Below are 56,952 nucleotides of genomic sequence, written 5' to 3' on the forward strand. Positions count from 1 at the left end.
TCTCGACTGATGCGGCCCCATTTTTGAGGGTTGCAAATGTGGATATGCCAGTCGTCTTGCTTCTCTCCCTGCCACTCACGCGTGATGACGTTGAGTTCAAGGTTCTGATTGCTCAATGCGGTGAGAGCTCGCGAAACGAAGCGCTCTGCCCCGCCATCAGGGCGATATTTTTGGCGAACAATGGCCAGACGATGGTTTTTCATGACAGATATCTCCTTGCAGCGGAGACGACTGCATCAACAGGAATGGCATCGAGATAGCGTTCTTTCGTTTTAGTATCAATGGCATCCGGATCGGGCAGCGGGCCGTAATCGCCGGCCCAGATCACTTCCCCTTTAACCTGCCACGGTGACCAGAATGTCAGTTTTGATGGACCAAACAATGCCACGCAGGGCGTTTGCAGCGCGGCGGCCATATGCATTGGAACGGAGTCAACGCCAATAAACAGAGAGGCATGATCGATAAGCGATGCCAGTTGACGCAGCGTCAACTGGCCTGCCAGCGAAACCACGCCGGTTTTGGGTGCGGCAGCGAGAATGCGATCGATCATCGCCAGCTCTTTTTTATCCGGCCCCGCGGTGAGCACAATCGTATGACCATCCTGCTGCAGAGCAGTCATGGTTTGCGCCATCTTGTCTTCGCTCCAGCATTTAAAGAACCAGCGGGACGTCGGTTGGATCACGATATAGCTGTCGCCCACACCTTTCTGCGTCAATCTTTGACGGGCATGATCCCAGTCTTCTTCGGTGTAGGCCATGGTTACGGCAGGCTGTGGCGCGATCGGCAATGGTGCCAAAATGGAGAGATTCTGTTCGACCGTATGCAGGGATTTATGGCCGTCGACAGAGACCAGATCGGTATGACAAAAACGCCAGAACGCACTATTGCGTTTGTTAAACGCAAATCCGAGGCGAACGGGGGCACCGGTGAAACGAGTAACGATCGCGCTACGCCATTGATCGGCAAGGTTAATTACCAGATGATAATGCTGATTTCTTAACGCACACAACAACTGCCACTCTTTTTGAAGATGCTTCAGCGTGCCCAGCTGTTTCCATTTGCGATCGATTCCATAAATTGTACCGATCGCTGGATGCGCGGCGAGCATATCGCGCGTTTCTTCATACAGCAGGACATCAATCTGCGCCTGCGGCCATTTTTGACGTAACGAATCAATGACGGGAGTGGTCAGCAACATGTCGCCATGATGGCGGAGTTTGATAAGTAAAATGCGCAAATCAGGTGTGTCAGGTAAGTTATTCATCATCATCTTATCGGCGTTGTACTGATGGCAATTCTAATAGACCTGTTGGCGACTTGCACTCTTTCTCCATAATCTCAGTAATTTCCCTGGAAGGGTTTACTCATGCTTTGGAGAGTGCGTAACATAGCGCTAACTTTCCTGTCTTGCGGACTCATTATGAACAAACCAGCGTTTATCATCACAATTGATACTGAGGGCGATAATCTCTGGCAAAATCACCGCGTCATTAAAACGGAAAATGCGCGCTATCTGGCGCGTTTCCAGACGCTTTGCGAGCGTTTCGGCTTTAAGCCCGTGTGGCTGACCAATTATGAGATGGCGATCGAGCCCGTTTTCATCGAATTCGCAAGGGACGCGATCGCCCGCGGTCAGGGGGAGGTGGGAATGCACCTCCACGCATGGAATAGCCCGCCGGAACACGATCTCACGGGAGATGACTGGTGCTGGCAGCCTTATCTGATTGAATTTTCGGATGAGATGATGCGCGAGAAAGTGCTGTTCATGACCCGACTGCTGGAAGAGACCTTCCAGACCAAAATGTTAAGCCACCGTGCCGGACGTTGGGCATTTGACAGTCGCTATGCAAAATTGCTCGTTGAACTGGGTTACCAGGTTGATTGCTCCGTGACGCCACGCGTGAACTGGCGCAATGCGAAAGGCGCCCCGCAGGGCAATGGCGGAACGGATTACCAGCATTTCCCCGACCACGCCTATTTCATGGACTTAGACAATATTTCCCGGGCAGGTAATAGCCCATTACTTGAAGTGCCGATGAGCATTCAGTATAAGCACCCGGCGTGGTTGAACACGATCAAACAGGGTTACGATCGGCTTCGGGGTAAATACCGTTCCCCGTCCGTCAACTGGCTAAGACCGTCCGGTGGGAATGCGGCGCAAATGATTCAGGTCGCACAGCAATGTCTGTCGCAGGGAAATGAGTACGTGGAGTTTATGCTTCATTCGTCGGAATTTATGCCAGGCGGAAGTCCTACGTTTAAAGATGAGGCAGCGATAGAAGGGTTGTATCAGGATTTAGAAACGCTCTTTGGCTGGTTATCCGATAAGACGGTAGGGATGACGCTGGCGGAGTTTTATCAATACAAGAAAAAATAATGCCCGCGAGGCGGGCATTATCATTAACGTTGCCTGGTTTGCGAAAAAGGTGTACTCAGCGCAAACACAGTGACAAAGAAAATTAAGGCCTCTGAACTCAATAGTATGACGTCCGTCATGCCGTAGAGTAATAAAAGAAGCAGGGTCGTCAGCAGCAGACCATTTTTGTTTTTTAGTGCGTAAGCGAACATCGATATATAGGCAAAGAGTAATATCGCTAGCCCGGGGATCCCTTGCAGTGAGTATTTTTCAATAAACTCATTATGCAGATGCACTTTGATATAATCGAGTGCGGTTGCGAGATGTGGATGCCCATTTTTCACATATTGCTGTGTCCATACTTCGCGGTCTTCAACTGATTGCCCTAAAGGATGGGCAAGTCCGTTTTGAATACCCACACTCCACATAGAGAAACGTGCGCCGAGCGAGGTTGCATCATTACCTTTTTGGTAATTTTCAACTTCAATTTGTGTTTGTTGTATCTTTGGTAAAATTAATGGCTTGTAGCTAACGACAACAATGCCCGCCACAATGCATAAGAAAATCAACGTTGATTTAAGGTGTATTCTTCTGAAGTGGTAGAGCGTGAGTATAATCGCCAGGAGTAAATATAATCCCATTGCGGCACGCGTGCCCGTTAGAAGAATGACAAAGTAAGAGATTAAGATGATGAGTCCTGCGGCTACATACAGTTTTATATTTTTCTGTAGATAAAGGCTATATACAAACGCCAGTGACAGTACAGAGTAAACATAGGCCGACACGGTTGCACGGTTTATGGCCATCTCGATACGCCCCATACCCTGCGATGCTTGCCATAAGCCATAGCCAGTAGCAAGCATAAACCCAGCACCAGAAGCGTATAAGAAATATTTCTGGAAGGATGCTTGATCAATATAAGACTTAAACCGGTCAAGATAGAATATAAGGATACTCGCCAGAATCAATTTTTTACTTGCACCGAGATAATCGCTATAAACGTTCAAACCCTCGCTATGATATTCATACACCATATACCAGATAAGATTAAGCAACCCGATTAATAAAATCGGCAATGCGATAGTAAAAGGGCGCACTGTGATCTTTTTATATTCGCAAGCTAAACCGATGATGCTGGCATAAATTGCAATATAGAAAAACTCGCGCTGCTTACCTGAACTCAGCAGCGCCAGCGCAAGCGAAATAAGGCTCAAAATCAGCGTAAGCTGATAAAGCCGCAGTTTTACTTTTTCCATAATGCCTCAATGACCCTTTTTTTGTAGCTGAAACGTACATCTCTGGAGAAGAAAAAAGAGAAAGAATAAAGAGCGTTTACCCGCTGCTTAACCAGTTTGAGTTGCTGGTCAGTCAGATGCTTGCGGTGGTTACTGTAAATATCAAACCAGTGACAATTCACAAGGTGTCTAAATGATGGCGGAAATGTTTTTTCCATCTGTAGTGTGCATTCAACCAGCATAGCGATTTTACTGGCGTCGAGTCGACTCGACAAACTGTCGCTACGTTTAATGTAATAATAGTGTCCCTGACGCTGATAAACTATTTTACTCGATTGCATCAGCATGCCGGGAAATACGGCGAAATCTTCATAGCAGATCATCGAAGGAATCGGGTTGTTTGCATACAATTTTCGATGCATGAATTGCCCGATGAGATGTGCCTGAAAATCTTTGTGCTGCAGGAACCGCTTTATTGCTTCATGCTGTGACAAAGCAACAGGAGAGAAATCCTGCCAGTCGGCGGTGATTTTCTTAGTGTCGCGAATTTCCAGCAGGCGCGTCAGTAGCATATCAGGGCGTTCTTTTTTGAGAAAGGCCACTGCGTCCCTGATGCTGCCTGGTTTCAATCGGTCATCGCTATCCAGCATGGTAATATATTCACCTGAGGCCAGCGAGAGGGCACTGTTTCGAACATGACCTACGTTACGGTACTCAACGTATCGGGACTGGGCATTTGGAAACGCTGGCAGCCAGGCTTCAATAATATCCTGCGTTGAGTCATTGGAGCTGTCGTTAAAGATAATGATCTCTACATCGTTGCCCGCACCATCAATTGCGTTTTGCAGGCTTTCCAGGGTTGCGTGAAGCGTATCTTTAGCGTTATGCGCGGCAATAATGATGCTTAGAAAAGCCATAGTAATTATTTTCCCTGAGCATCAAAGGAGTATGCGGTTGCGTTAGTTGTTGATAACTCGCAAATAAAATGTTTGAGGTCACGTAGCGATTCTTCAGTTACAGCGAAGAGTTCTTCTCTGCTCTGTGAGAAGTAATACCGTGTTTCAAAAACGTATGAGCAAATGTTGTCATCATTTCCAATTAGCAACACGTTGCCCAGCGGACGCTGTTCATAGTGGCAACAAGGCCCGAACAATAGGATAACTGGCACTCCGACGGCATCGGCGATGTAAACATTCCCCGAGTCAGAGGCGATATAACAATCCATTTTAGAAATGGCCCACGGCAGCTCTTCAAGCGAGATTTTGCCAATCAGATTAATAAAGTTGGGCAGTTCACCATAAGCGCGGGTGATATCGTCCATCCACGATTGTTCATTTGGGGCGCCAAAAACATAAAATTCGCAAGGCAGGTCAGCGAGACGATCGGCAATTTGCTTCCAGATGACCGGCGGAACGGTTTTCGCTTTATTCCCGGCGGCTACGCTGATGCCAATTCGGATCACGCCAGGTTTATCGAGGATTGCCGGATAGGTTGCGGGTTTGAAAAGTGGCTTTGTGGCGTGCTTTGGCGAGTCTTGCCAGGTTAAGGTGCGATCGGCCAGTTTGAGATAGTTCGTGACCGAAAGAGTCTTCTTACCATGTTCAACAATACCGTCTGCCGTGGCATAGAAAATACCGTGATACCATCTGCGCGTGTAAGTGCTTAAAAACTGTTTGTTTTTAGCATTACACACGGAGGCGAAAAAGAGATTTACGCTGTTAGGTTGCAGGAGATAGACATTGTCATAGCGATTCATGATCCGGCAGGCAAAGACCAGTTTTCGCCACAGGTTACGCTTATGCTGCTCGATAAAAAAAATCTCATCGATCGTCTCATCATGCTTCGCCAGCGCACCCACGCTACGACTGATGAGTACGTCGCTTTTTTGAAGGTATGCCAGAAGGGGCGTTGCATTAACAAAATCGCCGATTTTAGCTGTCTGAATGACCAGGTTTTTTCCTGTCTCTTTGCGGAACAGCTGCCGGATAAGCTTCACCGGAAAAAGTAAAATCAGCAGAAATACGTAACTCATGCGTTAGATATCCCTGTTGGAAAGCCAACGGCTGCCCTGTAAAAATGAAAAAATAGCATCTGCGCTGATATCCTTCGTTTGCTGGGTCGGGCTGACCATCTGATGCTGGTTCTTACCGTAACCCCCGATCAATCCGGGATCGGTCGGACCAAAAATCGTAATATTCGGACGATCCAGCGCCGCGGTTAAATGGCTTAAACCGGTATCAACGGAAACAACAGCATTCGCCCCCGCCAGCTGTGCAGCAACCTGCGCCAGCGTGAGTTTCGGCAATACCTCGACGTGCGAAAATCCTGCAGCCAGACGCTTTGCACGCTGCCGCTCATGTTCAGCGCCCCAGGGCAGTTTAATATGGATGCCGGTAGGTTGCATTAGTTCAATCAGGCTTCGCCAGTGCGTTTCCGGCCAGTGTTTATCGTCGCGAGTTGTGGCATGCAGGAACACAAGATAAGGCTGAGCACAGGGATCTGTATTGCGCAAAAAGTGCTGTGCAATGGCGTAGTCGCCTTGGGTTTCCGGTTTGGCATAGCCCAGACTTTTTGCAAACAGCTCGCGTGTACGTTCGACGGCATGCTGTTGCTTTGCGATGTAGTGGCGGCGGTTATAGAACATGCTCGCCAGCGGTTCGCGGGCGGTATGCCAGTCCATGCCGTGCTTTACGCCATGTGCCAGACGCGTCACCAGCGCAGCGCTTTTCACCAGCCCCTGGGCGTCGATGATAGCGTCGTAATGTTGTGCCTGTACCGCCTCACGGAAGGCTTTGCGTTCGGCTTTAATTGGCGCGGAGAACCACGCTTTGCGCCAGCGGCGAATCGCCACCGGGATCACGCGGTCAACCGCTTCATGCCAGGTGGGGATCTGCGCGAAACCTTCTTCCACTACCCAGTCAAAACGAATGCCGGGAATGGCCCGCATGGCGTCCGTCAGTGACGGCAGCGTATGCAGAACATCGCCCATCGAAGAGGTTTTAACGATCAGTACCCGCATTCGTTATCCTTCTTCGCTCAGCAGCAGTTCGTTAAGTTCTTCGAGAACGCGCTCTGGGGTAATGTCGATCAGGCTCTGATGATAGCCTTCTGCGGCATCGCCTTTGCGCACTTTGTGGTAGCCGGTGATCAGGCGAATGACGCGCGCTTTATGAGAAAGCGGGGGCGTGAAGTCCGGGCTACTTGGGCCATACAGCGCCACAAGCGGGCGGTTGAGCGCGGCAGCGACGTGCATCAGGCCAGAATCGTTACTTACTACAGCCTTACAGGCGGCAATCAGAATAACCGCCTGTTCAAGCTGCGTTTCTCCCGCCAGGTTGCGGCACCAGGCCTGCTGTTCATTACTCAGCGTCGCGAGAATTTCGTTGCCTGCCTCGTGGTCCTTTGCCGAGCCGAACAGGACAATCTGGTAGCCTTCGTCAATCAGCTGTTTCGCCAGCTCCGCATAATGATAGTGCGGCCAGCGTTTTGCCGGGCCGAACTCGGCGCCAGGGCAAAAGCCAATCATCGGGCGTTCAGACGAAAGACCAAACGCGTTACAGGTCTGGGATTTTTCACCGTCGTTAACCTGAAGCTGTGGCCAGAGCAGCGGCTGCGGCAGGTCTTTCGCACTGCGCATCACGCCTTTGTCATAGGCCAAAGCCACGTAGCGTTCCACCATCAGCGGCCAGGCCTCTTTATCCAGCACCCGTGCATCGTTCAGCAGGCCGTAGCGCATTTCGCCGCGCCAGCCGGTACGGTGCGGTATCCCCGCAAAAAAGGGCACCAGGGCGGATTTAAAGGAGTTTGGCAGGACATACGCCCGATCGTAGCGCTTCTCGCGCAGGCTATGACCGAGTTTGCGGCGTTCGCCGATTTCCAGCGCCCCGTGGCCAAGCGGCATCGGGATGGCTTCATTTACTTCCGGCATACGCGACAACAGCGGACGGCACCATGCAGGTGCCATCACGTCGATTATCGCCTGGGGATAGCGCGCCTTGAGCGTGCGATAGAGACTTTGCGACATCATCATGTCGCCCACCCATGACGGGCCGATCACCAGAATCTTCATACTTACGCGTCGCGGTTCAGCCAGGCCATATATTCCGTTACGCCTTCGGCAACGGTCTTGAACGGCTTGTCATAACCCGCTGCGCGCAGGTTAGTCAGATCGGCCTGCGTGAACGCCTGATAACGGCCCTTCAGCTTGTCAGGGAACGGAATGTACTCAATGCTGCCTTTTTTGTGATACGCCAGCGTGGCGTCAGCCACTGCCTGGAAGGACTCCGCGCGGCCGGTCCCCAGGTTGAAGATGCCGGATACGCCGTTTTCCCAGAACCACAGGTTCACTGCGGCAACGTCGCCTACGTAGACGAAATCACGCTTAAAGCCGTCACTGCCTTCGAACAGTTTCGGACTTTCGCCGTTATTCAGCTGGGTGTTCAGGTGGAACGCTACGCTTGCCATACTGCCTTTGTGGCCTTCGCGCGGTCCGTAGACGTTGAAGTAACGGAAGCCGACGATCTGCGAGTTCGCTTCTGGCAGAACCTGACGCACGTACTCGTCGAACAGAAACTTAGAATAACCGTAGACGTTCAGCGGCTGTTCATACTCGCGGGACTCGATGAAGTCCGAGGTGCGGCCGCCGTAGGTTGCAGCGGAGGAGGCGTACAGGAACGGAATTTCACGCTCCAGGCAGTAGTGCAGGATCTCTTTGGAGTACTGATAGTTGTTGTCCATCATGTACTTTCCATCCCACTCGGTGGTGGAAGAACACGCACCTTCGTGGAAGATGGCTTCGATCTCGCCGAACTCTTCGCCTGCCATAATCTGGATAAGGAAGTCTTCTTTATCCATGTAGTCAGCGATGTTCAGATCCACCAGGTTGACGAACTTGGTGCCGTCTTTCAGGTTGTCAACCACCAGGATGTCGGTGATGCCTTTGTCATTGAGAGCCTTAACAATATTGCTGCCGATAAAGCCCGCGCCGCCGGTAACGATGATCATAACTGTAACCTTTGAAGTGTGGAGCCCGGGGACAATCCCGGACGCTAATGTCTCTATCATATCATTAGTATGGCTGCCCTTCAGCCATTCACCTTCACAGCGCAGGGGTACGCGTGATTTATGCTGCAAAAACGACAAGAGATGACGTGTCATCTCGTCATGAACTATAGGTTTGGGTAATATGTCCCGAAATTTGCCGAGTCTGGAGAATTGCAATGCGTGGTGATTTTTACAAACAGTTAAACAGCGACCTCGACACCGCACGTGCGGAAGGGTTGTTCAAGGAAGAGCGTATTATCACGTCTGCCCAGCAGGCGGACATCACCGTTGCCGGCGGCAGCCATGTGATCAACTTTTGTGCGAACAACTATTTAGGTCTCGCAAATCACCCTGAGCTGATTGCCGCTGCAAAAAACGGCATGGACACCCACGGTTTCGGCATGGCCTCCGTACGCTTTATCTGCGGTACGCAGGACAGCCACAAACAGCTTGAGCAAAAGCTGGCGAGCTTCCTCGGAATGGAAGACGCGATCCTGTACTCCTCCTGCTTTGACGCTAACGGCGGTCTGTTTGAGACCCTGCTCGGTGCAGAAGATGCGATTATCTCCGACGCCCTGAACCACGCTTCCATCATCGACGGCGTACGCCTGTGTAAAGCGAAGCGTTTCCGCTACGCCAACAACGATATGGTTGAGCTGGAAGCGCGCCTGAAAGAGGCTCGTGAAGCGGGTGCTCGCCACGTGCTGATCGCCACCGACGGCGTATTCTCCATGGACGGCGTGATCGCCAACCTGAAGGGCGTGTGCGACCTGGCGGATAAATACGACGCGCTGGTGATGGTCGATGACTCTCACGCGGTCGGTTTTGTCGGCGAAAACGGCCGCGGCTCCCACGAATACTGTGACGTGATGGGCCGCGTGGACATCATCACCGGCACGCTGGGCAAAGCGCTCGGCGGCGCGTCCGGCGGCTATACCGCCGCGCGTAAAGAGGTGGTTGAGTGGCTGCGTCAGCGCTCCCGTCCGTATCTGTTCTCCAACTCCCTGGCGCCGGCGATTGTTGCCGCCTCCATTAAAGTGCTGGAGATGGTGGAGTCCGGCGCTGAGCTGCGCGACCGCCTGTGGTCCAACGCCCGTCTGTTCCGTGAAAAAATGAGCGCCGCAGGGTTTACCCTGGCCGGTGCCGACCATGCGATCATTCCGGTGATGCTCGGCGATGCGGTCGTCGCGCAGCAATTTGCCCGCGAACTGCAGAAAGAAGGGATTTACGTCACCGGGTTCTTCTTCCCGGTGGTGCCAAAAGGTCAGGCGCGTATCCGCACCCAGATGTCTGCGGCGCATACGCCTGAACAAATTGAACGTGCGGTAGAAGCCTTTACCCGCATTGGTAAACTGCTGGGCGTAATTGCCTGAGGACGTGTGATGAAAGCGTTATCCAAACTGAAAGCGGAAGAAGGGATTTGGATGACCGACGTGCCGGAGCCGGAAGTCGGTCATAACGATCTGCTGATCAAAATTCGTAAAACGGCCATCTGTGGTACTGACGTTCACATCTATAACTGGGACCAGTGGTCGCAGAAAACCATCCCGGTACCGATGGTTGTCGGTCACGAATATGTCGGCGAAGTGGTGGGTATCGGCCAGGAAGTAAAAGGCTTCAAAATTGGCGACCGCGTCTCCGGTGAAGGCCATATTACCTGCGGCCACTGCCGTAACTGCCGCGGCGGGCGTACTCACCTGTGCCGTAATACCATTGGCGTGGGCGTGAACCGTCCGGGCTGCTTCGCGGAATATCTGGTGATCCCGGCCTTTAACGCGTTCAAAATCCCGGACAATATTTCTGACGATCTGGCCTCTATATTCGACCCGTTCGGCAATGCGGTGCACACGGCGCTCTCTTTCGACCTGGTTGGTGAAGACGTGCTGGTCTCCGGCGCGGGCCCAATTGGCATTATGGCGGCAGCCGTGGCGAAGCACGTGGGTGCGCGCAACGTTGTGATCACCGACGTGAACGAATACCGTCTGTCGCTGGCGCGCAAAATGGGCGTCACCCGTGCGGTGGATGTCTCGAAAGAGAGCCTGAGCGACGTGATGGAAGAGCTGGGCATGACCGAAGGCTTTGACGTGGGTCTGGAGATGTCCGGCGCGCCACCGGCGTTTCGCACCATGCTCGACACCATGAACCACGGCGGTCGTATTGCGATGCTGGGTATTCCGCCATCGGATATGTCTATCGACTGGAACAAGGTCATCTTCAAGGGGCTGTTCATTAAGGGCATCTATGGCCGCGAAATGTTCGAGACCTGGTACAAGATGGCGGCGCTGATCCAGTCCGGTCTGGATCTGTCCCCGATTATCACTCACCGTTTCTCCATCGATGAGTTCCAGCAGGGCTTTGACGCGATGCGTTCCGGCCAGTCAGGGAAAGTGATCCTGAGCTGGGATAAGTAATCAAAAAGGGGCCTGAGGCCCCTTTTTTTATTGATTCTTTTTCTCTTCGTCCGTCAGGTAGCGCACCTTGCGGGTGTAGTCCTGACCTTTGAACAGCAGTTTGTTATCCGGTGATTCAAGATATTTTTGCCATTCTGAGAGAGGGAAACCGCCGTGCGCGCCAATCACCTCTTTCGGAACTACGGCTTCCTGCCCGCCGATCTTCTTGGAGACCGGCCAGTTCATCCAGTCACCCAGGTTAACCGTTTTTAAATCCAGCATGTCCAGCAGCGCGGCGAGCGGCAGCTGATCGGTCGGCGGCTGCGTGTCGTCCATCAGTTCCCAGGTATCCTGGAACAGCGTCAGCCACAGCGGGCAGATACGGCGCCAGGTTTTTTTAGTTGCCGCAAGAAACGCGCCGTTAACGTGATCGACCAGATAAGGGCGCACCGTCTCCTTGTAATACGCCGGCACTTTCTCCGCAGGCGCACCGTCCAGCTTGGCAATCATTTTACCCTGACGGAAGCTGGAGTAGATGTGCATATCGGCCATGTTGATCTCTGGCATCTTCAGCAAATTGAGATCGGAATCGATCATCAATATCCCTTCACCGCGAGCCTGTAGCGGGGCGTTAAGCTTCACCAGACGGCTGAGGTAGATCTGCTTATAGCGGTAACTTTCCTCACGAACGGGAAGGTTAAGCGTCACTACGCGGGTTTTAGGCGGCAGTATCCCAAAGGCGGATTCGGGTTGATCGCTGACGATGACGATTTCGCTCACCCCGGTGGCATAACGTTCCGCGAAGGTGGCAGAGAGTAATGCTTCTTCGACGAAATCTGCGCCGGTACACGGAATCACAATAGAGTCCACCGCAGCAAGCGCGCCCGTCACGGGAAGAGAGCTGTAAGGAATGTTGTGTCGCCCGGTGATATGACGATAGCGAGCATTAAGAAATTTAAACATAGTTATCTCGTTTGGTCAGCGCGCGCCAAGCACGGCTTCGACACCGCTGACGTAGTTTTCAATGGCGTAGTTATGACAGACGTTCTGGTAAGCAGCTGCCGCCAGTCGAGCCCGCAGTTCCGCGTCTGCCCAGATATTGTCCAGATGTTGTGCAAGTTGTGAAACATCGCTCCAGGGGAAGAGCAGCCCTGTCGAATCATGGTCAATTAATTCCGCCGTGCCGGTTACCTGAGAGCCAATCACGGGGATATTGAGAAGCATCGCTTCCAGCACCACGCGCGGTAGCCCTTCGCTTTTTGAGGCGAGGATAAAGGCGTCAAACGTAGCGAGGTAATCAAACGGGGTGTTCTGAAAACCGGTGAAGATGACGTGATGTTCAATGCCCAGCGCTCGGGCCTGTTCCGCTAAAGCGCGGCGTTCGGCACCTTCGCCGACCAGCACCATTTTCCATTTCGCCTGCGGATGCTTCTCGCTGAACTGTGCCAGCGCCTCCAGCGTGTGGTGGTTGGCTTTGCGAGGGATTAACGACCCGATACTGCCGAACACAAACGTGTCGTCATCAATATTCAGGCGCTGGCGCATCGCACGTCGGTCAGGCAAAGGCTGGTGGATGTCGATGGCATTATTGACCGTCGTACACAGTTCGGGCCGGACGCCATGCTGAAGTAACACGCGTTCAACGCCGTGCGAGACGGCGATGATTTTTGTTGCATGGGCATTAACCAGCTTTACCAGAGGTGGGGTCAAAACAGGTTCAATGCGGCAGTGTTGGATCACCCGCGCCTGCAGGTTCGCCGCCGCCAGATAGCCTTCTTCATTTGAGCCCGGTTGGTTATTCATATAGAGCGTATCGAAACCGCCCTGCGAGAAAAGAGTTTCGATCTTGCTGACGTTAGGCCTGATGCGCCACATAATATCCACGTGACGCGTTAATGCTTTGCGGGCGCTGCGCGAGAAAAACAGCAGGCTACGTCCAGCTTCCTTCAACAATTTGGCCCAGACCGGCTGCGGACGTTGAGGGATCACGATGAGCGGGATCCCGATGCCGTTGAGCACCTGGCCAATCGTCTCACCTTCGGCACGACTATAATCACTGTAAAAACAACAGGTAATATCGAATTTATCGCGATTGATTCGCTTCAGGAGCTCAAGCATACTGTTGGTGCCTCCCCCCCATTCTTTACCCGTATCCAGGAGGAGAATTTTACTTTTGTGCGGCATGTCTGAATCCGTGTGCTACCCTTCATCTGACAGCATTATAAAGAATCTGTTGAAATAAAATAGATTTTTCTATTTTATTGCGCTTCAGGATTAGAGAAAATTTCAAGCTCGTTTATTTTAAAAGTGTGATTCAGGACTTTAACCATCTCTACTCATTTATATAGTATTAATAATATTAATTTAGGCTGCTATTGAGAGTGGGAAAATGTTTAAAATAACGGTCTGCTTATTAACGTTTAATTCTGAGAGATTGTTGCATGATGTTATTCCGCCTCTTTTAAAAATAGCGGATGAAGTCGTTGTGGTTGATTCAGGTAGTACGGACAAAACACGATATATTTGTGAAAGCTTTGGACTGCTCCCGGTCTATAAAAAATTTGGCTGGCATGGCGAGCAGATGAACCATGCCATATCCTTAGCCAGCAATGACTGGGTCCTGTGCATCGATAGCGACGAAATTCTTGACCAAGAAACGGTTAATGCCATTTTAAGGTTAAAAGCAGGTGATGAGCCTGACCCCGGAACGGCATGGCGAATATGCCGCCACTGGTTTGTTCTGGGTGAAGAAGTCCGGACGATTTATCCCGTTTCATCCCCTGATTATCCTGTGCGTCTTTTTAATCGTAAACAGTCCCGGTTTAATAACCGACCGGTAGACGATCAGGTCGAAGGTTTTCTCCGTTGTGAACGTATTCAGGGCTATGTAAAACATGATACGTTTCCCACGCTGCACGAGCTTTTTAATAAATTAAATTGTTATACAACCCGCCTGGTTCAACATCAAAAAATACGGCCCTCTGTTGGGCGCGGCGTAATCAGCGCCATCGGTGCTTTTTTCAAATGGTATCTTTTTAGCGGCGCCTGGCGTAAGGGCAAAGTGGGGGTGGCAACGGGACTGTATGCCACAGCCTATAGTTTTTTGAAGTATTTCAAATCCTGGTATCAGCATCAGGAAAAAAAAGAGTCCGTTGCTAACGAGCAGACGGACTCACAGATTGCGAAATAGGCGTCAGGCTTTCTTACCCCATCCCTGCCACTGCTGCTGGACGTATTTCACCAGCGTACTGTTACTGATGCTGTCTCCGATGACGGAGAAGAAGCGGGTCGCATAGACCGGTTCAAGCGGCTGCTTCGGTACACAGCGCTTCACGCCGCGGAACGGATTACGCGGCGCTGTCGGGACGGGCTGCGCAGAATTCGGTGTAGAGGTATCCACCTGCGGCTCGTTCAGTAGATCGCTCGGCCGTACCAGCGTGATATCGGAAGGCAAGGTCGGCAGCATCTGCTGCAGGACGCGAACGGTAGACGGGTGCGGGTGACCGATGGCGATGGCTGAGCCATTGCGGCGGGCCAGCTGTACCGCGCGATTAAACTGCATGCGGATATCGGCTTCGTTCTGGGTATCATCCAGGAACACCTTGCGCTTAATTACCTTTACGCCCGTTCCCTGAGCGGCACGCATCGCCTGGCTGTTGCCGATGGTCATGCTGTCGAGGAAGTAGAGGTTGTAACGCTCCAGCGCCTGCATCACTTTGAGCATCCCGTACAGGCTTGACGTCATCGCGCTGCCCATATGGTTGTTCAGCCCTACGGCATACGGCACTTTGTTGTAGGCGTCACGGATGATGCGCTCGATTTCCTCGCTGCTCATGTCCGGGCGCAGGGTATCTTTTTCCAGCGGCTGCTTGCTGAGCGGGGCCATTGGCAGGTGGATCAGCACCTGATGGCCGCTGCTGTGTGCTTTGGTCGCCATCTCACGCGCGTGGGGAGCATTCGGAAGGACGGCGACAGAGATGGCCGACGGCATCGCCAGCACCTGATTTTCATAGTGCGGACGATAACCGAAGTCATCAATCACGATAGCGAGTTTACCTGCGTATACCGGTGCAGCCAGCGCCAGCGCGCTGACGACGGAGAAAACCATTCGACGAAATTGAAGCAAAACTTATCTTCCCAACCACGGCTGTGGATTGACCGCCTGACCCTGGCGACGAATTTCGAAATAAAGTGACGGGCGGCCCTGACCGCCACTGCTGCCCACAAGGGCGATGGGTTGGCCGGCGCGCACCTGCGTGCCGACGCTGACCAGCGCGCTCTGGTTGTAGCCGTAAAGGCTCATATCACCTTTACCGTGTTCGACCACCACGACCAGTCCGTAACCCTGCAGCCAGTCGGCCAGAATCACGCGGCCATCGGCGATGGCTTTCACTTCGCTACCTTCAGATGCACCGATAACGATCCCTTTCCAACGTAGCTCACCCTGCAGCTGTTCGCCATAGCGATGCAGAATTGAACCGCGAACGGGCCAGAAAGCCTGGCCGCGAGGAGAACCCAAACCGCCGGTACGCGACATCAGGGAACGTTCGCTCTCGCTTGGCTTGTAGGTGGTGCCTTTGCGGGACGCTTCCTGCTGCTTGTCGCGAACGGCCTGCGCCTCGCGCGCTTCTTTTTCGGCACGCGCTTTCGCCGCGGCTTCCGCACGGGCGATGCTGTTACGCAGTTTTGATTCGTTGGCGCGCATTTCGCTGAGCTGGCTCTGTCCTTCCTGAATAGAGGATTCAAGGCCGGAAAGGGTTTTCTTACGCTCGTTGCGCGCCTGCTCGAGCTTCGCCTGCTGGGCCTGCTGATCGTAGAGCAGCGTCTGCTGCTGGGTCTGCTTCTCTTCCAGCTCGGCTTTTTGCGTGGTGACCTCTTCGCGCGTCTGCTTCAGTTGCGCGATAGTCTCCTGACGCGCCTGGTTGAGATAGCCAAAGTAGGCCTGCAGGCGCTGGCCGCGCTGGCTCTCTTCGCCGCTGAGGATCAGCTGGAGTCCGGTATGTTCACCCTGGCGGAATGCGGCATCAAGCTGTGCGGCAAGGTTGCGCTCCTGCGCATCGCGCTGGCGTTCCAGTTTGGCAATCGACGCGTTCATCTCGTCGATCTGCTTGTTCAACTGGGCAAGGGTGTTTTGCGTTTCACGGAGTTTACGCGCGGCGGCGGAAATCGCCTCTTCCTGTTGCTTTAGCTGGGCAAGAAGTGCGGATCGCTGCTGTTGCTGCTGGCGTACCGCACGCTCTTTGGCGGCGATATCGGCCTGAATGGATTTCAGCTGGTCGCGGTCATCCGCGTGGGCGGATGCGGCGCACAGCAATACGCCAGCGCTGAGTGCGCTGGCGTAAAACAGAGGTCTGACTGATAACCTAAGCGGCTTCACGACCCATGTGATTGAAAAAATCGCCTTTCCCCTCATGGGGAGCGATTATTCCACGATGAACAGCGGCTTACCAGTCATCTCTTCAGGGATCGGCATCCCCATCAGCGACAGCATGGTTGGCGCGATGTCAGAAAGCTTGCCACCCTCCACTGCTTTCAGTGATTTATCACCCACATAAATCAGCGGAACGGGCAGGTTGGTGTGGGCGGTATGCGCCTGGCCAGTCGCCGGGTCGCGCATCTGTTCAGCGTTACCGTGATCTGCGGTGATCAGCAGCTGGCCGCCAACGGATTCAACAGCTTTCGCAACCTGATCAACGCAGTGATCCAGTGCTTCAACCGCTTTCACTGCCGCTTCCATCACCCCGGTATGACCCACCATGTCGCCGTTCGGGTAGTTACAAATGATGGTGTCGTATTTACCGCTCTCGATGGCCGCAACCAGTTTTTCCGTCAATTCTGCAGAGCTCATTTCTGGCTGCAGATCGTAGGTCGCGACTTTCGGTGAGTTGATCAGAATGCGGTCTTCGCCTTTGAACGGCTCTTCAACGCCGCCGTTAAAGAAGAAGGTCACGTGCGCGTATTTTTCCGTTTCGGAAATACGCAACTGCGTTTTGTCGTTCTTCGCCATCCACTCACCGAAGGTGTTTGCCAGCGAGGCCGGTGGGTACGCGCACGGCGCTTTGATGTCTGCCGCGTATTCGGTCAGCTGGATGAAGTCGATGTTTACCACTTTCTTGCGGGCAAAACCGTCGAAGTCGCTGTTGACGAAAGCACGGGTGATTTCGCGCGCGCGGTCAGCGCGGAAGTTCATGAAGATCAGCGCGTCGCCATCTTCCATGGCGGCGTCGGCCTGACCTTCAGCGCGAATGACGGACGCTTTGACGAATTCGTCGTTTTCATCACGAGCATAAGCTGCTTCCAGCGCTTCAACGGCGGTCGCGAACTGGAACTCACCTTTTGCCAGGGTCAAAAGGTCATAGGCCTGTTCAACGCGATCCCAGCGGTTGTCGCGGTCCATGGCGTAGTAACGGCCAATAATGGATGCTACGCGGCCTTTACCCAGCGCGGCGAATTTGTCTTCGAAGGCTTGCAGAGAGCCTTTTGCGCTGCGTGGTGGCGTATCGCGACCGTCCAGGAAGGCGTGCAGATAGATTTTTTCTGCACCGCGTTCAGCGGCCAGTTCAACCATCGCCATGATGTGATCTTCGTGGCTGTGAACGCCGCCAGCAGAGAGCAGGCCCATAATGTGTACAGCCTTGCCAGCGGCAACGGCTTTATCGACCGCGCCAGACAGCGTTGGGTTGGAGAAGAAGGTGCGTTCTTTGATTTCAACGTCCAGACGCGTCAGGTCCTGATACACAATACGCCCGGCGCCCAGGTTTACGTGACCGACTTCGGAGTTGCCCATCTGGCGGTCCGGCAGGCCCACTTCCAGGCCAGACGCGTCAATCAGCGTATGTGGACGTTTTGCCCACAGGGCATCCATGACCGGGGTTTTGGCGTTGAAAATAGCGTTATCCTGGCTATCTTCACGGTAGCCATAACCATCCAGAATCACCAGTACCATAGGTTTTTTAGAAACCGACATTGCGACAACCTCATGCTCAAGAGTCAAAATTTGCGTAATTTTACTACAGCTGAATCGATCAAATAGCCGCAGAAGATCAAAGAAAGCGCAGTGGCAAGGTGCCCTCCAGACCATTTTGAGGCATTTTTTTAGGTGGCATGCCGCAGAAAATGGATTAGGTTATGGTCGCTGGCTGTATTTGCCAGAACGCACAGGTATACTCCTGTCCTGGTTTTTTTATCAATTAGTCGGGAGTAGTTACCCTCCATGCAAGAAATTATGCAATTCGTTAGCCGCCATCCGGTTCTGAGCATCGCGTGGATTGGCCTGCTGGCTGCTGTGCTGTTCACCACATTTAAGAGCCTGACGTCTAAGATTAAGGTTATCACCCGTGGTGAAGCGACGCGTCTGATTAACAAAGAAGATGCCGTCGTTGTCGATCTGCGTCAGCGTGACGATTTCCGTAAAGGTCACATTGCGGGCGCAATCAACCTGTTGCCAGCTGAAATCAAAGCGAACAACGTCGGTGAGCTTGAAAAACACAAAGCCCAGCCGATTATCGTTGTCGATGCGACCGGCATGCAGGCACAAGAATCTGCCAGCGCGCTTCATAAAGCAGGCTTCGAAAACGTAACTGTGCTGAAAGAAGGCATTTCCGGCTGGAGCGGGGAAAATCTTCCTTTGGTGCGCGGTAAATAAGGAGTTCAGTCATGGCCAATATTGAGATCTATACCAAAGCGACGTGTCCGTTCTGCCATCGTGCGAAAGCGCTGCTGAACAGCAAGGGCGTCACGTTCCAAGAACTGCCGATCGACGGTGACGCGATTAAACGCGAAGAGATGATCAAACGTAGTGGTCGCACGACGGTTCCGCAGATTTTTATTGATGCGCAGCACATTGGCGGCTGTGATGACTTGTATGCGCTCGACGCCCGTGGTGGACTCGATCCGCTGCTGAGCTAAGAGACTTTAGGACAATTAAAAAGGGTATTTCCATGTCAGAACAAAACAACACCGAAATGACTTTCCAGATCCAGCGTATCTACACCAAGGACGTCTCTTTCGAAGCGCCAAATGCGCCACACGTTTTCCAGAAAGATTGGCAGCCAGAGGTTAAACTTGATCTGGATACCGCATCTACCCAACTGGCAGATGACGTGTATGAAGTCGTGCTGCGTGTGACCGTTACCGCATCCCTGGGTGAAGAAACTGCATTCCTGTGTGAAGTACAGCAGGGCGGCATCTTCTCTATCGGCGGTATCGAAGGCAACCAGATGGCACATTGCCTGGGTGCGTACTGCCCGAACATTCTGTTCCCGTATGCGCGTGAATGCATCACCAGCCTGGTTTCTCGCGGTACATTCCCGCAACTGAACCTTGCGCCAGTTAACTTTGATGCGCTGTTCATGAACTATCTGCAGCAGCAGGCTGGCGAAGGTGCTGAACAACATCAGGATGCCTGATGAGCACTGTTAATGCGTCAATGACTGTGATCGGTGCCGGCTCATACGGCACCGCTCTTGCCATCACGCTGGCAAGAAATGGTCACGATGTGGTCCTCTGGGGCCACGACCCAAAACATATCGCAACGCTGCAGCGCGATCGTTGTAACGTCGCGTTTCTCCCGGACGTTCCGTTCCCTGACTCCCTGCACCTTGAAAGCGACCTTGCGACCGCGCTGGCGGCCAGCCGCAACATTCTGATTGTGGTTCCGAGCCATGTCTTTGGCGACGTGCTGCGTCAGATTAAGCCGCTGATGCGCCCGGATGCGCGCATTGTCTGGGCGACTAAAGGACTGGAAGCCGAAACCGGACGCCTGCTGCAGGACGTTGCCCGTGAAGCGCTGGGTGATGAGATCCCGCTGGCGGTCATCTCCGGCCCGACCTTTGCCAAAGAGCTGGCCGCTGGCCTGCCGACGGCGATTTCGCTGGCCTCCACCGATCGGGCCTTCTCCGACGATCTTCAACAGCTGCTGCACTGCGGTAAGAGCTTCCGCGTCTACAGCAACCCCGATTTTATCGGCGTGCAGTTGGGCGGTGCGGTGAAGAACGTGATTGCGATTGGTGCCGGGATGTCCGACGGCATTGGTTTTGGTGCGAATGCGCGTACGGCGCTGATCACCCGAGGGCTGACCGAGATGTCCCGCCTGGGCGAAGCGCTGGGTGCCGATCCGGCCACCTTTATGGGGATGGCTGGCCTGGGCGATCTGGTGCTGACCTGTACCGACAACCAGTCTCGTAACCGCCGCTTTGGCATGATGCTCGGACAGGGCAGCGATGTGAAAGGCGCGCAGGAGAAGATTGGTCAGGTGGTTGAAGGCTACCGCAATACCAAGGAAGTCCGCGAGTTGGCGCACCGTTTCGGTGTCGAAATGCCAATAACCGAGGAAATTTATCAGGTATTGTATTGCGGAAAAAATGCGCGCGAGGCAGCATTGACCTTATTAGGTCGTGCGCGCAAGGACGAGCGCAGCAGTAACTAGTCGGAAACGTTGTCACCTGAATGACCCAGCCAGCGCAGAACTGGCTGGTCATTAACTATCGTCTGGAGTAAGCAATGCCGTGTGAAGAACTGGATATCGTCTGGAACAATATTAAAGCCGAAGCCCGGGCGCTGGCCGACTGTGAGCCTATGCTGGCCAGTTTCTACCACGCAACGCTACTTAAGCACGAAAATCTCGGCAGCGCGCTGAGCTATATGCTCGCCAACAAGCTGGCTTCCTCGATCATGCCCGCTATCGCTATTCGTGAAGTGGTGGAAGAGGCTTACGCTGCAGACCCGGAAATGATCGCCTCTGCCGCCTGCGATATTCAGGCCGTGCGCACGCGTGACCCGGCGGTCGATAAATATTCTACGCCGCTGCTGTACCTGAAAGGCTTCCACGCCCTGCAGGCTTACCGCATCGGCCACTGGCTGTGGAATGAAGGCCGCCGCGCGCTGGCGATCTTCCTGCAAAACCAGGTTTCCGTGACGTTCCAGGTCGATATTCACCCGGCTGCGAAAATTGGCCGCGGGATCATGCTCGACCACGCCACCGGGATTGTCGTCGGGGAAACGGCGGTCATTGAAGATGACGTCTCGATCCTGCAGTCGGTTACCCTGGGCGGTACCGGTAAAACCAGCGGCGATCGCCATCCGAAAATTCGTGAAGGTGTGATGATTGGTGCGGGCGCCAAAATTCTCGGCAATATCGAAGTTGGGCGCGGCGCGAAGATCGGCGCAGGCTCCGTGGTGCTCCAGCCTGTGCCGCCGCATACCACCGCCGCTGGCGTACCGGCGCGCATCGTCGGTAAACCAGACAGCGATAAGCCGTCCATGGACATGGATCAGCACTTCAACGGCATTCACCATACCTTCGAGTATGGCGACGGCATTTAACTTCTGAGAATGGCGCCCGGATATCCCAGCTGGCGCCAGGCTTCATACACGACCACCGACACCGCGTTCGACAGGTTCATGCTGCGGCTGTCCGGCATCATCGGAATACGGATTTTCTGCTCAGCGGGCAGGGCATCCAGGATCGTGGCCGGCAGGCCGCGGGTTTCCGGGCCAAACATCAGATAGTCACCTGCCTGATAGCTCACGGCGCTATGCGCTGGCGTGCCTTTGGTGGTCAGGGCGAACATGCGCTGCGGCTTCTCTGCTTCCAGAAACGCGGCGTAATCGTGATGGCGAACGACGGCGGTAAATTCATGATAATCCAGCCCTGCGCGACGCAGGCGTTTGTCGTCCCACGTAAAGCCCATCGGCTCAATGATATGCAGACGAAAACCGGTGTTGGCGCACAGGCGGATAATATTGCCGGTATTCGGCGGAATTTCTGGTTCGAATAAAACGATGTTAAGCATGCTGCCCCCTTAATTGCGGGGGCAGGATAGCAGAAAAGAGAGGAACTACGCGACGCCGGGTTCCTGCGAGCGGCTGTACAGCATTTTGTAGACGGTTGCCGCCGCGGCCACCAGAGCGGGCACGCTGAGGATCATTAAAATACTGTCTGCCTGCCACTGCATAGCGAGAAGCTGGGCGCTGGTCATGGTTCCCGCCACGCCGCCAAAGCGGCCGATCCCCTGCATCCAGGCGATGCCCGTCGCGCGGCACTCGGTAGGGTAAAAGGTGGCGGCCAGGGTTTGCATGCCCGATTGCGCGCCGTTCATCGCGATCCCCATCAGGAAAATCAGCCCGCCAAACAGGGCGATATGGTTATGCTCAATGCCAAGCAAAAGAATGAGGCCCATTGTCAGCACGAAACCACACGCGACCACTTTATGCGCTTCCCAGCGGTCCATCATCCAGCCCGCGAGCAGAATGCCTGCGGTGCCGCCGAAGGTGAACAGCGAGGTGAGCCAGGCGGATTCCGCCAGAGCATAGCCCATCCCCTGCATCAGCGTTGGCATCCAGCTAAGCAGGACGTAGTAAATCACCAGCCCCATAAAATAGGTCACCCACAGCATCAGGGTGCCGGGCAGCCAGGGCATGGAAAAGAGCTGCGACACGCTCCCTTTTTTAGAGGCGAGCTTCTCCTCCGCCAGGAAGAAGCCCGTGACGCTATCCAGCGTGCTGCGGGCGAACCGGCTGGCGATACGGCGGACCTGCATGACGTCTTTCCCGCGCTGCACCAGAAACTTCACGGACTCCGGTAAAAACAGCGCCAGCAGCAGCGTTAAAATCAGCGGCGCAATCGCGCCGGTCAGCAGCACGCTTCGCCAGCCGTGGTGGGGGATAAGCCAGGAAGAGATCGCGCCGCCGCCCGCCGCGCCCAGAGGGAAGCCGCAGTACATGGTGTTAATCGCCATGGCGCGGCAGCGCTGGGGGGCAAACTCGGAGATCAGCGTGATGGCGTTAGGCATTGCTGCGCCGAGCCCGAGGCCCGTCAGAAAGCGCCACAGCGTGAGCGTATTCAGACTTTGCGCCCAGGCCGTCCCCAGGCTCGCCAGGCCGAAGAACAGACACGAAAAGACCAGCACGCGCTTGCGCCCCATCCGGTCCGATACCGGACCGGCAATCAGCGCGCCCAACGACAGCCCCAGCAGCGCCGCGCTCAGCACCGGCCCCAGATCCTGTTTATGGATCCCCCATTCTGCCGACAGCGTGGGCGCAATGTAGCCCATCGCCGCCGTATCAAAACCATCGATCGCCAGAACCAGAAAGCCCAGCACAATGAGCAGCCAGTGAAACCCTGAAAAGGGACTCTCATCGATCACCTGCTGAATATCCACCTTACCTGAATATGCCATACGCTCCACTCCGATCTGATGTTGTTTTTGTGTTCTTGTATTTGCTTGTCTATACAATTGCGGACGGCAGGTGGATGTCAAATTTTCTTATCCAATATGTTATCTGGATGTTATTTTTGGCGTAAAAAAGCGCCCGAGGGGGAAATCGGGCGCGAGAAAAAGGTGTATTAACGGAGGAGAATTTAGGCCGCGTTTCCCTGAGCAAGTGGCGCCAGCGCCGCCGGTAATTTGCTTAACTCCTGCACCAGAGAATCCTTACTGATTTCGCTAATCGTTCTTGCACCTGTCAGCGTCATCGCCACCTTCATCTCTTTTTCGATCAGGTTGAGCAGATTCGCCACCCCTGCCTGGCCCGCCGTCGCCAGCGCATACAGATACGCGCGCCCCAGCAGCACGCTGTCGGCGCCCAGCGCAATCATGCGCACTACGTCCAGCCCGTTGCGGATCCCGCTGTCGGCCAGGATGGCAATATCGCCCTTCACCGCATCGGCTATCGCTGGCAGGGCGCGTGCGGAGGAGAGCACCCCGTCAAGCTGGCGTCCCCCATGGTTAGAGACCACAATCCCGTCTGCGCCAAAGCGCACCGCATCGCGGGCATCTTCCGGGTCGAGGATCCCCTTGATCACCATCGGGCCATCCCAGAATTCGCGGATCCACTCCAGGTCTTTCCAGGAGATGGACGGATCGAAGTTGTTCGCCAGCCAGCCGATGTAATCCTCCAGCCCGGTGGGTTTACCCAGATACGCCGAGATATTCCCCAGATCGTGTGGACGACCGTTCAGGCCGACGTCCCACGCCCACTGTGGATGCGTTACCGCCTGCCAGTAGCGGCGGAGCGCCGCATTTGGGCCGCTCATGCCGGAGTGCGCATCGCGGTAGCGCGCGCCGGGGGTCGGCATATCAACGGTAAAGACCAGCGTGGAGCAGCCCGCCGCTTTGGCGCGCTCGAGCGCGTTACGCATAAAGCCGCGATCGCGCAGGACGTACAGCTGGAACCACATCGGGCGTTTGATGGTTGGGGCGACCTCTTCAATCGGACAAACCGAGACGGTAGAGAGGGTAAACGGAATGCCTTTAGCATCCGCTGCAGCGGCGGCCTGCACTTCGCCACGGCGGGCATACATACCGCACAGGCCTACGGGCGCGAGCGCGACGGGCATGGAAAGCGTTTCGTTGAACAGTTTCGTCTCAAGGCTCAGGTCAGACATATTCTTCAGCACGCGCTGGCGCAGCGCCACCTCCGACAGGTCTTCCACGTTGCGGCGCAGGGTGTATTCGGCATACGCCCCGCCGTCAATGTAGTGGAACAGGAACGGGGGCAAAATGCGCTGCGCCGCGGCGCGATAGTCACTGGCTGCTGAAATGATCATGCTTTGTTCTCCCTGGAAATATCACTGTCGCCAGGCAGACGGGTAATACGCGCCTGTCGGGCCTGGTCTTCATCGAATCGTTTGATGGTGGTATGCACGAAGCCGAGATGCGCCATCATCGCTTTGCGCGCGGCCTCTGCATCACCGGCAAGAATGGCGTTGAGCACCGCCTCGTGCTGTTCGGTCAGTTGGGCAAACACCGGCGGAACCAGATACATGCGCTGGCGGCTCTGCTTCACGGAGGATTGCAGCAGGTCGAAAAACCCGCGCATGGTCTGGAGCAGCACCACGTTGTGCGACGCCTCGGCAATCGCAAGGTGAAAACGGACGTCCGCCTGGGAGGCGATATCCGGGTCGCTGCTTTGCGTGGCCTCAAAGCAGGCGATGAGTTTCTCTTTGTCGGCGTCGGTTGCCCTCATGGCCGCGTGCCAGGCGGTACTGGTTTCAATGGCGTGACGCGCTTCAAGGATGTCGAAGCTGTAGTCCGGGTCGTTCTCCATCAGCGTTTTCAGCGGCTGAACGATGTTTTGCTCGGACCAGTCGTCATGCTGCCAGCGCACAAAGGTGCCGCCGCCGCGACGGCTTACCAGTACCCCTTCGCTGACCAGCGTCGCCAGCGCCTCGCGCAGTGAATTGCGCGACACGCCAAGCTGGGCGGCGAGCTGGCGTTCGGCGGGCAACTTCATGCCCGCTTCCAGCTGTTGTTCTTCAATCAGCGCCCGCACGCGAGAGGCAATCTCGTCGGACAGGCGTCTGGGCATCACTATCATGGGATCATCCAGGTTAAGACATAGGCCTGCAGGGTGGTGATCACCCCGACCATGCAGGTGAATATCAGGCTGTGTTTCACGGTAAAGCGGAACAGATCCGACTCTTTACCGACCAGTCCCACCGCCGCACAGGCAATGGCGATGGATTGCGGGGAGATCATTTTCCCGGTCACGCCGCCCGTAGTGTTCGCGGCCACCAGCAGGACGTCCGACACGCCAATCTGCTGGGCCGCCGTGGCCTGCAGCGCGGCAAACAGAGCGTTAGACGAGGTATCGGACCCGGTCAGGAACACCCCCAGCCAGCCGAGGAACGGCGAGAAGAAGGTGAAGGCGTGGCTGGTATGGGCCAGCGCGAGCGCCAGCGTCGATGACAGTCCGGAGTAGTTCGAGATAAACGCGAACGCCAGCACCATGCCGATGGAGTAAATCGGCAGCATCAGCTCTTTAACGGTCGCCGCAAAGGTCTGTACCGCAGCCGCAGGCTTCATGCGCAGCCACACCACGGAAAGAATAGCGGCAAACAGGATGGCGGTCCCGGTGGCGGAGAACCAGTCGAATTTATAGACCGCGGCATACGGCGTGGCGGCGTGCACTACCGGCGGCATACGGGCGACCATCTTGTCGAGGAACGGCACGGAGATATTAATCACCATGTCGTACAGCGCGCCGCCAGGGGCGAACAGGGCTTTAAACGGCGGGATGCTCCACAGCGTGACCGTGGCGGTCAGGAACAGAAACGGTGACCAGGCGCGGATCACCTGTCCTGCGGTGTAGCCGGTGCGGGCCAGCGTTTGATCGACCTGCGAGGCGCCCATGTCGGCGAAGCGGAAAATACGGACCGGCTGCCAGCGTTTCAGGAACAGCGTCAGGCAGACCAGAGAAACCAGCGAAGAGATGATGTCCGGCAGCTCCGGGCCAAGGAAGTTCGAGCTGAGGTACTGGGCGATAGCGAACGAACCGCCCGCCACCATCACCGCAGGCCAGGTCTCCTTCACGCCGCGCCAGCCGTCCATAATCGCCATGATCCAAAACAAGACGATAATGGTCAGGAACGGCAGCTGGCGGCCAACCATCTGGCCGATCTCGAAGCTGTCCAGCCCGGTGACCTGCCCGGCCACCAGAATCGGAATACCCATCGCGCCAAACGCCACCGGCGCGGTGTTCACAATCAGGCACAGGCCCGCGGCATAGAGCGGGTTAAAGCCCAGACCCACCAGCAGCGCGGCGGTGATCGCCACCGGTGCGCCAAAACCTGCCGCGCCTTCCAGAAACGCCCCGAAGGAGAAGCCAACAATCAGCATCTGCAGGCGCTGGTCAGGCGTGATGGAGAGAATCGACGAGCGGATAATGTCGAACTGCCCGGTTTTCACCGAGATTTTATAGACAAAGACCGCCGCGATGATGATCCACGCAATCGGCCACAGGCCGTAGAAGAAACCGTAGACGACGGAGGCCAGCGCGCGATCGACCGGCATTTTGTAGAAGAACAACGCCACCATCAGGGCGATGGCAACGGTATACGTCGCGGCGAGGTAGCCCTTCAGCTTTAGCTTAATCAGCGCAAAGAAGAAGAACAGGATCGGAAGCGATGCGATCAGGCTCGACAGCCAGATATTTCCAGCCGGGTCGTAGTTTTGTTGCCAGAGGCTCATGCAGGTCTCCTGGGGACCAGACAGCCTGCGCTGCGGGTGAGTCTCCGCTCAACTCTGCGTCACAGGTTGTGTAAAAGTGGTCCTGCCAATGTTGTGTTGTAGGGTTAATGACAATGAATGGTTAACCAGATGTTATGAGCTAGCAATGGTTTTGTGAGCGGAAATAATGGAATTGTGAACCGGGGAAGGATTGATTGCGCTATTGGTTGGACCAATTCACGCGAAGGGGAAAAGAGTAGGCCGGGTAAGCGCAGCGCCACCCGGCATGAAATCAGAACGCGGTCTTACAAAAGCCCGTCATCTCTTTCAGGCCCATTTCGCGGCCAAGCTCGGTCATCGGGTGTACCACCACCAGACCGCGGACGCTTTTCTTCAGCTTGCCCATGTCGGCCTGTTCTTTTTTGGTGATGGCGCGGCGGTGCGGCATGTTCATCAGCTTCTGCGCTTCTTTGCTCAGCTTCTGGCCTTTGACTTCGCGCAGGCGCTCGATTTCCGCTTCCAGCTTCGCGGTCTCTTTCTCAAGCTCGGCGTATTTCTCGGCGGAATCGACCAGCGACAGGCCAGCCATCTGGTGGCGGATCAGATCCAGGCGGTCGCTCAGGCGTTTAATTTCGTTCTTTTCGACTTCTTTCATAACAAATGACTCTGAAAACGGGGAATTTACAGGGAAGGATACACCAATGTGAGCAGGCTTACTTCTGAAACGCTTTTTTTAAGCTGATTCGGGAAATCAGCTCAGTCAGGGAGAGAACCATCGTGGAACGGACAACCTGTTGATAACGCAGCTTTTGCATCGCGTAAAGCTCAGGGTCGCTGTTATCAAAATGGGGAGCAGGGGGCAGCGCAGTAACGCAGTGCAGCTCGCCGAAGGGCCCCAGAATCTCATCGTCGGTAAAGGTATACTCGTTACCGTCATGATTGAGCTCTTCGCGCAGCGCCATTAGCAGCTCCGCATCTTCATACTCTTGTCGGTTGAGCACGCCAAGACCATAAATCAGCTTCAGACGCACGGATAGATCGCCCAGCGGTCCGTCTCCGTCCAGTAACGGTTCTACAGCATATTTTACCGCGTAGTCGTCTTTGCGAAACACCTGAAGCACCAGGATATTCACCGCCTCGGTTAACAGCTCGACGGCGGCAATCAGGAAACTTCGTACGGTTTTGCCAGCATTCAGACGCTCAAGCACACGATTTTCAAAGGCCTGGGTTTGTTCCATTATTGCCTGCATATCTGACAATCTGTAATCAGGGCGCAGGATTACCTGCGCCGCATTCTGCATCATTTGGTTGCGTTGTATGCGTTGACCGCCTCCGCAACCACGTCGCTGTTGGCGTCCAGACCGGAGATCTGCGCCAGCGCAGCCTGCGCGCCTTTATCATCAATCAGCTGAGCCAGCTCAATCGCCTGTGGGTCCTGCTCGCTGCGGTAGTGCATCGCTGCGGCAATCCCTTTCACCAGGTTGGCATGCGGCAGGCCGTATTCCAGCGTGCCCAGCAGCGGCTTAATCAGGCGATCGCCCGCGCTTAGCTTGCGCAGCGGCTGGCGGCCCACGCGCTCAACGTCATCTTTCAGATACGGGTTTTCAAAGCGACCGAGGATTTTCTGGATGTATGCTGCGTGTTTCTCAGCATCAAAACCGTAGCGTTTGATCAGCACCGCGCCGCTCTCTTCCATTGCCCCTTTTACCACCGCGCGGATCTTCTCATCGAGGATCGCGTCACGAATGGTCTGATGACCGGCCAATTTTCCGAGGTACGCGGTTATAGCATGCCCGGTGTTCAGCGTGAAGAGCTTGCGTTCGACAAATGCCATCAGGTTATCGGTTAATTCCATTCCCGGAATGGTCGGCAGCGCGCCTTTAAACTGGGTTTTATCGACGATCCACTCGCTGAAGGTTTCTACGGTCACTTCCAGCGGGTCGTTGGTCGCGGATTCGGAAGGCGGAACGATGCGATCCACGGCGGAATCCACAAAACCCACGTGCGCTTCAACCCAGGCTTTGTCTTCGTCTGCCACCGCGTTAAGAACGTGGCCTTTCAGCTGCGTAGTGCCGCGCACCATGTTTTCACAGGCGATGATGTTCAGCGGGGTGTCGATGCCCTGCGCTTTACGTTTTGCCAGGCCTTTTGCAACCGCAGGGGCGATTCGCTCAAGGACGACCGGACCCACGGCGGTGGTGACCAGATCGACGCTGGCGATCAGGTCAATAACGTCTTCACCGATGCTGCTGACCGCGTTGACGCCAGATACTGTCTCAACCTGCTCGTTTTCGCCCACCACATGGACCTGATAGCTATGACGGGCATTCAGGGCATCCAGGACGACCTGATTCACATCGGCGAATGTCAGGGTAATGCCCGCGTCTGCCAGCAGTTTACCGATAAAACCACGACCGATATTACCTGCGCCAAAATGTAATGCTTTCATAGTGTTAACCTTCATCAATGTTTTTACCCGAGAGGGCTGGGGTGAGGAACGTTTATCCCCTCACCCTAGCCCTCTCCCCGGAGGGAGAGGGAAGAGAACTTATTTGTTCAGCAGAGCCAGCACTTCTTCCACGCTGGTGGTATTGGCCAGACGCTCAATGACGGACTCATCGTCCAGCGCGTTGGTCAGGCTGGTAATCACCTGAATGTGCTCGTTGTTGCGAGCGGCGATACCAATTACCAGACGGGCGATGTCGTCTTCTTCTTCACCGAAGCGCACGCCCTGCGGATACTGACAGAATACGACGCCGGTTTTCAGGACGCGATCTTTCGCTTCAACCGTTCCGTGCGGCACCGCGATGGATTCGCCCAGGTAGGTTGGCGTCAGTTTTTCACGTTCCAGCATCGCGTCGACATATTCAGGCTGAACGTAGCCGCCTTTCACCAGCTGCTCACCGGCAAAGCGAATCGCGTCTTCTTTGGTGGCCGCGGTACGACCGAGGAAGATGTTTTCCGCACCCAGCTTAAACAGGTGTGCATTGCTCTCGTCAAAGCTGTCCTGCAGGCTGGAGCGCACTTTCACTTCGTTGTCTTCGTGACGCTGCGCGGCCACCAGACGTTCGGTCAGGCTGGTGTACAGGCCGCTGTCGAGGAAGTTGGTCAGCGAAATGTGCTGTGCCTGCGGCACCTGGCGCATGGCGCGTTCGGTCAGATCGCGGTGCGTGATGACCAGGTCAACATCCGGCGGCAGGCTGTTAATGGCGCTGTTGGTCACGGAGATGTTGGTCAGGCCCGCATCCTGCACTTTCTTACGCAGCACGCCTGCACCCATCGCGCTGGAACCCATACCGGCGTCGCAGGCAACGATGATTTTACGCACGTGGCTCAGGTCGTTAGAGACATCACCGGCTGCCAGTGGCGTCGCGCCTTTGGATTCGGCTTTCATGTCGTGCATACGACGGGTTGCGGCTTCGATGTCATCATCTTCTTTCACTTTGCTGGTTTTCAGCAGGATAGAAGAGACCACGAAGGAGACGGCCATTGCCGCAAAGATAGCTGCGAGGTTCGCGAAATAAGCGCCTTTTGGCGTCATCGCCAGTACCGCCAGGATAGAACCCGGAGAAGCTGGAGAAACCAGACCGCCGCCCAGCACGCTCAGGGTGAACACGCCGGTCATACCGCCGAGGATAACGGCCAGGATCAGACGTGGGTTCATCAGCACGTACGGGAAGTAAATTTCGTGGATACCGCCCAGGAAGTGGATGATCGCCGCACCGCCAGCAGACTGTTTTGCGCTACCACGGCCGAAGAAGATGTACGCCAGCAGAACGCCCATACCCGGACCCGGGTTGGCTTCAATCAGGAAGAAGATAGACTTGCCGAGATCGTGAGACTGCTGAATACCCAGCGGCGAGAAGATACCGTGGTTGATGGCGTTGTTAAGGAACAGGATTTTCGCCGGTTCAACGAAGATAGACGCCAGCGGCAGCATTTCGTGCGCCACCATGAAGTTAACGCCTGCCGCGAGAATTTTAGACAGCACTTCAACCGCAGGGCCAATGCCGAGGAACGCCAGAATGGCGAGGATCATCCCGATGATGCCCGCAGAGAAGTTGTTCACCAGCATTTCGAAGCCGGATTTGATCTTACCATCAACCCAGACGTCGAATTTCTTAATCGCCCAGCCGCCCAGAGGGCCGGCAATCATCGCACCGAGGAACATCGGCATATCCGCACCGACGATAACACCCATGGTTGTGATGGCACCCACTACGCCACCACGATCACCGCCCACCAGACGACCCCCGGTGAAACCGATGAGCAGCGGCAGGAGATAGGTAATCATTGGGCCAACAAGTTTCGCCAGCGTTTCGTTAGGCAACCACCCTGTCGGAATGAACAATGCGGTGATGATACCCCACGCGATAAACGCGCCGATATTTGGCATCACCATGTTGCTGAGGAAACGACCAAAGCTTTGAACTTTGATCTTGAAATCGGATGACATAAAACACCCCTTCTTCTGTTTACGCTAAGGCTTATGGCCCGAGGTTTATTGTTAATGAGGCGGCAGAGGTAGCCGGGCCCTGTTCTGATGCTGTGAAATCTGGCACTGAATCGTTCAACTGTCCAGACAGTGAAAATTTATGTGATTCATGTCACGTAAATGTGGGGGGTGAGGATATCTATGAGGTGATCTGAATCACAAAAACGATGGGCAAAAAAAATACGATGGCGAGAAAAAAAGCAAAACACACCCTTTTGTGTGATTGTTGTCACGTTTTGTTCTGGCGTGTTTGTTTCTGGATTGTGACTGATTTCACAAAATATTTTTATGCAGATTTCTCCGGCTGTGATCGACGGCAAACTCTGCTTCGCGTTTCAGCGCCAGGATGATATGGCACGACACGATAAGCCAAAAAACCACTTTTGATGTGTGGTATGGCGAAAAGTTAAAAGGTGGATTACGCTCATATTGTAAGGTTAAGTCTATTATTATTCAGGATATATTTTGACACGCTTATAAACTTGCATGGAGATATTATAAAAACCCATACTCCCCTGCTCGGAAATAATAAGCACAACCCCGTGTTTATAAAAAATTAATTAGGTTGCGTACCGTTTTATTAATTTAATGAGTTGACGTTGTTTAAGTGAGGAGAATATGTTTCTCAACTATTTTGCGCTGGGCGTATTGATTTTTGTATTTCTGGTTCTCTTTTATGGAATCATCGCCATCCATGATATTCCTTATAATATGGCTAAAAAGCGTAACCATCCGCATGCCGATGCCATTCATACGGCTGGCTGGATTAGCCTGTTTACGCTTCATGCCATCTGGCCATTCCTGTGGATTTGGGCCACGCTGTACCGCGAGGATCGCGGCTGGGGCATGCAAAACCACATCACAAAGCCTGATGAGGTCCCGGGCATGGATGCGCTGGCAAAACGCGTGGCCGAATTAGAACAAAAGCTGGCCGCGGTAAAGCCCGCTGCTGATAAGAACACGCTGGAGCGCTAATCATGGATCTGTTGATTATTTTGACCTACGTGGCATTTGCCTGGGCCATCTTTAAAATATTCCGAATTCCGGTCAACCAGTGGACGCTTGCCACCGCAACATTAGGCGGCGTATTTATTGTTGCCGGACTTATTCTGCTAATGAACTATAACCACCCGTATACGTTTACGGCGCAAAAAGCGGTTATTTCTATTCCAATCACGCCGCAGGTGACCGGTGTGGTCAGCGAAGTGACCGATAAAAATAACCAGCTAATTAAAAAAGGCGAAGTGTTATTTAAACTGGATCCAGGCCGCTATCAGGCGCGGGTCGACAGGCTTCAGGCCGACCTGGTGACCGCGACGCACAATATCGATAATCTGAAAGCGCAGCTGGCGGAAGCCGTTGCCAATACCACGCGCGTCTCCGCTGAACGCGATCGCCTCTATAAAGATTATCAGCGCTACCTGAAAGGCAGCCAGGCGAAGGTGAATCCGTTCTCTGAAAGCGATATCGACAACGCGCGGCAGAACTATCTGGCGCAGGATGCGCTGGTGAAAGGCTCCGTGGCTGAACAGGTGCAGATCCAAAGCCAGTTAGACAGCATGGTGAACGGCGAGCAGTCGCAGATTGCGTCGTTACGCGCCCAGCTTGCCGAAGCCAAATACAACCTGGATCAGACCGTGGTGCGTGCGCCGAGCGATGGTTACATCACCCAGGTGCTGATACGTCCGGGGACCTATGCCGCCGCGCTGCCTCTGCGTCCGGTGATGGTCTTTATCCCTGAACAGAAGCGTCAGATTGTGGCCCAGTTCCGCCAGAACTCGCTGCTGCGTCTGAAGCCGGGCGATGAAGCGGAAGTAGTGTTTAACGCGCTGCCGGGCCAGGTGTTCTCCGGGAAGCTCACCAGTATTCTGCCGGTGGTGCCGGGGGGAACCTATCAGGCGCAGGGCGCGCTGCAGTCGCTGACGGTGGTGCCGGGAACGGACGGTGTTCAGGCACTTATTGAGCTGGAACCCAACGCCGAAGTCGATGCCCTGCCGGACGGTATCTATGCCCAGGTGGCGGTCTATTCGGACCACTTCGCCCACGTCTCGGTCATGCGTAAAGTACTGCTGCGTATGACCAGCTGGATGCACTACCTCTACCTCGATCACTAATCCTTCCAGGGCAGGAATGCGACATGCAGACCTGCCCTTTTTTCATCGCTTGATCCATACTGACTTTTTTCCGGCATCAAGGATCAGGCAATGAAACTCATCGGCAGCTATACCAGTCCCTTCGTGCGAAAAATCTCGATTCTCCTGCTGGAGAAGGGGATTGAATTTGAATTCGTGAATGAACAGCCCTACAACGCGGAAAACGGCGTCGCGCAGTACAATCCGCTGGGAAAAGTGCCAGCGCTGGTCACGGACGAGGGCGAATACTGGTTTGATTCCCCGATTATTGCGGAGTATATCGAGCTGCTGGGCGTTGCCCCGGCAATGCTGCCGGCTGACCCAAAAGCGGCGCTGGCGGTGAAGCAAATTGAAGCCCTGGCCGATGGCATTATGGATGCGGCGTTAACCTCCGTGCGTGAACAGGCCAGGCCCGTTGCCCAGCAGTCGGAAACGGAACTGTTACGCCAGCGGGAAAAAATCAGCCGCAGCCTGGACAGGTGCGAACAGCTTATCCGGGAGGGAAAGATCGACACCGACAGCCTGAACCTGGCAACTATCGCCATCGCCTGCGCCATCGGCTATCTCAACTTCCGCCGGGTTTCCCCTGGCTGGTGCGTCGACCGTCCGCTGCTGGTGAAGCTTGCAGACACGCTTTTTAGCCGCGAGAGCTTTGCCCGTACCGAACCGCCAAAGGCTTGACGCGGGTTATAACACTTCGGCGTCGGAGGCGGTACAATCCCTCTACATGTTAACTCCCTCTCCCGTCGGGAGGGGGGAAGATATTTACTCGCCAGGCGCTTTCATGACTACTCATCGTTCGCTGTACAGCCAGATCCCCGCTACCGACCGTCTCCTTCGCGAGCCCCGCATTTATGCTGTTGTTGAGCGCTTCGGCCATACCGCGACGGTGGAAATGTTACGCCTGCTTCAGGACGAAGCCCGCTGCGCGATTCAGGCAGAAAACGCCTTGCCCGACTGGTGCAGTGCGTGGGAGCAGGAAGTTGAACAGCGGCTGGATGAGAAGGCGCAAAGCGCGTTACGCCCGGTGATTAACCTGACCGGTACCGTACTGCATACCAACCTCGGGCGAGCCCAGCAGGCGGAAGAGGCCGTTGCCGCCGTCGTGCAGGCCATGCAAGCGCCTGTAACGCTGGAGTACGATCTGGACGGCGCCGGACGCGGGCATCGCGACCACGCGCTGGCGGAGCTGCTGTGCCAGCTGACCGGCGCGGAAGATGCCTGCATTGTGAATAACAACGCCGCAGCGGTGCTGCTGATGCTGGCGTCCACCGCCAGCGGCAAAGAGGTAGTGGTGTCCCGCGGCGAGCTGGTGGAGATTGGCGGGGCATTTCGTATTCCGGACGTGATGCGCCAGGCGGGCTGTACGCTGCATGAAGTGGGCACCACCAACCGTACCCATGCGAAAGACTATCGCGCGGCAGTGAATGAAAATACTGCCCTGCTGATGAAGGTCCACACCAGCAATTATCATATTGAAGGCTTCACCAAAACGGTTGAAGAGGCGGAGCTGGCGGCGATTGGGCGCGAACTGAACATACCGGTGATTGCCGATCTCGGCAGCGGCTCGCTGGTGGATCTGAGCCTGTACGGGCTGCCAAAAGAGCCGATGCCGCAGGAGATGATTGCGGCGGGCGTTAGCCTGGTCAGCTTTTCCGGCGACAAACTGCTGGGCGGGCCGCAGGCCGGGATTATCGTCGGCAAGCGCGAGCTGATTGCGCAGCTGCAGCAGCATCCGCTCAAGCGCGCCCTGCGCGCCGATAAAATGACGCTTGCCGCCCTGGACGCTACGCTGCGGCTCTATCTCCACCCGGAGAAACTGGCCGACCGCCTGCCCACGCTGCGACTGTTAAGCCGCGATGCCGCCTCGATTCGCGCCCAGGCTGAACTTCTGCTGCCGCGCGTCGCCGCGCACTACCCCGATTTTGACGTTCGCATTGAGCCCTGCCAGTCGCAGATTGGCAGCGGTTCGCTGCCGGTGGACAGGCTGCCGAGTGAAGCGCTGACGTTCACGCCGCGTGACGGGCGCGGCGGCCATCTGGAAGCCCTGTCGTCGCGCTGGCGCGGTCTCTCGACGCCGGTTATCGGGCGGATTTACGATGGCCGAATGTGGCTGGATTTGCGCTGCCTTGAAGATGAAGAGCGATTTCTGGAGATGTTGTTGAAATGATTATTGCCACCGCCGGTCACGTTGACCACGGAAAAACCACGTTACTGCAGGCCATTACCGGCGTAAACGCCGACCGCCTGCCGGAAGAGAAAAAGCGCGGCATGACCATCGATCTGGGCTATGCCTACTGGCCCCAGCCTGATGGCCGCGTGCTGGGCTTTATTGATGTGCCGGGGCATGAAAAGTTTCTGTCCAACATGCTGGCGGGCGTGGGCGGCATCGATCATGCCCTGCTGGTGGTGGCCTGCGATGACGGCGTGATGGCGCAAACCCGCGAGCACCTGGCGATCCTCCAGCTGACCGGTAACCCGCAGCTGACCGTGGCGCTGACCAAAGCCGATCGCGTGGATGACGCACGCGTCAGCGAGGTGCGCGAAACGGTACAGGCGACCTTGCGGGAGTATGGTTTTGCCGACGCGTCGCTATTTGTCACCGTGGCGACGGAAGGGCGCGGTATCGACGAACTTCGCCACCACTTACAGCAGCTTTCATCACGCGACCACGCCAGCCATCATCGTTTCCGCCTGGCCATTGATCGGGCGTTTACCGTAAAAGGTGCGGGGCTTGTGGTGACTGGTACGGCGCTGAGCGGCGAAGTGAACGTCGGTGATACGCTCTGGCTGACGGGCGTGAACAAACCGATGCGCGTGCGCGGGCTGCACGCACAAAACCAGCCCGCAGACCGCGCCCACGCCGGGCAGCGGATCGCGCTGAACATTGCCGGGGATGCGGAAAAAGAGCAGCTTAATCGCGGCGACTGGCTGCTGGCCGATGCCCCACCTGAACCGTCTGAACGCGTCATCGTCTCCCTGCAGGCAAACGTGCCCCTGACCCAATGGCAGCCGCTGCATATTCACCACGCGGCCAGCCATATCACCGGGCGCGTGTCGCTGCTGGAAAACGATCTCGCCGAGCTGGTATTCGATTCACCGCTCTGGCTGGCAGACAACGATCGTCTGGTTCTGCGTGACATTTCTGCAAGGGAAACGCTGGCCGGGGCGCGCGTGGTGGCGCTTAACCCACCCCGACGCGGCAAGCGTAAACCTGAATATCTGCAGTGGCTGGCCGCGCTGGCGCAGGCCAGAGAGGATAACGCCGCGCTGCGGGTACACCTCGATCGCGGTGCGGTGAGCCTGCGTGATTTTGCATGGGCACGCCAGCTGAGCGGGGAAGGCTTACGCCAGCTGACCCAGGAGCCGGGCTTTATTCAGGCCGGAGACAGCCTGCTCAATGCCCCGGTTGCTGCGCAATGGCAGCGTAAGATACTGAACACGCTTGCGACTTACCACGGACAGCATCAGGATGAGCCTGGCCCGGGGCGCGAGCGTCTGCGGCGCATGGCGCTGCCGATGGAAGACGATGCGCTGGTGCTGCTGCTGATTGAAAACATGCGCGAAAGCGGGGCGATTAAAAGCCACCACGGCTGGCTGCATCTGCCGGATCACAAGGCCGGATTCACCGCAGAGCAGGAGGCGATATGGCAAAAAGCAGCCCCGCTGTTTGGCGATGAGCCGTGGTGGGTTCGCGATCTGGCTCGCGAAACCAACACCGACGAACAGGTGATGCGTCAGGTATTGCGCCATGCGGCGCAGCAGGGGCTAATAGTCGCGATCGTGAAAGATCGTTATTACCGTAACGATCGTATTGTGGCATTTGCCAACCTGATCCGCGAGCTGGATCAGGCGCGCGGCTCGACCTGCGCAGCGGATTTCCGCGATCGGCTGAACGTGGGGCGCAAGCTGGCGATCCAGATCCTGGAGTATTTCAACCGCATCGGCTTTACCCGCCGTCGCGGTAACGATCATCTGTTGCGCGATTCGTTATTATTTCCTGAAACTCCGTGACCTCCGTCGTAAACACCGTTACCGGTTGGCGAGAAAATCGCCAGCCGGAACTACCCTTGTTGTACACCAACAGCAAGGAGACGGACATGACAAACAATCCTCCCTCATCGCGTATCCAGCCCGGCGAGTATGGTTTTCCCCTCAAGCTGAAGCCTCGTTATGACAACTTTATTGGCGGCGACTGGGTAGCTCCCGTCGACGGCGAATACTATTCCAACCTGACTCCCGTTACCGGCCAGCCGCTGTGCGAAATTGCCAGCTCCGGCAAGCGTGATATAGACCTGGCGCTGGATGCGGCGCACAAAGCGAAAGAAAAATGGGCTCACACCTCCGTGCAGGACCGGGCGGCGATCCTGTTCAAAATCGCCGACCGGATGGAGCAGAATCTGGAGCTGCTGGCGACGGCGGAAACCTGGGATAACGGCAAGCCGATACGGGAAACGATGGCGGCAGACGTGCCGCTGGCCATTGACCACTTCCGCTATTTTGCTTCCTGCATTCGCGCTCAGGAGGGAGGAATAAGCGAGGTAGACAGCGATACCGTGGCGTATCACTTCCACGAACCGCTGGGCGTCGTCGGGCAAATCATTCCGTGGAACTTCCCGCTGCTGATGGCGAGCTGGAAAATGGCGCCCGCGCTGGCGGCGGGAAACTGCATTGTGCTCAAACCGGCGCGTCTGACTCCGCTCTCAGTGCTGCTGCTGATGGAAATCGTTGGCGATCTTCTGCCGCCGGGCGTGATTAACGTGGTCAACGGTGCGGGCGGGGAGATAGGGGAATATCTGGCCACCTCAAAACGGATCGCCAAAGTGGCGTTTACCGGGTCGACGGAGGTGGGCCAGCAGATCATGCAGTACGCCACGCAGAACATTATCCCGGTGACCCTCGAGCTGGGCGGGAAATCCCCGAACATCTTCTTCGCAGACGTAATGGAGGAAGAGGATGCCTTCTTCGATAAAGTACTGGAAGGGTTTGCGCTGTTTGCGTTTAACCAGGGCGAAGTCTGCACTTGCCCAAGCCGCGCGCTGGTGCAGGAGTCCATCTATGAGCGCTTTATGGAGCGGGCCATTCGCCGCGTCGAGTCTATCCGCAGCGGTAACCCGCTCGATAACGCCACGCAGATGGGGGCGCAGGTCTCGCATGGACAGCTGGAAACTATCCTCAACTACATCGACATCGGCAAGAAAGAGGGGGCGGATATTCTCACCGGCGGGCGTCGTAAGGTACTCGGTGGGGATCTGCAGGACGGGTATTATCTGGAGCCGACGATCCTGTTCGGTCAAAACAACATGCGCGTCTTCCAGGAAGAAATTTTCGGACCGGTACTGGCCGTGACCACCTTCAAAACGATGGAGGAGGCGCTGGAGATTGCCAACGACACGCCGTATGGTCTGGGAGCAGGCGTCTGGAGCCGCAACGGTAATCTGGCCTATAAAATGGGAAGAGGCATTCAGGCCGGGCGCGTCTGGACCAACTGCTACCACGCCTATCCGGCGCACGCGGCATTTGGCGGTTATAAGCAATCGGGCATCGGGCGTGAAACCCACAAGATGATGCTGGAGCATTATCAGCAGACGAAATGTTTGCTGGTCAGCTACTCCGATAAGCCGCTGGGGCTGTTTTAATCACCCAGCTCAGGCCGTCCATGCACGGCCTGAGCAATTTGCTGGCGCAGGCAGTTCAGAACGCCATCCAGTACGTATTGCACGCGCCAGGGCTGGTATTCGCGTTTGCGGAAGATGGCCGTCAGATCGAGCCACCACTCTTCCTGATGCGGGAAGCAGGGGACCAGCATCCCTTGCGTTAATTCTTTTTTCAGACTTTCTTTTGGTGCAAAAACAATCCCAAGATTATTTCTTGCCAGCTCCAGAGCCGTCTGCGTATTGTCGCAAATATAATTACCGGTCACCCGGTAGTCATGCACGTCATCGCTGCCGTGCACTCGGAAACGCCAGATGTTGGCATCATCAACCAGCATGGAGTCAATGAGAATACAGGAGTGATTAATTAAATCTTCCGGTCCCGTTAAGGGGTGTTTATTTAAATACTCCACGGTTGCGAAGGCCGTAACGGAATATTGTGTCAGAACGCTGGCAACCAGACTTTCGTCTTTAGGCTGCGTATAAGTAATTAAAATGTCGCAGTCATCCGGAAAGGAAACGCCTTCTGAAAATTCATTCCGGTCCAGATTGTAGGTTTTCAAAGAGATGCGAATGTCACCGATGTCTTCTATCTGATGGATCACGTGTCGCGCGAGGTAGGTCACGATGCCGGTTGGGGCATAGATCGTCACTTTTCCGCGCTTTTCGTGCTTATAATCCGCAATGAAATTCACAAGCTGGCTGTTCTTATCCAGTGTTGCATTAACGTAAGGGAGCAACGCTTCACCAAACTGGGTCAGGGCAAGCTGGCGCGTGGTGCGCTCAAAAACCTTGAGTCCAACCCGCGTTTCAAAATCAGACAGATATTTACTGACGTTGGCCTGCGCCATGCCCAGCAGGGCGGCGGCATCACCAATGCTGTGGGTGGCTGCAATGACGGAGATAATTTTTAATTCGCGTGGTTTTAGCTGTAATGTACTCATCATGCACACCCATCTATATGATTTTATATATAATATTATATAAACCGCAGCGTTGCATTGGCAATTTTGTAACCATTATTATGCGCCTCGCTTGTTTGGCATTTAAATGGATTACATAGAATGACTATTAAATACAATTTACTCATCGCGGCCACGTTATTTGCATCAACGTCTGCCATGGCTGGTGATTTTTCACTTGGAGCGGGGGCTGTATTTAATGAGTCTCCTTACAAAGGCTATAACGAAAATACTACCGCAGTACCGTTAATTAGCTACGAAGGCGATCGCTTTTATGTTCGCCAGACCACGGGTGGATGGATCCTGTGGAAAGACGCAAAAAATGAACTCAGCCTGACCGCAACGTGGATGCCGCTGCATTTCGATCCTGATGACAACGACGATCATCAGATGAAGCAGCTTGATGAGCGTAAAGCATCTGCGTTCCTCGGTGGGGCGTACTACCGTCACGAAAGCTGGGGGTCGCTGAAAGTGGCCGTTTCTGGCGATGCGATGGATGAAAGCGGCGGCGTGGTGGGCGAGGTATCGTACTTCCGTCCGATCAAAATGGAGCGCCTGACCCTGACACCTTCTGTTGGTGTTTTCTACAGCGACGAAAGCTATAACGACTATTACTACGGCGTATCCGGCAGCGAGTCTCGCCGCTCCGGACTGGATAAATACACCGCTGGCGACAGTTGGACGCCATACGTTGGCCTGGCGGCTAAATATCAGTTAACCCAGAATCTGTACCTCAACGCCAGCGCGGTTTACACCGTGTTGCCTGACGACGTGAAGAACAGCCCGATGATCGACCGCGACGACAGCTTCGCGCTGATGACCGGCCTGACCTGGCGTTTCTGATGCGGTAAAGCCGGGGGCAGGTTCGCCTTACCCGGCCTACGATCGTGCCTGTCGAGCAGTTCCTGCTGCATATCCGGGATCTGAATCGGCTAGCATATGCCTCTCTACTGCTCCGCAATGGGCAAGATCTACATGGCGTTGAGATCCAACCTTTGACGCGGAATACCATCACTGAACTGAGCGCCATGTATGATGAGCTGGTGTTTGATATCCACGGCCGCGTTCCGTATGCGATCTCAAAAGAGCTGGGTTTTAACGTACGAGAGGCGTAACAGATGAACCGATTTATCATGGCGGATGCGGAAAAATGCATCGGGTGCCGCACCTGTGAAGTGGCCTGTGCGGTTGCGCATCAGGATGACTTGACCGCAGAGGCTTTTACCTCTCGCCTGCGGGTGGTGAAGGGGGACGCCTACACTACGGCTGTGGGTTGCCATCAGTGCGAGGACGCCCCTTGTGCCAATGTCTGCCCAACCCATGCCATCAGACGTACGGCAGTCGCCTGGCTTGTTGAGCAGACGCGCTGTATTGGCTGCAAGAGCTGTATGGTTGCCTGTCCGTTTGGGGCGATGCAGGTGCGTCTGGATGGGGGTAAGGCACAAGCGCTGAAATGTGATTTGTGCCTGCATCGCGAAGGCGGACCGGCCTGCGTGGAGGCCTGTCCAACCCACGCGCTGCGCTGTGTTGATCCTGCCAGTCTTCGGGCTGAAAAGCTTACTGCATTTTATTGAAATTCCAGGTAAACGTCAGGCTGTAGCGCCAGTCTCTGTTGCGACTGTCTGTCGGAACATCCCCGACGGGTCTTGCCGCCTCAAGCGTGATGCTATAGTGGCGCGTATCGCCTACCATCACGCCGGTAGCTACTGACCCGAGCCGTTGGTGGGGCAAACCGGGCGTGTTAAACCAGGTTTGCGCGATATCGGCCAGGATATAGGGCTGGATGGTGGCAAGCCAGGTGCTCTCTTTTCGCATCTGGATATAGCGCAGTTCTACCTGCCCGCCGTAGCCGTAGTCACCGCTTGCTTCACTGTCCTGATATCCTCGGCCAAAGCGCTGGGCACCGAAGCTAACGCGTTCGGGCTCGGGCAACGTGTTATTTGACCAGTCTCCCTCCCAGGAGGTTGATAGCCGCCATTTATCGGCAAACAGCCAGGCTGCGTCCAGATAGCTTTTCGTGAGCGTAAAATTAATATCGGGCCTGGGGGCCGAGACGATATCGGCACCCATCGCATCAATACCCTGACGAACGTTGAGTCGGCCGCTGATGCTGGCGGTTGTGAATTGATGTGCACCGTTGATGCCGACTTCCAGGGCGGGATAACGCGCGTGCTGATTGACGGAGTCAAGGCTATAGGTTTTGCCCTGCAGTCTGGCCTGCAGAGCATAATCATCCTGGCGGTCGGTGTAATCAAAACCGCTGGTCAGATTAATTTGTGATTTTTGCGTCAGCAGCAGGGGATAGCCAAACGTCACGCCGCCGTTGTATTGCGTTGTTTTTTGCTTCGAATCGACGCTGATATTATTCGGCAAAGAGAGCAGGGGAGAAAAATCTCGCGGCTCTTCATGGTAATAGCTGCCTTTGAGCTGCATCGTCAGCCCTTCATCGTTTAAAAACTGCTGCCAGTTGAGCCCGACATAGTTTTTTCGCGTGTGGCTATCTAACGGCACAAGCGTGGCAACGCCAAGCTGATCGCCATAGCTTGTCATGTTGCTGAGCGTGCCGTTCAGCATCATTAAATCTTGCCCTTTACGGGTATCGATCGTCGAGGCGATATTCCAGCTCCGCTCCTGGTTGCCGGTTATTTGCATCGCCGCCGCGCCATAGATATTGGTTGGCAGCTGCGCGTTAGCCGTAACCGGAACGTTCGGGGTGCGCGTCATCAGCTGGCTGTAGCGGTCGAACGTATCCTGTGAGAGCGGTTTTTCCGCCATGATTTTTTCGGACAGACGTTTAAGACGTTCAGCGATGTGGGGGTTATTACTGGTGATGTCGCTATGAGCGACATAGCCTTCAACCAGAACAATTTTAATATTGCCCTGCTGGAAATTATTATCGGGCAGCCAGGCATAAGAGAGCGGAAAACCGTCAGCCTTGTAGCGCGCCGTAATATCGTTTACCAGCCCCGTGAGCGTTTTTAGCGGCACGGTTTTTCCGGCGTAAGGTCTGAAGGGCTGAAGTAATTCCTTCAAGGAATAACGCGTGCCGCCAATAAACTGAATGTGATTAATGGTAATGGGCGTTTCAGGCGTCAGCGTTGACTTCGGTTTTTCTATTTTGACGGTCGGCTGTTGAACGGCTTCAGTCTGTTCGGGGGCAACGTTACGAGAAACTTGTGCCGGGTTATCGGGGTTAATAATAGAGGGCAGAGTATCGGCGCGGGCCATGCTCAGCACAACCAGCCCCGTCAGCGAAAAAAGGAAGTGGTGTTTCATCGCGCAATCCCTGTTCGTCATCCCCGGTTGGGGTAAGTGTCGCTGAATAAAGCGCCCCTGAACCAGGGGCGCAGACAGGCAATAAAAGGATTACTGTTTTGACGTCAGTAGACTCGTGGTTAACGTGTTGAGCCCATTAATCGGGTTTGTCGTAGATGTATTTTGGGTTGTGCCTGCATTGGCCGTTACACCCGCCGTCAGCGTATTGAGGGTGGTATTGACCGTTGTGCTCAGGCTATTGTTTGTGGCTGTCACATTGGCATCGGCCGTCAGAGATCCTGTGCCGCTGCCTCCGGTGGTTGATGTGGGTTTCACTAGCGTACCGCTATCCGTGACCGTCTGGCCGACATTTTGAACGACCTGACCGACACCGCTAAGCCCGCTATTGCTGCTGCTAATGTTGGTCCCTACGCCGCTGACGGTGCCACCCACCTGGGTCAGCAGACCGTTGACCGGTGTGCCGAGACCCGTTGTGGTGCCTACGGTTTGCGTCACGCCTTGTACTCCGCCCAGCGTCTTGTTAGCCAGGGTCGTGGTATCGGTTGTTACCTGAGTGACTGCAGGGCTGCTTACCGTGTTGGTGAGACCCGTGCCGGTGTTACTGACCAGTTGCCCGGAACTGTTTACCACGCTGCCCGTCAGGCCCGTTACGCCGCTGACCGGTGTTCCGGAAGTGGAACTCGCCAGACCCGTGCCTACCGTTGAAACGGTATTGCCGAGGGAGGTGACCGACGTGGTCACGCCTTTAACCGTTGTACCCACACCGTTCGGGTTGTTTGGATCGCCAACGCCAGTCGTGACGCCTGTCCCCACGGTGGACACGGCACTGCCAACACCGCTGACGGTGGTTGAAACGGTTGACGTGACGGGATTATTTGTTTGAAGCTGGCTTCCGAGGCCATCCACAGTGGATCCGACGCTGGTCACGGTTTTACCAGCATCACCCAGTATCGTATTTACGCCTGCGGTAGTTGTTCCTCCACTGCCCCCTGAGCCTGAGCCTGAGCCTGAGCCTGAGCCTGAGCCTGAGCCCGATCCTGAACCAGAACCCGTTCCGTCACCAGCGCCTGTCCCGGTACCTGAACCCGTTCCGGTGCCCGATCCGTTGCTGCCCGAACCGCCATTGCTCGCGGTTGTGCCACTTCCATCATCTGAGCCGCTGCTGCTTCCCGTTGCAGGGTTATTTTTGGCTGTTGAGTGAGATCCGCCACCGCTTCCACTACAGGCAGAAAGAGAGAACGCGAGCAGTACCGCAACAGCAATAGCGCTGATGCGACTAACATTATTAGGTAGCATATGAATACTCCACGCAAAAGAACGCCGAGCGGCGTATTAGTGAGTATATGCAGTATTTTTAAATATGCATGAAAGTGGCTGAAGAAGGTATTTTTCTTCGGTGTAGGTGGTTATTTAAAATAACAATAAGTTAGGGTGTTTAATCGGTGCTTAATTATTGAGAGAGTAGTTAGCGGGCGTAAATTAAAGGAATATTCCTAAGAAAACTCAATGGGGATGATAAATGAATCGCTACAGGGTATATCCTTATTGTAAGATTCAGATCGCGGAAAAATAAGGCTCTTCATTTGAAGAGCCTAATTATTTAACAATTGCCTTCGAGCCAGGCTTTTTCGATTTCTTCGGCGAGAATTTTAACCCCCGCTTCGATTTTTTCCGGGTCGGGGACGTAGTTCATGCGCATGCACTGATGGGTATGGGGCCATGGCTTATCCAGTCCCGGGAAGAAATAATCGCCCGGAACCATCAGCACGCCGCGCTTTTTAAGGCGCTGGTAGAGCAGTTCAGTAGTGATAGGCAAATCCTTAAACCACAGCCACAGGAAAATCGCTCCTTCAGGCTTGTGGATCAGGCAGCGTTCTTCCGACAAATAGCGGCGAATTGTCGCGATTGTTTCCTGAACGCGCTGGTAATAGAAAGGCTTAATCACGTCATTCGACAGACGCAGCAGATCCTTGCGTTTGATCATCTCGCACATCATCGCCGGGCCAATGCCGCCCGGTGAAAGGCTGATAATACCGTTCATATTGGTAATGGCGGTGATGATTTTCTCATTGGCGATGATGATGCCGCAGCGGCTGCCCGGCAGGCCCAGCTTAGAGAGGCTCATGCACAGGACAATGTTCGGGTTCCACAGCGGACGTGCTTCGCTGAAGATAATGCCCGGGAACGGTACGCCGTAGGCGTTATCGATTACCAGCGGAATGCCGTGCTGATTTGCCAGTGCATCCAGCTTCATCAGCTCGTCATCGGTGATCACATTGCCCGTTGGATTAGTCGGGCGCGATACGCAGATCATGCCCGTCTCTTCACCAATATGCAGGTGTTCAAAATCGACGTGATATTTGAACTGGCCTTCCGGCAGCAGCTCGATGTTCGGGCGCGCGGAGACGAACAGATCCTCTTCCAGGCCGGAATCGGCATAGCCGATATACTCCGGCGCCAGCGGGAACAGCACTTTTTTGGTGGTGCCGTCGGCGCGACGCCCTGCGAACAGGTTAAACAAGTAGAAAAATGCGCTCTGGCTGCCGTTTGTTAGTGCAATATTCTGTGGTTCGATATCCCAGCCCAGCTCGTCACGCAGCATTTCGGCGAGGAGTGCCAGCAGTTCGGTTTTACCCTGCGGGCCGTCGTAATTGCAAAGCGCATCGGTTGCTTTGCCGCTTTCCAGCATCTGAGCGAGCAGCGTCTGGAAATAGGTCGTCATCTCCGGAATTTGAGCCGGGTTTCCGCCGCCGAGCATGATTGCGCCCGGTGTGCGCAGCCCGTCGTTGAGGTCCTCCATCAGGCGAGTAATGCCTGAATGGCGGGTAAATTTGTCGCCGAAAAGTGAAAACGTCATAGCAGGTGATCTGTCGAGCTTATTTTGAAAGTGGGTAACCATAACGCTAGCACCGTGCTGGTGCAAATCGGGTGGTGTGGTCGGATTTGTTGTTTTATAGGGCGAGAGTGGGTTTGTGTAGTGAATAGTTCTGGAGCTCCTCCCCTCTCTCCATGGGGAGAGGGTTAGGGTGAGGGGGATGATCTACTGATTCCCCGCCCAGACGACCATCACCTTATCGCCATCATGTTCACGTACGAAGCCATATCCCTCTTTCAGCGACAGCGTGGTTTGTTTGCCTTCACCTATCGCCGGGTGGCGGGCGCGGAACTGACCCAGCGTTTGCCAGTGGGCGACGGTTGAGGCCTGCTTGCCCGTAACGTCCTGCCAGTTCATATCCGAACGGGTGCCCTGCAGCGGGTCGGAGCCTGTTGGCCCGAATGGACGCTCAGACTCATCCCCGTAATAGATTTGCACGCTGCCCGGCGCCAGCAGGAGCAGCTCCGCCGCGCGCTGGCTCCCTTCGCGGAACAGACGCGTATCGTGTGATGAGAGATAGCTCAGCACGTTGAAGTTTTGCAGCTTTTCCGCCATCTGCTGCCAGGTGAGATCCATATCGGCCAGGCAATCCACCGCCTTTGCCGCCTGCTCCTGATAGTCAAAGTTAATCATCGCGTCAAAACCGTGACGGTAATAATCGCTCTGCAACACCCCGTGGCCCCAGGATTCCCCGGTCATCCAGAACGGTGCGTTGTCGATCTTTTTGTCCGGGTGAGCGCCTTTCCAGGCGGCCAGCGCCTGGCTTGCCTGGTCTTTCAGCTGTTTCCAGGCCGCAAGCTCAACGTGTTTCGCCGTATCCACCCGAAAACCGTCGATGCCGTAGTCACGTACCCACTGGCTGAGCCAGTGGGTCAGGTAGTCGCGCGGGGTATAGCCCGGAATCGCTTTCGCGTGGGTATCGGGCTTGTATTGATAGAAATTGGGCAACCCGGAAGGGACGGTGGATTCCGTTTTCAGATCGGGTAAAAACGCCAGCGACATTGTTAAATCATCAAAACCGGGGTTGTCGTAATCACCGATGTCGGTGCGGATCCACTTTTTACCCCACCATTTTTCCCATGCGGCTTTATCGCCGAAGTTGATGTAGTCGTTAAAGCTGTGCCAGCTTTGTCCCGCGCCCGGCTTCCAGTCCGTCCAGCGTTCTCCCAGCGTCTTTTTCAGCTCGTCACTCTGCAGGTACAGGGCTCCAAACTGATACTCCTGCATGTCTGCAAGCGTGGCATAGCCAGCGTGGTTCATAACGATATCGAACAGAATGCGGATCCCGCGCTTGTGCGCTTCGTCGACAAGATGGCGTAAATCATCTTCGGTGCCCATGTTGGCGTCGAGTTTTGTCCAGTCCTGGGTGTAGTAGCCGTGATAGGCGTAGTGAGGAAAATCTCCTTTGGTGCCACCGCCGACCCAGCCGTGGATCTGCTCAAGCGGGGAGCTTATCCAGAGCGCGTTCACTCCCAGCTGCTGTAAATAATCGAGCTTGCCGGCGAGCCCCTTGAGGTCGCCACCGTGGAAAGTGCCAATCTCCTGCATGCCGTCTTTATGGCGACCGTAGCTGTTGTCGTTACCCGGGTCACCATTAGCATAGCGGTCGGTCAGCACAAAATAGACGGTGGCATTTTGCCAGCTAAACGGCGCAGGCCTGTCGGTTTCGGCGCGCTCAAGCAGCAGCAGGCCGTTACTGTTGACGGCTGGCTGCAGAGTGATGTTTCCATTCTGCACCGTCGTCGTCTGTTTACTGTAGTAGTCGCGCACGACGGAGCCTTCCGGGAAGGTATGGCTGACGTCCAGCGTCAGCGGCTTACCGTCCCACTTCGGACACTGACGGATGACGTTTGCAACCGGCTGTTCTGCGGCGCTCTGAATCGTCAGCAGCAGGGTGGGCGTGCCGGAGCGGGTATCAATCCGCATCTGGTATTCACCGTCGCGGAAAAGGCGCCACTGCGGCGGCGTGCCGTCACAGGGCTTGAGCGACAGCATCTCATTGAGTTTTATCGCACCTGTAGGCTGCCAGCACGTCTTGTCAAAACTCAGCGTAAGAGGACGCGTACCCTTCGCAAGCTTTGCCTGGCTGGTGAAGACCCCGGTGCCTTCGGCGCTAAATGCGCTAAACCCTGGCGATGACCAGTCGGCATGCGCCAGTGCGGGTAACATCAGAAAGGCTAATGCGGTACGTTTCATTCCTTTTTCCTGTCGCGGCATTTTTGACCAGTGTGCCATCAGGCGAGGGGCAAAAACTCATCCCCTGTCGGTTTCTGCCAGGAGGATGCGTGAGGATGAGTGATCTCGCGCAAAATTAGGTAGTTATCTGCGATAGCGCACACAGTTTTTGTGGAATGATATTTTTATGAGCAAGTTTCAGGTGACATAGTTTCGGAATTGGACTATTTCTATACGTGCTCTTGAAGTCTATTTTTGATATGATTTGAGATTCCGCTCTCAAATTTGTGAAAAAAATAAGGTGTTAGGATGATTACATCCGACCAGGAGACCTAATGATATCGACTCCCATTCGACGATATGGGGCTGCGATACTCATGTTACTCACCACGGCATTTTCGGGTGAGGTGCTTGCGAAGACGCACACGGATACAACGAGTAAGAAAGCCCACGTAATAAAGACGACAAGTAGTAAGGTTAGCAGTAAACAAGAGTATTCTCGCAATAGTGCAAAGAGTAGTTCACTTCCTGATTTGCGAAAATACCCTTCCGGAACACCAAGGAAAAAAGCGTTTCTCCGGACGGTAATGCCTTACATCACGAGTCAAAATGCCGCGATTACTGCGGATCGTAACTGGCTGATTTCCAAACAGTACGATAGCCGCTGGTCGCCATCCGAGCGCGCGCGTCTGAAGGATATCACGAAGCGCTACAAGCTGAGCTGGAACGGTAACACGCGTCGTGTGCCGTGGAACGCTCTCCTTGAGCGTGTGGATATCATCCCAGGCAGTATGGTTGCGACCATGGCTGCAGCCGAAAGCGGCTGGGGGACTTCTAAGCTTGCGCGTAGCAACAACAACCTTTTCGGCATGAAATGCGTGAAAGGCCGTTGTACTAATGCGCCGGGCAAAGTGAAAGGCTATTCGCAGTTTGAATCCGTGAAAGATTCCGTTAGCGCCTATGTGGTGAATCTGAACACGCACCCGGCCTACTCATCGTTCCGTAAATCACGCGCTCAGCTGCGTAAAGCGGACCAGGAAGTGACGGCCAGTACGATGATCCACAAGCTGAAAGGGTATTCGACGAAGGGACAGAGCTATAACAACTATCTGTTTGCTATGTACCAGGATAACCAGCGCTTAATCGCCGCCCATATGTAATCTCAAAAAAACGCCTTCCACCGGAAGGCGTTTTCTTTTCTAGATCAGCACCTCGCTGTGGCGATCCCGATACTCTTTCGGCGTGGTGTCATACTCTTTGCGAAACACCGAATAAAAATATTGCAGCGACGGGTAACCGCACATCTGCGAGATTTCGTTGATCGACAGCGATGTGGAGATGAGCAGGCTGCGTGCTTTCTCCAGCTTTTCAGCATGGATGACGGCATGAATAGTTTCGCCCACCTCTTCTTTAAAACGCTTCTCCAGATTCGAACGCGAAATACCCACCGAATCCAGCACCTGATCGACCTTAATCCCTTTGCAGGCGTGGTTGCGAATATAGTGCATGGCCTGAATGACGGCCGGGTCGCTTAAGGAGCGATAATCGGTTGAACGACGTTCTACGACGCGAACAGGAGGCACCAGCAGGCGCTGAAGCGGCAGAGATTCTTTATCGAGCAGGCGATGCAGCAGCTTCGCCGCCTGATAGCCCATCTGACGAGTGCCCTGGGCAACGGAGGAAAGCGCCACGCGGGACAGATAGCGGGTCAGTTCTTCATTATCAATGCCAATCACGCACAGCTTTTCGGGCACCGGAATATGTAAGTGTTCGCAGACCTGCAGCACGTGGCGCGCACGCGCGTCCGTTACGGCAATGATACCGGTTTGCGGCGGCAGCGTTTGCAGCCAGTCAGCGAGGCGGTTTTGCGCGTGCTGCCAGTTTTCCGGCGCGGTTTCCAGCCCCTGATAGACCACGCCGCGATACTTCTCCTGCGCGACCAGCTGGCAAAACGCGTGTTCACGCTCAACGGCCCAGCGCTTGCCGCTGGTGGCGGGTAGGCCGTAAAACGCAAAGCGGTGGACGCCTTTCTCTTTTAAATGGAGAAACGCGGCCTCGACCAGGGCATGGTTATCGGTGGCAATATAGTGAACCGGAGGATAGTGTTCGGGCGAATGGTAGGAGCCGCCGACGCCCACAATCGGAACGTCGACGTCGGTCAGCAACTGTTCGATGACGGGATCGTCATAGTCGGCGATAACGCCATCGCCCAGCCAGTCTTTGATGTTCTCCAGACGGGTGCGGAAATCTTCTTCAATAAAAATATCCCATTCGGATTGCGACGCCTGCAAATATTCACCCACACCTTCCACCACCTGACGGTCGTAGGCTTTGTTGGCATTGAATAACAACGTAATGCGGTGACGCTTTTCAAACATGGCTCACTTCCTAATTAAGTCACAATACCGTTATCAGGCCCGTCGCTTGGTGGCCGAATCCATCCAGACTGCCAGTAAAAGAATGGCCCCCTTGACGATATACTGCCAAAACGTCGGGACGTCCATCATACTCATCCCGTTATCCAGCGACGCCATGATAAATGCGCCCATCACCGCGCCCGCCACGCTACCGATACCCCCTGCGAGGCTGGTGCCGCCAATGACGCAGGCGGCGATAGCATCCAGCTCGGCGATGTTACCGGCGGAGGGAGAACCGGCGCCCAGACGCGAGCTGAGGATCAGCCCGGCGATAGCGACCATCAGGCCGTTAATGGCGAAGACCGCCAGCTTGGTACGCTCGACATTGATACCCGAGAGGCGGGCAGCTTCAAGGTTGCCGCCAATGGCATAAATACGGCGGCCAAATGCGGTGCGCGTCGCCATAAACATACCGGCCAGCAGTAAAAGTGCCAGCAGCAGGACGGGTGTCGGGACACCGCGGTAGTCGTTTAAAAGCCAGATGGCGCCCAGCACAATGACCGCCGTGAGCGCCTGACGCCCCACCACCGACGTTGACGCCGGAGAAGCGAGCCCCAACGCCTGACGGCGCATGCGTCCACGCCACTGCCATGCGACAAACGCCAGCAATCCCACCACGCCGATGGAAAAGCCCACGCTATCTGAGAAGTAACTCTGGCCAATCTGCGACATGGCTGCACTGGTCGGGGAGACGGTGGTGCCGTTAGTGATGCCGATTAAGATCCCGCGGAAGGCCAGCATCCCCGCCAGGGTGACAATGAACGACGGCACTTTACGATAGGCTACCCACCAGCCGTTCCAGGCCCCCAGAACCAGACCCAGCACCAGCGTGACCGCTACGGTCAGCGGCAGAGGCCAGCCGAGCCATACGTCAAAAATCGCCGCCACGCCGCCGAGAAGTCCCATCATCGACCCGACCGACAGATCGATCTCCGCGGAGATAATCACGAACACCATGCCCACGGCCAGGATGCCGGTGATGGCGGTCTGGCGGAGCAGGTTGGAGACGTTTCGCGCGCTTAAGTACGAGCCATCGGTCATCCAGGTAAAGAACAGCATGATGACGATAATGGCCGCGATCATCACGAAGACCTGCAGGTTCAGCGCTTTTAGCCCTGCGAACGCACCGGGCGTCGGAACGGCGACTTTGATCTCAGACGGATTGCTTTTCGACATGACGTTCGCTCCTTAAAGCGGCTTCCATCACCTGCTCCTGCGTCAGGTTCTGGTTAATCAGGTTGGCTTTCAGTTTCCCCTCATGCATGACCAGCACGCGGTCGCTCAGGCCGAGCACTTCGGGTAACTCAGACGAAATGACAATGACGGCAATCCCTTGCTGTACAAGCTGATTAATCAGTTTGTAGATTTCATATTTGGCACCGATATCAATCCCGCGCGTCGGTTCATCAAGGATTAATATGCGTGGATTAAGCAGCAGGCAGCGCGCCAGAATGGCTTTTTGCTGGTTGCCGCCGCTCAGGCGACCAATCGCCAGTTCCGGAGAGGAGGTTTTGACCTTGAGACGGGCGAGTGACTGGAGGATGCACTGTTGCTCTGCGGCATCGTCCAGGCTGCTCAGCGCGCCGGAGAAGCGATCGAGCGCCGCCAGCGTAATGTTTTTCCCCACCGCCATGACCGGCACGATGCCGTCTTTTTTACGATCTTCCGGCACCATGGCAATGCCGCGGGCGATCGCCTGCTGGCAGTTGTCGATTTTCACCGGCTGGCCGTCGATATAAATCGTGCCCTCCCAGCGCCCCGGCCACACGCCAAAAAGACACTGTACGGCCTCCGTGCGCCCGGCGCCGACTAACCCGGCAATACCGAGAATTTCGCCGCTGTGCAGAGAAAACGAGACGTTATTGACGCGCCTGATGTGGCGGTTAACGGGGTGCCACGCGGTCAGGTTTTCCACGCGCAGCACTTCATCACCTTTGGTGTGAGGCTCATTCGGGTAGAGCGCCGTCAGCTCGCGCCCTACCATCATGGTGATGATGTCATCTTCGCTCATCCCGGCGGCTTCACGCGTGCCGATGTGCTGCCCGTCGCGGATCACGCAGATGGTATCCGAAATGGCTTTAACCTCGTTCAGCTTGTGTGAAATGTAGATGCAGGCGATGCCGTGGTTTTGCAGATCGCGGATGATATTGAGCAGAACCGCGGTTTCCTGTTCGGTGAGCGAGGCTGTAGGCTCATCAAGGATCAGCAGCCTGACCTGTTTATTGAGCGCTTTCGCTATTTCGACCAGCTGCTGTTGCCCAAGGCCCAGGTCGCCCACGCGGGTATCCGGTGAAATGCTGAGGCTCACCTGCGCCAGCAGCTTTTCACAGCGGAGCGTCATGGTGTCGTAATCCAGCACGCCGTGGCGGGAAATTTCGGCCCCGAGGAAAATGTTCTCCAGCACGGTGAGATGCTTCACCAGCGCCAGTTCCTGATGGATGATGGCGATGCCTTTACGTTCGGTATCACGAATGTGAGTCGCCTGGATAACTTCACCGGCAAAGACGATTTCGCCTTCGTAGCTGCCGTGCGGGTAGATCCCGCACAGCACTTTCATCAGCGTCGACTTGCCCGAGCCGTTCTCGCCACACAGCGAAACCACTTCGCCGGGGTTCAACCGGAGGCTGACGTTATCGACGGCTTTCACCGTGCCGAAGCGCTTGGTGATGCTTTTCATTTCAAGTAAATAAGGCATAACTGCTCCACATAACCCGAGGGAAGAACAGTACAACGTGATGCGCCCCCGCAGAGCAGGGGCCGCGCCGGATTACAGTTCGCTCTTCTTGTGGAAGCCGTCTTTAATGACGGTGGCGTCAATGTTCTCTTTATTGACTTCAATAGGGGTGAGCAGGCGAGCCGGAACGTCTTTCAGTCCGTTATTTAGCGTTGCGTCTGCTTTAGGCTGCTTGCCATTGCCCAGTTCCACGGCGATTTCCGCCGCCGTATTGGCAAGCTCGGTAATCGGTTTGTAGACCGTCATGGTTTGGGTGCCTGCGATGATGCGTTTTACGCCAGCCAGATCGGCATCCTGTCCTGAAATGGCGACTTTACCGGCCAGCCCCTGTGCACTCAGGGCCTGGATAGCACCGCCTGCGGTGGCATCGTTGGAGGCCACAACCGCATCAATTTTGTTGTTGTTGGCCGTCAGCGCGTTTTCCATAATCTTCAGCGCGTTTTCTGGCAGCCAGCCGTCGGCCCACTGATCGCCGACCACTTTAATTTTCCCGTTGTCGATGTACGGTTTAAGGACTTTCATTTGCCCTTCGCGGAACAGCTTGGCGTTGTTATCCACCGGAGAGCCGCCCATCAGGAAATAATTGCCCTGAGGCACTTTGTCGATCAGGCTTTGCGCCTGTAATTCCCCGACTTTTTCATTGTCGAACGAAATATAATAATCAATGTCCGCATTATTAATCATGCGGTCATAGGCCAGGACTTTAATGCCTTCCTGTTTGGCTTCTTTCACCACGTTACTTAATACCTGGCCGTTATAGGGGATAATGACCAGCACATCGACGCCACGGTTAATCATATTCTCAATCTGCGACATTTGTGTTTCTTCGTTGCCGTTAGCCGACTGAACAAACACGCTGGCGCCGAGGGATTCTGCTTTTTTAACAAAAATATCGCGATCTTTTTGCCAGCGCTCCAGGCGCAGGTCGTCAATCGCCATGCCAATTTTGACCTCTTTGGCATGTCCTGCAAAGCTTGCAAGGAGGAGCGTAGCGCAGAGCGTTAGAGTCAGGTTCTTTATCTTCATAATTATTAGGCCTTTTTGTAGGGGTATGTGTTGCTGAGATAAAAGAAACATTCACTGCTGGGACGCAGCAAATTTTTAACGCGGAAAGGCGGGCTGGCAATTACAGATTTTTATCTTCGCATTATGATATTTGGTTTATTTCTGAATTTATGACCGCGATCGGATTTTAAAATACGTAACGTCTTAATTACATTTGATTCTGGAATATGCGCCGAAAAATAGTTTGTCTGCGCATTATTTTGCGAGCCAGCGCACAGTTGTGCATTCTCTCAATAGCAGTGTGAAATAACGTAATTGAGCAACCCAAAATGTCTATTCACTATTACTCCTGTATCAACGACTCGCCGCATACCCTGATTATGGAGCTCAATATGCAAGCTTATTTCGACCAACTCGATCGTGTTCGTTACGAAGGCCCGAAAACGACCAATCCTTTAGCATTTCGTCACTACAACCCGGATGAGCTGGTGCTGGGTAAGCGCATGGAAGATCATCTGCGCTTTGCCGCCTGTTACTGGCATACCTTCTGCTGGAATGGCGCCGATATGTTCGGCGTGGGCTCCTTTGATCGCCCATGGCAGCAGCCGGGTGAGGCCATCGAACTGGCAAAGCGCAAAGCCGACGTTGCATTTGAGTTCTTCCACAAGCTGAACGTGCCGTACTACTGCTTCCATGACGTCGACGTGTCGCCGGAAGGCGCATCGCTGAAAGAGTATCTGAACAACTTTGCACAGATGGTGGATGTACTGGCAGCAAAACAGCAGCAAAGCGGCGTGAAGCTGCTCTGGGGCACGGCAAACTGCTTCACTAACCCACGCTACGGCGCGGGTGCGGCAACCAACCCGGATCCGGAAGTGTTTAGCTGGGCGGCCACGCAGGTGGTGACGGCAATGAATGCCACGCATCAGCTGGGCGGCGAAAACTATGTCCTGTGGGGCGGACGTGAAGGCTATGAAACCCTGCTCAACACCGATCTGCGTCAGGAGCGCGAGCAGATTGGCCGCTTTATGCAGATGGTTGTCGACCACAAGCACAAAATTGGCTTCCGCGGCACGCTGTTGATTGAGCCGAAGCCGCAGGAACCAACGAAGCATCAGTATGACTACGACGTGGCGACGGTGTATGGCTTCCTGAAGCAGTTTGGTCTGGAAAAAGAGATCAAAGTGAACATTGAGGCCAATCACGCCACGCTGGCGGGCCACTCTTTCCACCACGAGATCGCGTCTGCGATTGCGCTGGGCATCTTCGGCTCGGTCGATGCGAACCGTGGCGACGCGCAGCTGGGCTGGGACACCGATCAGTTCCCGAACAGCGTGGAAGAGAATGCGCTGGTGATGTACGAGATCGTCAAAGCGGGCGGTTTCACCACCGGTGGCCTGAACTTTGACGCCAAGGTGCGTCGCCAGAGCACCGACAAATACGATCTGTTCTACGGCCACATTGGCGCGATGGACACCATGGCGCTGGCGCTGAAGGTGGCGGCACGTATGATTGAAGACGGCGAGCTCGATAAACGCGTGGCGAAGCGCTACAGCGGCTGGAACAGTGAGCTGGGCCAGCAAATATTGAAAGGGCAGTTATCGCTTGCGGAGATCGCGAAGTACGCTGAACACCATCAGCTGGCGCCGCAGCACCAGAGCGGGCACCAGGAGCTGCTGGAAAATCTGGTCAACCACTACCTGTTCGATAAATAACAGTATCCAGGCCCGGTACGCGGAAGCGCCACCGGGCATTTCTGTCAAAGGAGTCACCGCAATGTATATCGGGATCGATCTGGGCACATCGGGTGTGAAAGCCATCCTGTTGAGCGAGCAGGGCGAGGTGTTAGCAACGCAGACTGAAAAGCTGCAGGTTTCACGTCCGCATCCGCTGTGGTCGGAACAGGACCCGGAGCAGTGGTGGCAGGCAACGGATCGTGCAATCAAGGGGTTAGGTGAACAGCATTCTCTGCGTGACGTGAAAGCGCTGGGGATTGCCGGGCAAATGCACGGTGCAACCTTGCTGGATAGCGAGCATCGCGTGTTGCGACCCGCCATTCTCTGGAACGATGGCCGCTGTGCGGAAGAGTGCGCGCTTCTTGAGGCGCATGTACCCACGTCTCGTGAAATTACCGGCAACCTGATGATGCCCGGCTTTACTGCGCCCAAACTGCTGTGGGTGCAGCGACACGAGCCGGAGATTTTCCGTCAGGTGGCGAAAGTTCTGTTGCCGAAAGACTATCTGCGCTTTCGT

Annotated in this window: 52 protein-coding genes and 1 pseudogene (2 of these 53 only partly in view); 21 read left to right on the forward strand and 32 right to left on the reverse strand. The window is 55.1% G+C overall.

The genetic code is table 11. The annotated features are described in order from the left end of the window. Together AB3N39_RS00525 and rfaQ are read right to left on the reverse strand one after the other, a co-directional pair. Positions 1–203: the 5' portion of a glycosyltransferase family 4 protein gene (locus tag AB3N39_RS00525; RefSeq protein ID WP_111964301.1), read on the reverse strand. It extends 925 nt beyond the left edge of the window; the window shows 203 of its 1,128 coding nt (coding positions 1–203); it begins with the start codon at positions 201–203; its stop codon lies off the left edge, out of view. Then, positions 200–1,270 (reverse strand): putative lipopolysaccharide heptosyltransferase III, encoded by a 1,071-nt coding sequence (gene rfaQ / locus AB3N39_RS00530; protein WP_115876707.1) that lies wholly within the window; start codon positions 1,268–1,270, stop codon positions 200–202. Before rfaQ ends, AB3N39_RS00525 begins: the two co-directional genes overlap by 4 nt. Positions 1,271–1,420: 150 nt before the next feature. Here rfaQ and AB3N39_RS00535 point away from each other — a divergent pair, with 150 nt between their 5' ends. Beyond that, a complete protein-coding gene (locus tag AB3N39_RS00535; RefSeq protein ID WP_136195891.1) occupies positions 1,421–2,377 on the forward strand; it encodes a polysaccharide deacetylase family protein in 957 nt (318 codons plus the stop codon). A 23-nt stretch (positions 2,378–2,400) separates the two neighbouring features. On the opposite strand, the gene AB3N39_RS00540 is transcribed toward AB3N39_RS00535, so the two are convergent. Genes AB3N39_RS00540 through rfaD form a run of 6 tightly spaced genes read right to left on the reverse strand, consistent with a single transcriptional unit; the run spans position 2,401 to position 8,595 of the window. Continuing rightward, positions 2,401–3,612, reverse strand: coding sequence for an O-antigen ligase (locus AB3N39_RS00540; RefSeq protein WP_133293513.1), 1,212 nt, complete (start codon positions 3,610–3,612; stop codon positions 2,401–2,403). Then, positions 3,600–4,508, reverse strand: a complete 909-nt coding sequence (locus AB3N39_RS00545; RefSeq protein WP_133293514.1) for a glycosyltransferase family 2 protein — start codon at positions 4,506–4,508, stop codon at positions 3,600–3,602. Before AB3N39_RS00545 ends, AB3N39_RS00540 begins: the two co-directional genes overlap by 13 nt. A 5-nt stretch (positions 4,509–4,513) precedes the next feature. Further along, positions 4,514–5,623: a glycosyltransferase family 9 protein gene (locus AB3N39_RS00550; protein WP_136195892.1), complete on the reverse strand. Its 1,110-nt coding sequence runs from the start codon at positions 5,621–5,623 to the stop codon at positions 4,514–4,516. Positions 5,624–5,626: 3 nt separating this feature from the next. Next, on the reverse strand, positions 5,627–6,610 hold the full coding sequence (gene rfaC, locus AB3N39_RS00555) for a lipopolysaccharide heptosyltransferase RfaC (protein WP_325814398.1): 984 nt from the start codon (positions 6,608–6,610) through the stop codon (positions 5,627–5,629). A gap of 3 nt (positions 6,611–6,613) precedes the next feature. Further along, the gene (gene rfaF, locus AB3N39_RS00560; RefSeq protein ID WP_032661897.1) at positions 6,614–7,660 is read right to left on the reverse strand and encodes an ADP-heptose--LPS heptosyltransferase RfaF; all 1,047 of its coding nucleotides are present in this window, start codon (positions 7,658–7,660) and stop codon (positions 6,614–6,616) included. A gap of 2 nt (positions 7,661–7,662) precedes the next feature. Further along, positions 7,663–8,595, reverse strand: a complete 933-nt coding sequence (rfaD, locus tag AB3N39_RS00565) for an ADP-glyceromanno-heptose 6-epimerase (protein WP_008502707.1) — start codon at positions 8,593–8,595, stop codon at positions 7,663–7,665. Positions 8,596–8,810: 215 nt separating this feature from the next. Between rfaD and kbl the strand changes: the two genes are divergently transcribed. Both kbl and tdh read left to right on the forward strand, forming a co-directional pair. Further along, positions 8,811–10,007, forward strand: coding sequence for a glycine C-acetyltransferase (kbl, locus tag AB3N39_RS00570; RefSeq protein ID WP_252093544.1), 1,197 nt, complete (start codon positions 8,811–8,813; stop codon positions 10,005–10,007). Between the two features lie 9 nt (positions 10,008–10,016). Further along, on the forward strand, positions 10,017–11,045 hold the full coding sequence (tdh, locus tag AB3N39_RS00575) for an L-threonine 3-dehydrogenase (RefSeq protein WP_111964308.1): 1,029 nt from the start codon (positions 10,017–10,019) through the stop codon (positions 11,043–11,045). 27 nt (positions 11,046–11,072) lie between these two features. Here the strand turns inward: tdh and AB3N39_RS00580 are convergent, their stop codons facing one another. Further along, positions 11,073–11,987, reverse strand: coding sequence for a hypothetical protein (locus AB3N39_RS00580; RefSeq protein ID WP_111964309.1), 915 nt, complete (start codon positions 11,985–11,987; stop codon positions 11,073–11,075). Positions 11,988–12,002: 15 nt separating this feature from the next. Beyond that, positions 12,003–13,208 (reverse strand): glycosyltransferase, encoded by a 1,206-nt coding sequence (locus tag AB3N39_RS00585; RefSeq protein WP_325814396.1) that lies wholly within the window; start codon positions 13,206–13,208, stop codon positions 12,003–12,005. 205 nt (positions 13,209–13,413) lie between these two features. On the opposite strand from AB3N39_RS00585, the gene AB3N39_RS00590 reads away from it, so the two are divergent. Beyond that, on the forward strand, positions 13,414–14,214 hold the full coding sequence (locus tag AB3N39_RS00590; protein ID WP_133293520.1) for a glycosyltransferase family 2 protein: 801 nt from the start codon (positions 13,414–13,416) through the stop codon (positions 14,212–14,214). A gap of 3 nt (positions 14,215–14,217) precedes the next feature. On the opposite strand, the gene AB3N39_RS00595 is transcribed toward AB3N39_RS00590, so the two are convergent. Genes AB3N39_RS00595 through gpmM form a run of 3 tightly spaced genes read right to left on the reverse strand, consistent with a single transcriptional unit; the run spans position 14,218 to position 17,991 of the window. After that, positions 14,218–15,150, reverse strand: coding sequence for a divergent polysaccharide deacetylase family protein (locus AB3N39_RS00595; protein ID WP_115876696.1), 933 nt, complete (start codon positions 15,148–15,150; stop codon positions 14,218–14,220). 3 nt (positions 15,151–15,153) lie between these two features. Continuing rightward, on the reverse strand, positions 15,154–16,413 hold the full coding sequence (gene envC, locus AB3N39_RS00600; RefSeq protein WP_232057401.1) for a murein hydrolase activator EnvC: 1,260 nt from the start codon (positions 16,411–16,413) through the stop codon (positions 15,154–15,156). A 33-nt stretch (positions 16,414–16,446) separates the two neighbouring features. Then, entirely contained in the window at positions 16,447–17,991 is a 1,545-nt protein-coding gene (gpmM, locus tag AB3N39_RS00605) for a 2,3-bisphosphoglycerate-independent phosphoglycerate mutase (RefSeq protein WP_133293523.1), read from the reverse strand. Positions 17,992–18,237: 246 nt separating this feature from the next. Between gpmM and AB3N39_RS00610 the strand changes: the two genes are divergently transcribed. The 5 genes from AB3N39_RS00610 to cysE all read left to right on the forward strand — a co-directional run bounded on the left by AB3N39_RS00610 (position 18,238) and on the right by cysE (position 21,347). Further along, a complete protein-coding gene (locus tag AB3N39_RS00610) occupies positions 18,238–18,669 on the forward strand; it encodes a rhodanese-like domain-containing protein (protein ID WP_023309913.1) in 432 nt (143 codons plus the stop codon). Positions 18,670–18,680: 11 nt separating this feature from the next. After that, entirely contained in the window at positions 18,681–18,932 is a 252-nt protein-coding gene (gene grxC / locus AB3N39_RS00615) for a glutaredoxin 3 (RefSeq protein ID WP_023309914.1), read from the forward strand. A 32-nt stretch (positions 18,933–18,964) separates the two neighbouring features. Then, complete coding sequence (gene secB, locus AB3N39_RS00620; protein ID WP_003860835.1) at positions 18,965–19,432, forward strand: protein-export chaperone SecB; 468 nt, start codon at positions 18,965–18,967, stop codon at positions 19,430–19,432. Next, a complete protein-coding gene (gene gpsA, locus AB3N39_RS00625) occupies positions 19,432–20,451 on the forward strand; it encodes an NAD(P)H-dependent glycerol-3-phosphate dehydrogenase (protein WP_136195898.1) in 1,020 nt (339 codons plus the stop codon). The genes secB and gpsA overlap by 1 nt, the downstream gene beginning before the upstream one ends. A gap of 74 nt (positions 20,452–20,525) precedes the next feature. Further along, positions 20,526–21,347 (forward strand): serine O-acetyltransferase, encoded by an 822-nt coding sequence (gene cysE / locus AB3N39_RS00630; RefSeq protein WP_008502718.1) that lies wholly within the window; start codon positions 20,526–20,528, stop codon positions 21,345–21,347. On the opposite strand, the gene trmL is transcribed toward cysE, so the two are convergent. The 9 genes from trmL to AB3N39_RS00675 all read right to left on the reverse strand — a co-directional run bounded on the left by trmL (position 21,344) and on the right by AB3N39_RS00675 (position 31,430). Then, positions 21,344–21,817 (reverse strand): tRNA (uridine(34)/cytosine(34)/5-carboxymethylaminomethyluridine(34)-2'-O)-methyltransferase TrmL, encoded by a 474-nt coding sequence (gene trmL, locus AB3N39_RS00635; protein ID WP_033147028.1) that lies wholly within the window; start codon positions 21,815–21,817, stop codon positions 21,344–21,346. The genes cysE and trmL overlap by 4 nt on opposite strands. A gap of 45 nt (positions 21,818–21,862) precedes the next feature. Continuing rightward, positions 21,863–23,203, reverse strand: a complete 1,341-nt coding sequence (locus AB3N39_RS00640; RefSeq protein ID WP_126330463.1) for an aromatic acid/H+ symport family MFS transporter — start codon at positions 23,201–23,203, stop codon at positions 21,863–21,865. Positions 23,204–23,385: 182 nt separating this feature from the next. Then, on the reverse strand, positions 23,386–24,573 hold the full coding sequence (lldD, locus tag AB3N39_RS00645; RefSeq protein WP_029740822.1) for a quinone-dependent L-lactate dehydrogenase: 1,188 nt from the start codon (positions 24,571–24,573) through the stop codon (positions 23,386–23,388). Then, on the reverse strand, positions 24,570–25,343 hold the full coding sequence (lldR, locus tag AB3N39_RS00650) for a transcriptional regulator LldR (RefSeq protein ID WP_023294814.1): 774 nt from the start codon (positions 25,341–25,343) through the stop codon (positions 24,570–24,572). The genes lldD and lldR overlap by 4 nt, the downstream gene beginning before the upstream one ends. Next, on the reverse strand, positions 25,340–26,995 hold the full coding sequence (gene lldP / locus AB3N39_RS00655; protein ID WP_023309919.1) for an L-lactate permease: 1,656 nt from the start codon (positions 26,993–26,995) through the stop codon (positions 25,340–25,342). Before lldP ends, lldR begins: the two co-directional genes overlap by 4 nt. A gap of 271 nt (positions 26,996–27,266) precedes the next feature. Further along, positions 27,267–27,629 (reverse strand): YibL family ribosome-associated protein, encoded by a 363-nt coding sequence (locus AB3N39_RS00660; protein ID WP_008502724.1) that lies wholly within the window; start codon positions 27,627–27,629, stop codon positions 27,267–27,269. Positions 27,630–27,687: 58 nt separating this feature from the next. Next, a complete protein-coding gene (mtlR, locus tag AB3N39_RS00665) occupies positions 27,688–28,278 on the reverse strand; it encodes a mannitol operon repressor MtlR (RefSeq protein ID WP_115876689.1) in 591 nt (196 codons plus the stop codon). Further along, positions 28,275–29,423 (reverse strand): mannitol-1-phosphate 5-dehydrogenase, encoded by a 1,149-nt coding sequence (mtlD, locus tag AB3N39_RS00670; RefSeq protein WP_127729151.1) that lies wholly within the window; start codon positions 29,421–29,423, stop codon positions 28,275–28,277. Before mtlD ends, mtlR begins: the two co-directional genes overlap by 4 nt. 99 nt (positions 29,424–29,522) lie before the next feature. After that, positions 29,523–31,430: a PTS mannitol transporter subunit IICBA gene (locus tag AB3N39_RS00675; protein ID WP_045337118.1), complete on the reverse strand. Its 1,908-nt coding sequence runs from the start codon at positions 31,428–31,430 to the stop codon at positions 29,523–29,525. A gap of 657 nt (positions 31,431–32,087) precedes the next feature. On the opposite strand from AB3N39_RS00675, the gene AB3N39_RS00680 reads away from it, so the two are divergent. The 6 genes from AB3N39_RS00680 to aldB all read left to right on the forward strand — a co-directional run bounded on the left by AB3N39_RS00680 (position 32,088) and on the right by aldB (position 39,240). Then, positions 32,088–32,444, forward strand: coding sequence for a DUF3302 domain-containing protein (locus AB3N39_RS00680; RefSeq protein WP_024906600.1), 357 nt, complete (start codon positions 32,088–32,090; stop codon positions 32,442–32,444). Between the two features lie 2 nt (positions 32,445–32,446). Then, on the forward strand, positions 32,447–33,583 hold the full coding sequence (locus AB3N39_RS00685) for an HlyD family secretion protein (protein WP_115876687.1): 1,137 nt from the start codon (positions 32,447–32,449) through the stop codon (positions 33,581–33,583). 90 nt (positions 33,584–33,673) lie between these two features. Continuing rightward, entirely contained in the window at positions 33,674–34,282 is a 609-nt protein-coding gene (locus tag AB3N39_RS00690; RefSeq protein WP_133293528.1) for a glutathione S-transferase, read from the forward strand. A 103-nt stretch (positions 34,283–34,385) separates the two neighbouring features. Continuing rightward, a complete protein-coding gene (gene selA / locus AB3N39_RS00695; protein ID WP_133293529.1) occupies positions 34,386–35,771 on the forward strand; it encodes an L-seryl-tRNA(Sec) selenium transferase in 1,386 nt (461 codons plus the stop codon). Then, the gene (gene selB / locus AB3N39_RS00700) at positions 35,768–37,615 is read left to right on the forward strand and encodes a selenocysteine-specific translation elongation factor (protein ID WP_367896998.1); all 1,848 of its coding nucleotides are present in this window, start codon (positions 35,768–35,770) and stop codon (positions 37,613–37,615) included. Before selA ends, selB begins: the two co-directional genes overlap by 4 nt. Before the next feature lie 86 nt (positions 37,616–37,701). Beyond that, entirely contained in the window at positions 37,702–39,240 is a 1,539-nt protein-coding gene (gene aldB / locus AB3N39_RS00705) for an aldehyde dehydrogenase AldB (protein WP_127729157.1), read from the forward strand. Here aldB and AB3N39_RS00710 read toward each other — a convergent pair. Further along, positions 39,237–40,202, reverse strand: coding sequence for a LysR family transcriptional regulator (locus tag AB3N39_RS00710; RefSeq protein ID WP_325814391.1), 966 nt, complete (start codon positions 40,200–40,202; stop codon positions 39,237–39,239). The genes aldB and AB3N39_RS00710 overlap by 4 nt on opposite strands. A 117-nt stretch (positions 40,203–40,319) precedes the next feature. Between AB3N39_RS00710 and AB3N39_RS00715 the strand changes: the two genes are divergently transcribed. The 3 genes and pseudogenes from AB3N39_RS00715 to AB3N39_RS00725 all read left to right on the forward strand — a co-directional run bounded on the left by AB3N39_RS00715 (position 40,320) and on the right by AB3N39_RS00725 (position 41,791). Next, the gene (locus tag AB3N39_RS00715) at positions 40,320–41,060 is read left to right on the forward strand and encodes a MipA/OmpV family protein (RefSeq protein ID WP_133293532.1); all 741 of its coding nucleotides are present in this window, start codon (positions 40,320–40,322) and stop codon (positions 41,058–41,060) included. Positions 41,061–41,144: 84 nt separating this feature from the next. Then, a pseudogene (locus AB3N39_RS00720) lies at positions 41,145–41,308 on the forward strand (IclR family transcriptional regulator); the annotation flags it as partial. A gap of 27 nt (positions 41,309–41,335) precedes the next feature. Next, the gene (locus AB3N39_RS00725; RefSeq protein WP_367896999.1) at positions 41,336–41,791 is read left to right on the forward strand and encodes a 4Fe-4S dicluster domain-containing protein; all 456 of its coding nucleotides are present in this window, start codon (positions 41,336–41,338) and stop codon (positions 41,789–41,791) included. On the opposite strand, the gene AB3N39_RS00730 is transcribed toward AB3N39_RS00725, so the two are convergent. From AB3N39_RS00730 to AB3N39_RS00750, 5 genes are all read right to left on the reverse strand, one after another. Next, positions 41,775–43,493 carry a ShlB/FhaC/HecB family hemolysin secretion/activation protein gene (locus AB3N39_RS00730; RefSeq protein ID WP_367897000.1) on the reverse strand — a complete coding sequence of 573 codons (1,719 nt, stop codon included), beginning with the start codon at positions 43,491–43,493 and terminating at the stop codon, positions 41,775–41,777. The genes AB3N39_RS00725 and AB3N39_RS00730 overlap by 17 nt on opposite strands. A 90-nt stretch (positions 43,494–43,583) precedes the next feature. After that, entirely contained in the window at positions 43,584–44,420 is an 837-nt protein-coding gene (locus AB3N39_RS00735; protein ID WP_240741466.1) for a collagen-like triple helix repeat-containing protein, read from the reverse strand. Between the two features lie 29 nt (positions 44,421–44,449). Next, entirely contained in the window at positions 44,450–44,776 is a 327-nt protein-coding gene (locus AB3N39_RS00740) for a hypothetical protein (RefSeq protein ID WP_367897001.1), read from the reverse strand. A gap of 317 nt (positions 44,777–45,093) precedes the next feature. After that, positions 45,094–46,350 carry a valine--pyruvate transaminase gene (gene avtA / locus AB3N39_RS00745; protein ID WP_133293536.1) on the reverse strand — a complete coding sequence of 419 codons (1,257 nt, stop codon included), beginning with the start codon at positions 46,348–46,350 and terminating at the stop codon, positions 45,094–45,096. Positions 46,351–46,533: 183 nt separating this feature from the next. Beyond that, positions 46,534–48,564: an alpha-amylase gene (locus AB3N39_RS00750; protein WP_367897002.1), complete on the reverse strand. Its 2,031-nt coding sequence runs from the start codon at positions 48,562–48,564 to the stop codon at positions 46,534–46,536. A gap of 314 nt (positions 48,565–48,878) precedes the next feature. Here AB3N39_RS00750 and AB3N39_RS00755 point away from each other — a divergent pair, with 314 nt between their 5' ends. Beyond that, a complete protein-coding gene (locus tag AB3N39_RS00755) occupies positions 48,879–49,703 on the forward strand; it encodes a protein bax (protein ID WP_111964332.1) in 825 nt (274 codons plus the stop codon). A 39-nt stretch (positions 49,704–49,742) separates the two neighbouring features. Here the strand turns inward: AB3N39_RS00755 and xylR are convergent, their stop codons facing one another. The 4 genes from xylR to xylF all read right to left on the reverse strand — a co-directional run bounded on the left by xylR (position 49,743) and on the right by xylF (position 54,720). Continuing rightward, positions 49,743–50,921 carry a D-xylose utilization transcriptional activator XylR gene (xylR, locus tag AB3N39_RS00760; RefSeq protein WP_021242460.1) on the reverse strand — a complete coding sequence of 393 codons (1,179 nt, stop codon included), beginning with the start codon at positions 50,919–50,921 and terminating at the stop codon, positions 49,743–49,745. A gap of 33 nt (positions 50,922–50,954) precedes the next feature. Further along, a complete protein-coding gene (gene xylH / locus AB3N39_RS00765; RefSeq protein ID WP_367897003.1) occupies positions 50,955–52,136 on the reverse strand; it encodes a xylose ABC transporter permease XylH in 1,182 nt (393 codons plus the stop codon). Further along, entirely contained in the window at positions 52,114–53,655 is a 1,542-nt protein-coding gene (locus AB3N39_RS00770; RefSeq protein WP_115876672.1) for a xylose ABC transporter ATP-binding protein, read from the reverse strand. The genes xylH and AB3N39_RS00770 overlap by 23 nt, the downstream gene beginning before the upstream one ends. A 72-nt stretch (positions 53,656–53,727) precedes the next feature. Beyond that, complete coding sequence (gene xylF / locus AB3N39_RS00775) at positions 53,728–54,720, reverse strand: D-xylose ABC transporter substrate-binding protein (RefSeq protein ID WP_133293540.1); 993 nt, start codon at positions 54,718–54,720, stop codon at positions 53,728–53,730. 371 nt (positions 54,721–55,091) lie between these two features. On the opposite strand from xylF, the gene xylA reads away from it, so the two are divergent. After that, on the forward strand, positions 55,092–56,414 hold the full coding sequence (xylA, locus tag AB3N39_RS00780) for a xylose isomerase (RefSeq protein ID WP_088728502.1): 1,323 nt from the start codon (positions 55,092–55,094) through the stop codon (positions 56,412–56,414). 61 nt (positions 56,415–56,475) lie between these two features. Then, positions 56,476–56,952, forward strand: partial view of a xylulokinase gene (gene xylB / locus AB3N39_RS00785; protein WP_367897004.1) — the 5' end (the start) only. 978 nt of this gene lie beyond the right edge of the window; 477 of the gene's 1,455 nt are visible here — the first part of the coding sequence; its start codon is at positions 56,476–56,478; its stop codon lies beyond the right edge, outside the window.

The sequence above is a fragment of the Enterobacter vonholyi genome, from assembly GCF_040834095.1.
Taxonomy (GTDB): Bacteria; Pseudomonadota; Gammaproteobacteria; order Enterobacterales; family Enterobacteriaceae; genus Enterobacter; species Enterobacter vonholyi.

Excerpts from the sequence above, each read along its gene's own strand:
- kbl (WP_252093544.1), top strand. The coding sequence starts at position 8,811 with ATGCGTGGTGATTTTTACAAACAGTTAAACAGCGACCTCGACACCGCA.
- xylA (WP_088728502.1), top strand. The coding sequence starts at position 55,092 with ATGCAAGCTTATTTCGACCAACTCGATCGTGTTCGTTACGAAGGCCCG.
- AB3N39_RS00550 (WP_136195892.1), bottom strand. The coding sequence starts at position 5,623 with ATGAGTTACGTATTTCTGCTGATTTTACTTTTTCCGGTGAAGCTTATC.
- lldD (WP_029740822.1), bottom strand. The coding sequence starts at position 24,573 with ATGATCATTTCAGCAGCCAGTGACTATCGCGCCGCGGCGCAGCGCATT.
- AB3N39_RS00770 (WP_115876672.1), bottom strand. The coding sequence starts at position 53,655 with ATGCCTTATTTACTTGAAATGAAAAGCATCACCAAGCGCTTCGGCACG.
- AB3N39_RS00730 (WP_367897000.1), bottom strand. The coding sequence starts at position 43,493 with ATGAAACACCACTTCCTTTTTTCGCTGACGGGGCTGGTTGTGCTGAGC.
- selB (WP_367896998.1), top strand. The coding sequence starts at position 35,768 with ATGATTATTGCCACCGCCGGTCACGTTGACCACGGAAAAACCACGTTA.
- AB3N39_RS00685 (WP_115876687.1), top strand. The coding sequence starts at position 32,447 with ATGGATCTGTTGATTATTTTGACCTACGTGGCATTTGCCTGGGCCATC.
- AB3N39_RS00580 (WP_111964309.1), bottom strand. The coding sequence starts at position 11,987 with ATGTTTAAATTTCTTAATGCTCGCTATCGTCATATCACCGGGCGACAC.
- xylH (WP_367897003.1), bottom strand. The coding sequence starts at position 52,136 with ATGTCGAAAAGCAATCCGTCTGAGATCAAAGTCGCCGTTCCGACGCCC.
- tdh (WP_111964308.1), top strand. The coding sequence starts at position 10,017 with ATGAAAGCGTTATCCAAACTGAAAGCGGAAGAAGGGATTTGGATGACC.
- selA (WP_133293529.1), top strand. The coding sequence starts at position 34,386 with ATGACTACTCATCGTTCGCTGTACAGCCAGATCCCCGCTACCGACCGT.
- AB3N39_RS00610 (WP_023309913.1), top strand. The coding sequence starts at position 18,238 with ATGCAAGAAATTATGCAATTCGTTAGCCGCCATCCGGTTCTGAGCATC.
- AB3N39_RS00755 (WP_111964332.1), top strand. The coding sequence starts at position 48,879 with ATGATATCGACTCCCATTCGACGATATGGGGCTGCGATACTCATGTTA.
- AB3N39_RS00545 (WP_133293514.1), bottom strand. The coding sequence starts at position 4,508 with ATGGCTTTTCTAAGCATCATTATTGCCGCGCATAACGCTAAAGATACG.
- lldP (WP_023309919.1), bottom strand. The coding sequence starts at position 26,995 with ATGAGCCTCTGGCAACAAAACTACGACCCGGCTGGAAATATCTGGCTG.
- rfaQ (WP_115876707.1), bottom strand. The coding sequence starts at position 1,270 with ATGATGATGAATAACTTACCTGACACACCTGATTTGCGCATTTTACTT.
- gpmM (WP_133293523.1), bottom strand. The coding sequence starts at position 17,991 with ATGTCGGTTTCTAAAAAACCTATGGTACTGGTGATTCTGGATGGTTAT.
- AB3N39_RS00750 (WP_367897002.1), bottom strand. The coding sequence starts at position 48,564 with ATGAAACGTACCGCATTAGCCTTTCTGATGTTACCCGCACTGGCGCAT.
- xylF (WP_133293540.1), bottom strand. The coding sequence starts at position 54,720 with ATGAAGATAAAGAACCTGACTCTAACGCTCTGCGCTACGCTCCTCCTT.
- grxC (WP_023309914.1), top strand. The coding sequence starts at position 18,681 with ATGGCCAATATTGAGATCTATACCAAAGCGACGTGTCCGTTCTGCCAT.
- AB3N39_RS00690 (WP_133293528.1), top strand. The coding sequence starts at position 33,674 with ATGAAACTCATCGGCAGCTATACCAGTCCCTTCGTGCGAAAAATCTCG.
- lldR (WP_023294814.1), bottom strand. The coding sequence starts at position 25,343 with ATGATAGTGATGCCCAGACGCCTGTCCGACGAGATTGCCTCTCGCGTG.
- AB3N39_RS00680 (WP_024906600.1), top strand. The coding sequence starts at position 32,088 with ATGTTTCTCAACTATTTTGCGCTGGGCGTATTGATTTTTGTATTTCTG.
- mtlR (WP_115876689.1), bottom strand. The coding sequence starts at position 28,278 with ATGATGCAGAATGCGGCGCAGGTAATCCTGCGCCCTGATTACAGATTG.
- avtA (WP_133293536.1), bottom strand. The coding sequence starts at position 46,350 with ATGACGTTTTCACTTTTCGGCGACAAATTTACCCGCCATTCAGGCATT.
- AB3N39_RS00675 (WP_045337118.1), bottom strand. The coding sequence starts at position 31,430 with ATGTCATCCGATTTCAAGATCAAAGTTCAAAGCTTTGGTCGTTTCCTC.
- AB3N39_RS00590 (WP_133293520.1), top strand. The coding sequence starts at position 13,414 with ATGTTTAAAATAACGGTCTGCTTATTAACGTTTAATTCTGAGAGATTG.
- AB3N39_RS00710 (WP_325814391.1), bottom strand. The coding sequence starts at position 40,202 with ATGATGAGTACATTACAGCTAAAACCACGCGAATTAAAAATTATCTCC.
- AB3N39_RS00715 (WP_133293532.1), top strand. The coding sequence starts at position 40,320 with ATGACTATTAAATACAATTTACTCATCGCGGCCACGTTATTTGCATCA.
- AB3N39_RS00660 (WP_008502724.1), bottom strand. The coding sequence starts at position 27,629 with ATGAAAGAAGTCGAAAAGAACGAAATTAAACGCCTGAGCGACCGCCTG.
- AB3N39_RS00535 (WP_136195891.1), top strand. The coding sequence starts at position 1,421 with ATGAACAAACCAGCGTTTATCATCACAATTGATACTGAGGGCGATAAT.
- cysE (WP_008502718.1), top strand. The coding sequence starts at position 20,526 with ATGCCGTGTGAAGAACTGGATATCGTCTGGAACAATATTAAAGCCGAA.
- AB3N39_RS00740 (WP_367897001.1), bottom strand. The coding sequence starts at position 44,776 with ATGTTAGTCGCATCAGCGCTATTGCTGTTGCGGTACTGCTCGCGTTCT.
- AB3N39_RS00585 (WP_325814396.1), bottom strand. The coding sequence starts at position 13,208 with ATGCCGCACAAAAGTAAAATTCTCCTCCTGGATACGGGTAAAGAATGG.
- trmL (WP_033147028.1), bottom strand. The coding sequence starts at position 21,817 with ATGCTTAACATCGTTTTATTCGAACCAGAAATTCCGCCGAATACCGGC.
- mtlD (WP_127729151.1), bottom strand. The coding sequence starts at position 29,423 with ATGAAAGCATTACATTTTGGCGCAGGTAATATCGGTCGTGGTTTTATC.
- AB3N39_RS00540 (WP_133293513.1), bottom strand. The coding sequence starts at position 3,612 with ATGGAAAAAGTAAAACTGCGGCTTTATCAGCTTACGCTGATTTTGAGC.
- rfaD (WP_008502707.1), bottom strand. The coding sequence starts at position 8,595 with ATGATCATCGTTACCGGCGGCGCGGGCTTTATCGGCAGCAATATTGTT.
- rfaC (WP_325814398.1), bottom strand. The coding sequence starts at position 6,610 with ATGCGGGTACTGATCGTTAAAACCTCTTCGATGGGCGATGTTCTGCAT.
- aldB (WP_127729157.1), top strand. The coding sequence starts at position 37,702 with ATGACAAACAATCCTCCCTCATCGCGTATCCAGCCCGGCGAGTATGGT.
- xylR (WP_021242460.1), bottom strand. The coding sequence starts at position 50,921 with ATGTTTGAAAAGCGTCACCGCATTACGTTGTTATTCAATGCCAACAAA.
- secB (WP_003860835.1), top strand. The coding sequence starts at position 18,965 with ATGTCAGAACAAAACAACACCGAAATGACTTTCCAGATCCAGCGTATC.
- gpsA (WP_136195898.1), top strand. The coding sequence starts at position 19,432 with ATGAGCACTGTTAATGCGTCAATGACTGTGATCGGTGCCGGCTCATAC.
- AB3N39_RS00640 (WP_126330463.1), bottom strand. The coding sequence starts at position 23,203 with ATGGCATATTCAGGTAAGGTGGATATTCAGCAGGTGATCGATGAGAGT.
- AB3N39_RS00725 (WP_367896999.1), top strand. The coding sequence starts at position 41,336 with ATGAACCGATTTATCATGGCGGATGCGGAAAAATGCATCGGGTGCCGC.
- rfaF (WP_032661897.1), bottom strand. The coding sequence starts at position 7,660 with ATGAAGATTCTGGTGATCGGCCCGTCATGGGTGGGCGACATGATGATG.